Source organism: Nocardia sp. NPDC056541, assembly GCF_042794235.1.
In the GTDB taxonomy this organism is placed as follows: domain Bacteria; phylum Actinomycetota; class Actinomycetes; order Mycobacteriales; family Mycobacteriaceae; genus Nocardia.
Genome location: NZ_JBHTUD010000001.1, coordinates 253,749 through 309,094, shown reverse-complemented (window position 1 = coordinate 309,094; position 55,346 = coordinate 253,749). Strand labels below are relative to the sequence as shown.

Here is a 55,346-nt window from a genome sequence, read left to right as displayed (position 1 = left end):
CCCGGTCGTAGGCCTCGTCGCCGCGCCCGAAATCGGGGTCGGCACCGGTGGCGACGATCGCGTTGAACCGCTCCACGGTGGCCGCCAGGTTCGCCGCGGGCACGCCGATCTTCGCGGCCAGCTCGGCGAGGGTGTCGGCGGTGTGCCACAGCCCGGCCTCGACGTACTTCTCGGTCTCGACCATGGAGACATTGGTGGCCTTGATCGGCGGCACCTCGCCCTCCTTGTCGTCGTAGATCATCCAGAACGGCAGGGTGAGCCCGCGATCGTTCATCTGGCGGATCACGTCGCGGCCGAGCCGGTCGTAGGGGGCCGACTCGTTGACGAACCGCTTGCCGTCCTGATCGACGAAGATGCCGCCGGTGAACCACAGCGCGAACGCGGACCGCCCGTCGGGATGGGTCAGTCCGGGCGACCACCACGCCTGATCCATCAGATCGGTGTCGGCGCCCGCCGCGATGCCCGCCTGATGCGCCTTACCCTGATTTCCCCAGGGCCCCATGGTGTCTCGCGCCTCGCCTGGCACACCGTAGTGCGTGCGCAGCTCGGCGTTCTGCTCGAAACCGCCCGCCGCCAGGATCACGCCGCGCCGCGCGCGGATCGCGACGCGGGCGCCGTCGCGTTCGACGATCGCGCCCGTCACCACACCGTCCTCGACCACCAGGTCCACCAGCGGCGAATCCAGGTGCAGCTGTGCGTGCGGGTAGCTCGAGATCGCGCGCAGCATCCGCCCGATCAGCGCCTGACCGCCGATCAGCAGGTCCTGCGGGGGAGCGCCGAGCCGGTCGGTGTCCAGCGTTCCGCGCAACGATGCGCGCAGCGGGCCCAGCTCCGCGGCAGGCAGCGGCGTCGGCATGATGTGGCGCTGACCGTCGAGCCGGGCCTTGGGCGCCTTCCCGAAGTAGTCCGGCCACGGCAGCACCATGAAGGCGAAATGGTCGTCGGCTTCGAGGTACTCGATGAGATCGCGGCCCCGCCGCACGTAGGTCTGCTGCAGTTCGTCGGGGGTGCGGTCACCGACCACCGCGCGGTAGTAGGTCAGTGCGTCGTCGAGGGTGTCGTCGGTGCCCGCGCGCTCCAGTACGGGGTTGCAGGGGAACCACACCCCACCGCCGCCCGAGTACGCCGTCGTGCCGCCGAACTTGTCGGTCGCCTCGACCACCGCGACGCTGAGTCCCTCGCGCGCGGCGGTGTAGGCGCCGGCCAGGCCACCACCCGACCCCGCGACCAGCACATCCACCTCGTCGTTCCAGTCCACCACTGTTTCCTCCTGGTACCACCTCGAATTGCGCTCGACGGTAAGCCCGGCGCCGGTGGTCGTGGGGCGGCTCTCCCGATCACCGGGAGAGCATCGATGCGCGAATGTGCCGGTCAGCGGGAAGGGGACCTGCTCGAACGCGGCGCGCGTCCTTAGCGTCGCCCGCAGAGAAACCGGTCTCCATCGAAAGGTAGGCACTGTGAACCCCGAGACCCCATCGGCACCAGCGAAAGGCCCGGCCGACGTCGACGTGGTCGTCGTCGGTGCGGGCATCGCCGGCCTCTACGCGCTGCACCGCTTCCGCGGCAGCGGTCTCACCGTGCGGGTGTTCGAAGCCGGCGACGGCGTGGGCGGCGTCTGGTACTGGAACCGCTACCCGGGCGCGCGCTGTGATGTCGAGAGCGTCGACTACTCGTACTCCTTCGACGACGCGCTGCAACAGGAGTGGAACTGGAGCGAGAAGTACGCCACCCAGCCCGAGATCCTGTCCTACCTCGAGCACGTCGCCGACCGCTACGAACTGCGTCGCGACATCGAATTCAACACGCGCGTCACCGATATCGTGCTCGACGAGCAGACCCTGCGCTGGCAGGTCGACACCGACACCGGCCGCGCGGTCTCGGCCCGGTTCGTCGTGCTGGCCACCGGCCCGCTCTCCAACGCCAACACCCCGGCCATCGACGGACTCGACACCTTCGCCGGGCAGCTCCTGCACACGTCGCACTGGCCGCACGAGGGGGTCGATCTCACCGGCCGCCGGGTCGGCGTGATCGGCACCGGCTCCTCCGGTATCCAGACGATCCCGTGCGTGGCCGAGCAGGCCGAGCGCTTGCACGTGTTCCAGCGCACCGCCAATTACAGTGTGCCCGCCGGTAATACGCCGCTGACCGAACAGGACCGGGCCGCGCAGAAGGCGAACTATCCCGAGCGCAGGCGGCTGTCGATGGCCAGCGGCGGCGGTTCGCCGCACCAGGCGCATCCGGCATCCGCGGTCGCGGTGAGCGAGCCGGACCGGCGCGAGGCCTACGAGAAGCGCTGGGCGCTGGGCGGTGTGCTGTTCAGCAAGACCTTCCCCGATCAGCTGACGACCCTCGCCGCCAACGACACCGCCCGCGAATTCTGGGAGGAGAAGGTGCGGGCGGTGATCGAGGACCCGCGCGTCGCCGACCTGCTCGTCCCGCACGACCACCCCATCGGCACCAAGCGGATCTGCACCGACACGAACTACTACCAGACCTTCAACCGCGCCAATGTCGACCTCGTCGACCTGAAGGCGACACCGATCACCCGGATCGACGCCGAGGGCGTGCACACCACCGACACGCATTACCCCCTCGACACCCTCGTGCTCGCGACCGGCTTCGACGCGATGACCGGTTCGGTGTCGCGGATGAACATCGTCGGCCGCGACGGGGAGACGCTCAACCACGCCTGGCGGGAAGGGCCGAAAACCTATCTGGGACTGGGGATGGCAGGGTTTCCGAACCTGTTCAACCTCACCGGTCCCGGCAGTCCGTCGGTGCTGGCCAACATGGTGCTGCACTCGGAACTGCACGTCGACTGGGTGGCCGAGGCGATCGGCTTCCTCGACGGCAGGGGAGCGGTGGCGCTGGAGGCACGCCAGGACGCGGTGGCGGAGTGGGTGCTCGAATGCGTGAACCGGGCCGCGGGAACGTTGATGACACAGGCGAATTCGTGGTACCTGGGTGCGAACATCGAAGGCAGGCCACGGGTGTTCATGCCCTTCGTCGGCGGCTTCGGCGTCTACGGCCAGATCATCGCCGAGGTCGCGGCCGCCGGGTACAAGGGCTTCGACGTCATCGAGGCGTGAGCGGCGACGACGGGGTGGTCCGCACCGGACCACCCCGTCGTCGTGTCAGGCCGTGAAGCCGCCGAACCCGCCCTTGTAGAACAGCAGCGGCTCGGCGCCCTCGGTGGCCCGCAGCTCACCGATGCGCGCGAGTACCACGGTGTGGTCGCCCGCGTCGTGCTCGAGCTCCACCGTCACCTCGATCTGGGCCAGCGCCCCGGCCAGCGCGGGCGCGCCGTTGCCCGCCCTGTCCCACTCGACGCCGGCGAACTTGTCGGCCCCGCTCACCGCGAACTGGCGGCACAGCGCGCTCTGCTCCTGCGCCAGGATGTTGATGCACAACGCGCCCGCCGCACGCAGCAGCGGCCAGCTGGTGGAACTCTTGGCCGGGCAGAACGACACATACGGCGGGTCCAGCGACACCGACACCACCGACTGACAGGTGAAGCCGAGCGGTCGCGTCCCGTCGTGGGCGGCGATCACCGCGACGCCCGTCGCGAAGTGCCCGAGCACTCTGCGCAGGTCCGCGGGGGCCGGGATACCTGCGTCGACGACGACGTTGTCCGCATTCATAGAGGTCCTTCCGAACGGAATTCGATGCCTCCCAGAATCCGGGAAGATCGGGCAGCGCCTCAAGACGGCCTCCCGGTCAGCGGTTGCTGACGGGTGAATTCCGGGAAGATCGGTTGCTAGCATTCAGCCATGGCTACCCCCGACCCCGACTCCGGCGTGCCCAATCTGCCGCCGACCAGCTGGGCGGTGCTCGCCATGCTCTCGTACGAGGAGGAGATCTCCGGCTACGACCTGAAGAAATGGGCGGACTGGAGTCTGCGCTACGTCTACTGGACCCCGTCCTACAGCCAGATCTACGCCGAGCTGAAGAAGCTCGAACAGCACGGCTTCGCGAGTTCGCGACTCGATCCCGACAACACCATGCGCGCCAGACGGCTGTACCAGATCACCGCGGAGGGTCGGGCCGCGGTGACCACGTGGTGGAACAAGGCGCCGGTCGACCCGTCGGTGCTCAAACACCATGTGCTGTTGCGCGTGATGTTCGGCCATCTCGGGTCCCCGGATCGGCTCAAGCAGATCCTGCACGACCACATCGCCGACGTCGACAAACTCGCCCAACGCGCCGCGATCGATGCCGAAGCCGCGAAATCCGAACCGGGCTGGGCCTATTCGCAGCTCGTGCTGCAATGGGCGCAGCGCCACTACGCGACCGAACGCGACCTCGCGCAGCAGCTGATCGATGACATCGACAACGCGGCCACCGTCTTGGCGGGCGCCGAACACGACGACCGCACCGACTACCCCCACCCCACGCCGGGTCGCTGGCGCGAGATCGAGCAGCGGGTGCGCGAAGAAGAGCTCGAGCAGCACGACCCGGCGGACTAGGCCGTGTCTCTCCGATCGCGGGTACTGTCGCACGGAAAAAGGAGAGAAATCATGATCGCAGTCATCGCCGAGGTGACCGTCAAAGCCGGTGCGGGTGCGGAGTTCGAAGCCGTCGTCGCCGATCTCGTCGAACAGATCAAGGCCAACGAGCCGGGCAATCTGACCTACCAGCTGGTGCGTTCGCGGACCGACGCCGATCACTACCGGTTCTTCGAGCTGTACTCCGACGACGCCGCCGTCGAAGCCCACGGCCGGTCGGAGCACTTCCGCGCGGCAGGCAAGTTGATGGCTCCCTTGCTGGCGGCTGCGCCGAAGATCGAGTACTTCACCGCGGTCTGAACCTGAACCCCCTACTCGGAACGCGGGCCGGAAGGGTCTCGGGTGGGGCGCTACCGGTACCGATCACCTCGGGTCCCGAGGGAGGTCGAGCGTCTCGCGCACCATAGCCCAGATCTCGGTGCGCGCGGCGACGGTGGCGGCGAGGGACGGGATGCTGAGGAATCCGTGGAACAGCCCGGTGTAGCGGCGATAACGGACCGCGACACCGTCGGCTGCCAGGCGCTGGGCGTAGGCGTCCCCGGCCGAACACGGCGGGTCCAGTTCGGCGGTGACCACCACCGCGGGCGGTAGACCGGCCAGCGAGTCCGCCCTGGTCGGCACGAGACGCACGTCGTCGGTGCCGTGCGGTGCGTAGTTCGCCCAGTACCACCGCATGGCGCTGGTCGTGTTGTAGTGGCCCGTGCCGAATCGCCGGTAGGACTCGGTCTCGAAATCGTCGTCGATCACCGGATAGATCAGGATCTGGGCCGCGATCTGTGGCCCGTCCGCGTCCCTGGCCGCGATGGCCACGGTGGCGGCGAGATTGCCGCCCGCGCTGTCGCCGGCCACCGCGATCCTCGACGGGTCGCCGCCATGGTCGCCGGCGTTGGCGGCGGTCCACCGCAGCGCCGCGAACATGTCGTCATGGGCCGCGGGGCCCGTGTGCTCGGGCGCGAGCCGATAGTCGACCGAGACCACCACCGCACCGACACCCGCCGCCATCGAGCGGCAGAACTCGTCGTGACTGTCGAGGTCGCAGAACACGAAGCCGCCGCCGTGCGCGAACACGATCACCGGTAGCGGTTCGCCGTCGTGATGCGGCCGGAACACCCGCAGCGGTAGCGGGCCGCCGGGTCCGTCGATCGTGAGGTCGCGCGCGAGCGCCATATCGGGAAGTCGTTGCAGCGGAGCGCGTCTGGCGCGGATCGCGGCACGCGCCTCGCTCGCGGCCATCGTGGCGACATCGGGGAATCCGGCGTCGAGCGTGGCGAGCACGGCCGCGACTTCCGGATCGGGAACCGCACCGGGCCCGGTGGTCGGGAACGTTCGCACAGTCACTGGTCCTCCTGAATTTCGGCGACGGAATCGGACGTCGTCGGCCTCACCGTAGGGTCGGTGCCGCGCGATCCGTACCGCGTTCTCCCACTGGGCGGAAACACCAGGTCGATGCCCTTCGGCGGCTGCCTACGGTCGGTGCATGGAAGCCACGAAGGTCTACGTGATCGACACCGTAGTGACCAAGCCAGGACGGGCCAGGGAATTCGTCGACGCCTATCTGCGCGACTACGCCCCGGGCGCGCGCCGACGCGGCATGACGCTGGAGCGGATCGTGGTGAGTCCGCCCGTGTGGTTCCCGGACGAGTCGAACACGATCATCGCGAGCTGGGTGCTCGACGGCGCACAGGGCTGGTGGGAGATGACCTGGCAGGGACGGTCGGATGAGTCGGTGCGGCAGTGGTGGGCCTCAGCGCGGGAGCTGATCGTCGAACGGACCCGCTCGACCGGCGCGCTCGCCACCGACATCGACAGGCTCGGCAATGTTTGAAGTGACTCGGCTGGTGCATCTTTCGCCCGGCACCGAGGCCGTGGTGCGTGACCGGCTGATGACCAGGGTGCGCGAAATCGCCGCCCCGGCCGCACGCCGCGTGCTGGTCGAGCCCACATTGCCGGGCGTGCGCAACGGTGGTGATGTCCTGGTGCACCTGCGCTTCGACGAGTCCGCGGACTGGACAGGGACCACCACCGAGGTGGATACCCTACTGAGCGAGAGTCCCGTCGCCCACGTCGACGGCGCCGAATATCACGGCGGCACAGCGGGTATCGCCGAGCCGGACGCCACCGGGTCGGTATATCGGGTACTGCTGCTGCGAGTCGAGCAGCACACCCCGCGCGCGACGGTCGAGCGCTTCGAGGCAGACCTGCTGCGGATGCCCCGCTACCTGCCGGGCATCCGATCCTGGCAGTTGAGCCGGGTCGCCCGTGGCACCGGACTCGCGGCGTGGACCCATGTCTGGGAGCAGGAGTTCGCCGACCTCGACGCTCTCGCTGGCCCCTATCTGATGCATCCGGTCCACTGGGCGCACGTCGACCGCTGGTTCGACCCCGAATGCCCGGACATGATCATCCGCGACCGGATCTGCCACAGTTTTTGCGTGAACCGCCCGCTCTGACGGAAGTGATCGTCCGCGAACGGATCTGACCCCGCTGCTGCGCACAACCGGGTCGCGCCGTGCGCCGCCCGCGTTCGGGCCGGCGGCGTACGGCGCGACGGGGCATCACGCCGTACGCGGCCCGCGGTGGTCGGCGTACGAACGGCTCACGCCCAGCGGACGAGGATGCTGCTGCAACGTCGGATGCACCCGGACCCGGCCGTCGTCGACGTGGCGCCAGATGTTGAGCGCGGTCGTGCGCACCGGTGCGCTGAGACGGTGATCGAACAGCATCCGATCCACCGGTCCACACACCGACACCGCCGCCACGGCGGCCTCGCCGAGGTCGCCGATGGGCGCCGCGATACAGCCGAAGCCGGGCAGCGACTCCTCGCGCTCGACGGCGATCCCGTGCGCGCGCACCTTGTCCAGTTCGGTGTCGAGCTGGGCCTTGGTGGTGATCGAGTAGCGGGTGCGTGCGCCGGCCTGGCCCGCGAGGGCATCGGCGATGCGGCGCTCGTCGGAGTAGGCCAGGATCGCCTTGCCGACCGCGGTACAGGCAGCGGGCCGCCTGCCGCCGACGCGGGTGGGCACCACCGCCGACAGCTCGCCGCCGACCTTGTCGAGGTACACGACGTCGGGACCGTCCAGCACGGCCAGATGCACCACGAACCCGGTGACCCGGTGCAGCTCGTGCAGGAACGGCATCGCCGCGCGGTGCAGCCGGTCCTGGTGCACCGCCAGTGAGCCGAGCTCCATCAGCCGGATGCCGAGTTCGTAGTCGCGCCCCTCGCGACGTAGCCAGCGCAACTGCACCAGCCGATCGAGCATGCGATGCGCCGAGGACCGGGGTAGACCGGTGCGCCGGACGATCTGGGCGAGCGTGAGCCTGCCCGGGCCGTCGAAGGCGTCGAGCAGCAGGGACGCGCGATCGAGGATCGCGCTCGGGGTGGTGGCCTCGGCCTGGATGACCATGAGCTCTCCATTCGGATCTACGAGCTGATGCCCAGTCGCATATTTCGATTAGGCATATACCTATTCATACCATCCGTTGTGGTCGTTGTCACATGAATCGGCAGGCCAATATGAAAAAGACGGCCCCTGGCCCGAGCGAGGAGCTCGGGCCAGGGGCCGTCGTGGGACTACCTGCGGAATTACATCGCCGCGAGCGGCTCACTCCCGGACCAGTCGTGGCCCCAGTAGCTGTCCGCGGTGATCTCCTCGGCGCTGTAGTACGTCTCGTCGACCCGCATGCCTTCGGTGCCGAACTCGATATCCCAGCCGCCGGGCGCGCGGACATAGAACGACACCATCTTGTCGTTGGTGTGCCTGCCCAGCGTCGAGGACACCGAGAAGCCGTCCTTGGTCACCCGATCGAGGGCCTGGCCGACGGCATCGAGGGAGTCGACCTCCACCATGATGTGCACCAGGCCCGGCGCGCCACCGTGCGGGGCAGGGCACAGCGCCAGGCTGTGATGGCGTTCGTTGACACCGAGGAACCGCACCCGCATCGGGCCGTACTCCGGCGGCGCCGGGATCCGGAACGCGCCGCGCGGCAGGAACCCGAGCACGTCGGTGTAGAAGCCGAACGCGCCGTTGGGGTCCATGGTCGGCAGCACGACATGGCCCAGACCCTGTGCGCCGGTGACGAATCGCGCGCCGAAGGGGGTGATCACCGGGCTGTGGTCGAGCACCGCGCCGTGGAAGATCTCGAGGGTGGCGCCGGTCGGGTCCTGGAAGGTGATGACCTCCTCGACCCGGCGCGCGTCGGCCTCTTCGACCGACAGCGGTTTCACCGCGATCCCGGCCGCCGTCACGGCTTCCTGCACGCGGACCAGTGCCGCGTGGTCGCGGACTTCCCAGCCGATCGTGACGATGGCGTCGCTGTCGCCCGGCACGATCGTGATCCGCGCCGCGCGCTCGTCCATCCGCAGGTACAGCGCGTCCTCGTCGGGCCCGCTGCCCTGGGCGAAGCCGAGCACCTCGAACGCGAACTTGCGCCACCGGTCCATGTCGGCGGTCTGGATCTTGACGTAGCCGAGGCCTTTGATGTCTGTCATTTCCGTTGTCCTTCGTGGTGTTCGGGTCAGATCATCGAGCGCAGGTTGTCCGCGGGCTCGAGACCGAGGGAGCTGACGGCCGAGGCGTGATACACCGTGCTCGGCACGTGGATGGCGTGGGCGAGGCCGACGTGGGCGTCGCGCCAGTAGCGCTGCAGCGGCTTGTCGATCCGCATGGCGTTGCCGCCGGAGCGGGCGAAGATCTGGTCCACGGCGGTGACCGCGCGCCAGGCCGCGCGGACCTGGGTGCGCCGGACCGCGGCCCGCTCGGCGAAGCCGATCTCCTTGCCCGCGTCGACGGCGTCGAAGATCTTGTCGGCGTTGGCGAGGAGTTCCTGGCGCGCGGCGTTGATGTCGGCGGCGGCCTCGCCGATGGCGAACAGCACGTACGGATCGTCTTTGACCGCGGTGCCCTGCGCGCCGACCCGGTCGCGCTGGTAGTCCAGGTGCGCGGCCAGCGCGCCTTCGGCGATGCCGACCACCGCGGAGCTGATGCCCAGCGGGAACATCGTCGACCACGGCATCTTGTACAGCGTCTCGGTGACCCCGTACTCCTTCTGCGCGGTGCCGTCGATGACGTGGTCACCGTTCATCACCCGGTAGTCGGGCACGAACGCGTCCTTGACGATGATGTCCTTGGATCCGGTCCCCTTGAGGCCCACCACATTCCAGGAGTCCTCGACGATCTGGTAATCCTGGCGCGGCAGGATCATGTGCAGCATCGTCGGCGGCAGCGCCATCTTGCCCTCGGCATCACCGAGCATGGCGCCCAGGAAGATCCAGTCACAGTGGTCGGTGCCGGAGCTGAACTGCCAGCGGCCGTTGAAGATGTAGCCGCCGTCGACCGGACGGGCGATGCCGGTCGGCGCGTAGGGCGAGGCCATCCAGGTGTCGTGGTCGTCGGCCCACACCTCGTCCTGCACCTTCGGGTCGGCGAAGGCCAGCTGCCACGGGTGCACGCCGACGATGCCGGCGATCCAGCCGCTGGCCGGGTCGAGCGCGGCGGTGGCCATCACCGTCTCGGCGAACTCGCGCGGGTGCGCCTCGTAGCCGCTGTACTTCTTCGGCTGCAGCAGGCGGATCGGGCCCGCCGTCTTCAGCAGCTGGGCTGTGGCATCGGGCAGCTGCCCGAGCCGCTCCGCCTCCGGTGCCTGCTCACGCAGCTGGTCCGCGATGGCGGCGATATTGTCGAGAACTCTGGTCATCTCCGGTGATGCTTTCTGTTCGTGGTGGGGTGGGGGATCAGGACATGGTGTCGATGACGGCGCCGCGGGCGATGTTGTCGGCCACCTCGGCCTCCCAGCTCGTCACCGCGCGATCGGTATCGATCTCGAACTCGAACCGCTTGGTCATGTCCTCGGTGACGTCGTCGACGTCGACATAGAACTGCTTGTACCAACGGCGCAGCTGATACACCGGGCCGTCTTCCTCCGACAGCAGCGGATTGTCGATGGGCGCCTTGTTCTTCCAGATCTCGACGTCCTGCTCGAAGCCGTACTCCACGCCCTGCGCGAACTGCGCCGCCATCGCGTTGGCGTCCTCGTCGGACATGCCCTCGGGCTTCTTGACCATCGCGCCGTACTGCAGCACGAACGAGTTCTCGTCGACCGGGTAGTGGCAGTTGACGAGCACCGTCTCGATTGTCATCCCGTTCGATTCGCTCCACAGCCAATCGAGCATGTACGACGGACCGAAATACGAGGCGTCCGAACGCAATGCGGAATCCGGGTCGTCGTAGCTGGTGCCGACAGTGACGTCGTGGCGCGGGGTCGAGCGCATGTACTGAGTGGCGACGTGGCCCTCGAAGACGTTCTTGAAGTAGCGCGGGAACGAGTAGTGCACGTAGAAGAAGTGCGCCATGTCGACGACATTGTCGACGATCTCGCGGCAGTGCGAGCCCTCGATCAGAATCGAATTCCAGGTCAGGTCGGTCCACTCCGGCGTGCCGTACCCCTCGATCTCGGGAATGGTCACGTCATCGGTGGGCTTGCTGCCTTGCGGGTCGTGCCAGACGTAGAGCTGGCCGTTTCGCTCCAGCGTCGGCCAGGTGCGGGTCTTGGCCAGCGGCGGTACCCGGCGCGCGTACGGAATGGCCGTGCACTTGCCGTTGCCGCCCCAGCGCCAGTCGTGGAACGGGCAGGCGATCGAGTCGCCCTTGATGGTGCCGCGCGCGAGGTTGCCGCCCATGTGGCGGCAGTAGCCGTCGAGCACGTGCAGCGCGCCGTCGGATTCGGACTGGAACACCACGAGCATGGTGCCGAAGGCCTTCACCTCGTGCGGGTTGCCGTCGCGGAACGACGAGAGCAGGCCGAGGCAGTGCCAGCCGCGGGCGAACCGAGTCGGCGCCGCGGCGGCCTCGATCTGCCGGTAGTCGGCGGTGGTGTCCTGCGATCGGCCGTTCGGCGAGTTCTCCGGCATCGAAACCTCCATGTTCGGACGGAGTGGGGATGAGCTGCGCCGATGGTCGCGCCGCGCGGGGGTCGGCGGGTCGTGGTGTTCCCGGTCAGCGGACATGTTTTCGTCCCGGTCGGCCGCTGTCCCGATGACCGGGAGAGGAACCGATCACAGCAGGCGGACCGCCCTACCGTGACGGGCATCGGTTTCGACGAGCAGGAGTGAATCATGGGTAACGTCGCGGTGGTACTGGACACCGATGCCATCCGGCTGTTCGCACAGGCGGCGCGCTCGGACAATCCGGCCTACCGGCTCGCCGATCGGCCCGTGGTGCCGCCGACCTTCCTGCCCGCCGACGGATCCATCGCAGGGGAGCGGGTCGAAACCGATCACCGGTTCTTCGGTCCGCCGCCGCGCGCGGGTGACCAGTTGACCGCGATCCGCGCGGGCGCCCCCGGCCAACCCGCGGTCGGCGCCGCTGAGTCGCTCACCCGATACTTCGACCGCACGGGCGGTCTGGTCGCCGAGTCGTGGGCGGCGGCGGAAGCTTTCGCGGGCGAGCAGGTGTCACCGCAGGCGGCGGCGCTGCTGGCGACCTACGCCACCGACTGGCTCGGGGCCGAGGCGATCCGCCGCTTCCGCACCAGGTCGGTGCGACCACTGCCGCCCGGCGATGTCATGTCGTGTTCGGGGCGGGTGACCCAGAGCTACGTGCAGGACGGCGAATCCCGGGTCGATGTGAGCCTGTGCGGCGCCGACGCCGCGGGCACCGTGGTCGTCCGTGCGTGGGCCACCTTCGCCGTGACCGGCGACGGGACCCCGGACCCGCGCTAGGGGAGCGGACCTCTCCTCGCCCGCGGGCGCGGACAACGGGTAGTCGACTACTCGTGAGGATGGCTGCGGTGGCGGCGACGATCGTGTGTACGCAACTGCTGACACACCTTGTCCACCCTTCGGGAAGGGGCCTGCGATGACCGTCCACGTGGATTCTCCGTCGACAACCGGATTCGAGAGCGACGCGCCGCGGACCGGGTACGACCCGGACTTTCTCGGGTCGCGGGTCGAGGTTCCGGAACTGGATGCGGCCGTGCGCGGCGATGCGGTTCGTCTCGACGGCTCCGACGTGATCAGCTACACCCACTTCTCGTTGGCGCTGAGCAGGCCACGGCGGTTCGCGTTCTGGGTGGCCTGGAACATCGACGGCGCCGCGATGCGCAAACTTTCCCGCACCGGCATCGACTTCGTGAAAGACCCACGCGTCCCGGCCGAGGCGCAGGTGGGAAACGAACTCTACCGACAGAATCGGCTCGATCGCGGCCACCTGGCGCGGCGCGCGGATCTGCTGTGGGGCAGTGAGGCCGAAGCCGAGCAGGCCAATGTCGACTCGTTCTTCTACACCAACATCACCCCGCAGATGGACGACTTCAACCAGAGCAGTCGCGCCGGGGTGTGGGGCCAACTCGAAGACGCGGTCTTCGCCGACGTCGAGGTCGACAACCTGAGGGTGAGCGTGCTCGGCGGGCCCGCCTTCCGCGCGGACGACCAGGTGCATCGTGGGGTGGCCCTGCCGCGGGAGTACTGGAAGGCGATCTGCTTCGCCGAGGGAAACCGACTGCGGTGCAAGGCGTTTCTGCTGACCCAGCACCTCGACGAACTCGAAGCGCTCGCCCTCGACGAGTTCCGCGTTTTCCAGGTCGCCGTGGCCGAGATCGAACAGCGAGCGCACTGCCGATTCCCGGCCGCGCTCCACATCGCCGACACTTTCGTGACCCAGGAGTCGGTGGCCCAGCGCAGCCCGCTCGAGTCGACGGCCGACATCAGCTGGTAACCGCTAGCCGACACCGGCGCGGGTTACGACGTCGCCGCCCGACGTGCCGCCACGCGCGCCCATACCTGGGGATCGGTGCGTGGGCCGCCGGCGGTGGTGGCGCCGTACCGCCGGATCTGGGCGTCGATGTCGAGTGGCGCGGTCAGTGAGGTGCCGGGAGCGAGCGCGTCCTCCACCTGCTCATCGGGCACCAGCCAGCACACCTCGAACTCGATGCCGTCGGGGTCGCGGGCGTAGAGCGCCTTGGTCGACCCGTGATCGCCGGCACTGGTGAGTGCGCGAGCCGCCGTCAAGCGGTCCCGGACGGCGACGAGCTCGGACAACGTGTCCACTTCCCAGGCGACGTGATAGAGCCCGACCGAGCCCGCCGGGCCCGCCGTGGGTGTCCTGGCCTGGAAGAGGCCGAGGTCGTGATCGTTGGCCGAGCCGGGGTGACGCAGAAACGCGCCGCCGGGGAATCCTTCGGCGAGCCGCTCGAATCCGAGCACGTCCTCGTAGAACGCGATGCTGCGCGGCAGATCCGCGACGAACAGAACGATGTGGTTGATTCCCCGCATCGGGCGGTGGCCTCCTCGATCGACAGTCTCGATCTCTGAGCGTCCCACGCCGACCTCCGGCGACACCACTGGACGACCGGGGAGTGGGAGACTTTCGTGCCTGGGCGGCTCGCGCTATTGCGCCGACTTCGTCGCGGTGACGTGCTGCGTGCTGTCGGAGCTGAGCAGCAGCCGGGCGATGAGGTCGGTGAGATGTTCCCTGGTGGTGCCGAATTCGCCGCGCATCCAGGCCGCGACCAGCTCCAGTGCGCCGCTGACCACGCTGTAGGCGGTCATGTCGGCGTCGAGCGGATCGGCGGGTTCGGCGAGGATCTCGCGACCCACCGCCGACATCGCGCGCGCGATCGCGTGCTGGGTGGTCAGTCGCGCGGCCTGCAGTGCCTCGGTGCTCTGCGCGTTGAGCAGCAGGGCCGATCGGCGGGGGTCGGCGAGCAGGAAGCCCAGCGCGGCGTCCGCCGCCGCGCGCACCTGGCTGTGGACGTCGGGGTCGGCGTCGTGGGTGGCGGTGACCACCGCGGCGATGCCGAGGGCGGTGTGCTCCTCGACCAGCGCGGTGAGCAGGGCGTCGCGGTCGGCGAACTGCTCGTAGAAGTAGCGATCGTTGAGCCGGGCTCGCACGCAGACGGCCCGTTTGGTGACCGCCGGAGCTCCGCCCTCGGCGAGCAGGTCGAGCGCGGCGTCGAACAGCGCGCCGCGACGGCGGGATCGGCGTTCGTCCGCGGCTACACCGCCGTAGACGCGTGATGTCGCGGCGTCGTCGGTGTCGTTGCGCATGGCCGCCCTTCCTCTTCCTCGGGCGCCAGAATAGTCCACCCGGAACTCTTGACCCTCCCGCAATTCTGGTGCACTCTGACACCAGACTAGTTTATGGTGCCGTCCAGCACCAGAACTGTCGGCGGAACAAAGGAGTTCACCGATGACCTGTCCTGTGCCACATCAGGAAACCCGCTCGGTCGACGTCAGCCCGGCGTCCTCGCGCGAATCCCACAGCGCCGTCGCACGATTCGAACGTGTCGGCGGCTCGGTGCTGTTCGGTTTGTTCGGGGTCGGCCTGTTCGACCAGCCGATGCTGCCCCCCGTCTCGGCCGCGCTCGAGGCCACCGGCCGGGCGCGATATCAGCCGTGGGCGCGGGCAGTGCGCACCGCGGCGGCCGACCAGCTGATCTATCACGGCGAAGACGCCGACCGGGACGCCGAGTCGCAGCGGCTCATGCTCCTGCATCGCGACGTCAAAGGCGTCGGCCCGGACGGTGAACGCTATTCGGCGCTCAACCCGCACGCCTGGAACTGGATCCTCTACTCGACTTTCTTCGTCCAGCGCGGCGCCTACCTCGCATTGACCGGCGACACCCCGTCGCCGGCCGCCGACCAGGCCATCTGGGACCACTACCGCACCAAAACGCGCGGCCTGCACCTGCCGGGTAACTCGCAGCCGATCGCGAACTACGCGGACCTGGCCGTCCACTACGACCAGATGATCACCGAGCTGCGCGCGACCCCGGCGCTGGAAGCGGCCACCACAACGGTTCGCCGTGCACCGCGCCCGGACTTCCTGCCCGCCGTCACCGCCCCGTTCTGGTGGGTGAGCGCGCCCACGTTCGGCTATATCGCGATGGTTCTCGGCTGCGGGATCATGCACCCCGAGGTGCGCGCCAAGATGCCGATCGCCTGGACCGCTCGCCACGACCGGCACTTCCGAATCCTCACGACCGTTCTGCGCGTCGCCTACACCCGGCTCCCGGCCGCGGTCACCGACTCCCCGATGGCCCGCAATCGGCGCAAGTACGAACGCCTGGCCGGGCGATACCGGGAGGTCGGCCTCACCTCGTTCGCGCCGGAGACCGGCCAGGCCCGATCGCGGCGGCGCGTGCGAGCCTAGCCGCGATCGAGTGGCGCTCGGTCCGGCGCGGAGCCCGGCAGGTGCGGATCCATCCAGCGCAGCATCCGGTCGACCGAATCCGCGCAGTCGCCCTGCGCGCCGGACTCGGCCCACTCGATCAGCGCGGCGAAGGTGGCGGACTGGTACGCGGTGGCGATGGCCCGGCAGATGGGAGCGGGGGAGCCGGGCAGTCGACCGGCGAGGTAGTCCGACAGCGTATCGATCCACGGACGGTAGATCCGGGGAGCGGTCGCGGCCAGCTCGGGTTCGGAGGAGATCAGCCGCAGCCAGTCCGGCGCCAGCTCCTGGATCTGCGGATCGCGCGACACCGACTCGACGATCGCGGACCGCACGACCACCGCGGGTGGCTCCTCGGGTGCGGCGCCGGCGAGCGCGTCTCGTAGCCGCTCCGTCGCGGGCGCGACGCCGATCCAGGCGATCTCGGCTCGGGACGAGAAGTGTCGCAGCAGGGTGCGCGTGCTGATTCCGGTGGCCTCGGCGAGATCGCTCCAGCCGGTGGTGGCGAAACCGCGGTCGGTCCACAAGCGCAGTGCGCCGACCGACACGGCCCTGGTGTCCAGCACGGAGGGGCGGCCGGGGCGGCGGGGAGCTGGCTGGGTCACCGCGAAAGCCAAACAGTTTTGGCGAAGTGTGTCAATATTCAGTGAGACCTCACCGAAAACAGGAGAAACAGTATGGATTTCGTCAACTCGTCCGCGATCGTCACCGGCGGTGCGTCGGGTCTCGGCTTGGCGACCGTGCAGGAGCTGCACGCCAAGGGCGCCAAGGTCGTCATCGTCGACCTCCCCTCGTCCAACGGTGCGGCCATCGCCAAGGAACTGGGCGAGGGCGCGGCGTTCGCGGCCGCGGACGTGACCGACGAATCGGCGGTGGCCGCGGCCCTCGACGTCGCCGAGTCGCTGGCGCCGCTGCGGATCGCCGTGAACTGCGCCGGTATCGGCAACGCGATCAAGACGGTCGGCAAGAAGGGCGCGTTCCCGCTCGCCGATTTCACCAAGGTGATCAACGTCAACCTCGTCGGCACGTTCAACGTGATCCGGCTGGCCGCCGAGCGCATGTCGGGCACCGACCCGGTCGGTGAGGAGCGCGGCGTCATCATCAACACCGCCTCCGTCGCCGCCTACGACGGCCAGATCGGCCAGGCCGCCTACGCCGCGTCCAAGGGTGGCATCGTCGGCCTGACCCTGCCGATCGCGCGTGACCTGGCGAGCTTCAAGATCCGCGTCGTCACGATCGCGCCCGGCCTGTTCCGCACGCCGCTGTTCGAGACGCTGCCCGAGGAGGCGCTGCAGTCCCTCGGCGCGCAGGTGCCGCACCCCTCGCGCCTGGGGCAGCCCACCGAGTTCGCCGCGTTGGCCCGCCACATCGTGGAGAACCCGATGCTCAACGGCGAGACCATTCGCCTCGACGGCGCCATCCGGATGGCGCCGCGCTGAGTTGATCTGTGCGACAACACATCCGGCCGGGCGTGCTGCCCGGCCGGAGGTGTTGTCGGCACCGGCGTACCACTTGTGGTCGTCGTCAAAATTCGGCACGGGTGACGGCAAAATTAGAACGTGTTCTAGTAGGCTTCTGCTATGGAACAACTCACCGGACTGGATGCCAGTTTCCTCTATCTGGAGACCGACACCCAGCATCTCCACGTCTGCGCACTGCTGATCCTCGACCCGGCCGACGGGCCCTACTCCTTCGGCAACCTCCGCGACGAGCTCCGCAAGCGGTTGCCCCTCATCCCGCATATGCGCCGCCGAATCCACTCGGTGCCGTTCAACCTCGATCATCCGCTGTGGGTCGACGACGCCGACTTCGACATCGACAACCACATCCGGCGCGTGGAATTGCCGGAGACGGGCGGTCTGGCCGCGCTGATCGGCGCCATCGCCAGTCGCCCGATGGACCGGAATCGGCCGCTGTGGGAGATGTCGGTGGTGGAAGGTCTCGACGACGGCAAGGTGGCCGTCGTCTGCAAGTACCATCACTCGGCCGTCGACGGCATCACCGGCACGAACATGATGATGCACCTGTGCGATCTGGAGCCGGGGACCAGCCGCCCGGAACCCGAGCCGTGGCAACCGGAACCGGTGCCCGGCGATCTGGAACTGGCGGCGCGGGCCGCGGTCCACTTGCCCGCCAGGGCCGGCATGCTCGGCATGGTCCCCAAGACCCTCGGGATGGTCGCGGGCTTCGCCCGGCGGCGCCGCAACAATCAAGCGGGGATGGAACTTCCGTTCTCCGCGCCACGCACCCCGTTCAACCAGGCCGTCACCGCGGCGCGGTCGGTCTCGTTCACCAAGACCGACCTCGGCGCGATCAAGGAGATCAAGGCCGCGTTCGGGGTGAAGGTCAACGATGTGGTGCTGGCCGTCGTCGGCGGCGTGCTGCGCCGCTACCTGGAAGAACGCGGCGAGCTGCCCGATCGCTCCCTGATCGCGTCGGTGCCGGTCTCGGTGCACGAATCCACCCGGCACACCGAGGGGATCAACAAGGTCTCGACGCTGTTCTGCCGCCTCGGCACCGATGTCGCCGATCCGGTCGAGCGGCTGCGGGTGCTGGCCGTCGCGAACCGCGAAGCCAAGGCCGAACACGACATGATCGGCGCCGACTTCCTACAGGACTGGTCGAAGTACGCCCCGCCCAACACGTTTCGGCTCGCCTCGCGCGTGTACTCGTCGCTGAAGCTGGCCGAACGGCACCCGGTGGTGCACAACCTGGTGGTCTCGAATGTGCCGGGCCCGCCGATGCCGCTGTACTTCCTCGGCGTCCGGGTGGACGGGATGTTTCCGTTCGGTCCGGTCTTCCACGGTGCCGGGCTCACCGTCACCGTGCTGTCGAACTGCGGCGATCTCGATTTCGGCTTCATCGCCTGCCGCGACCTGGTTCCCGATGTCGACGCACTGGCCGAAGCCGTGCCCGCCGTGATCGAAGACCTGCTCGCCGCGGCGCGAGCCAAGGGCTGATCACCCGCTCGGGCCGATCACCCTGTTCGCCACCGGCGTCGAACAGGGTCGTCACCTACAGCCGTGCCGCCACTGCCCGGCACGCGTCGGTCAGCGCCGCGACGAACCGGTCCGGCGCGACGGCGCACGCCGCGTGACCCGCCGCGAGCGGATGAATACTCGACCCCGGGACGGCGGCCGCGAGTTCGATCTGGCGGTACACCGGGATCGCCCGGTCTCTGGTCGTGATGACCACCGCGGTCGGCATCCGCAGCTCGGGTAGCCACTCGGTGGCGTCGAAGGTCCCGATCTCGGCCAGCACGGGGGCTAGCGCCCAGCCGCTCGTACTGCGGAATTCGGCCACCGCCCAGCGGCGGAGCTGGCCCGGCACCAAGGCGGGCGGCAGATCCGGCAGGGTCCGCGTGAACCGCCGGGCGCGGCGATACGGATAGTCGCCCAGTGCCTCGGCGACGGAAGCGAAACCGCGATGGAACGCCCGCTCGCGCCACTTCTCCTGGAAGCGATAGGGAGTCGCGCACAGGACCAGTCCCGCCACCCGGTCCGGGTACCGGCGTGCCGTGAGCAGCGAGACGATACCGCCGAGCGAATAGCCGACGCAGACAAAGCGATCCAGACCCAGCGCGTCGGCGACCGCGACCACATCGTCGGCGCAGTCGTCGATCCGGAACTGGGCCGACTGGATCCCGCGCCCGTGCCAGCGCTGATCGAACAGCACCACGCGATAGTGGGCGCTCAGCGACTCCAACGCGGGAAACCAGTTCAGTGCCGCCGTGCACGCAGTGCCGTGCAGCAGGATCAGCACCGGTGCGCCGGGTGGTCCGGGGAGGTCGACGACATAGGTCCGGCCACGTCCGGGAAGGTCGAGCATCCGCCCACCGGGAATCTCGTCCACGGCGGGCACGACGAACGGCCCTGTCCGCACCGATCGCGCAGCACCCACGGTGGCCTCCTCGGGCATTTCTAGAACTCGTTACAGTTCATGATGGCATATCGAGGCGACAGTGTCGGCGCGGCAGCGTCAGGCGAGGAAGCGCTGGAGTTCCTCGGTGACGAATCGAGGGTTCTCCTCGACGAGCCAATGTCCGGCGCGCGGCACGTCGACCGCCCGCACGATGTTGCTCAGGCGCGGGGAAACGGTGGCGCGGATCGCCTCGAGCTGTCCCTCGGCGGTCATGAGCAGAGTCGGGACTGGAGTCGGCGCGGTCGCCACCGTGTCGCGGACGTCCTGGTCGAGGGCGCGGTAGAGCTCGAAGCCGCCCGCGAGAGCCTCGGGCTTGCGGTAGGTGCGGGCGAACTCGTCGACCTCGGCGTCGGTGAACGGGGACCGATCCGAGGTGCCGCCGAACGCCGTGCCGCCGAAGGAGACCTGCGGGTAGAACAGCGCCAGGTACTCGCGAACGTTGTCGCCGACAACAGCTTCGGGTACTCGCCGCTGGGAGTGCAACGCGATGTGCCAGCTCAGTGTGCGGTAGGTCGGTGCGTCGATCGCGGGCCCGGGCAGCGGGAGATCGAGGTAGCCGAGGCGGTCGGTATCGGCGGGGAACTGGGCGGCGTACGCGAAGGCGACGGCGGCGCCGAAGTCGTGTCCGACCACGCGCGCATCCCGCACGCCGAGCCGGTCGGCGATGAGGGTGTGCACATACCGCGCCAGCGTGGCCTTGTCGTAGGTGGTCGGTGAACCGGTGCTGTCACCGAGTCCGGGCAGGTCGACGGCGTAGACGGTGTGGTTCTCGGCGAGGGCGGGCATGATCGGCCACCAGCCGTACCAGGTCTGCGGCCACCCGTGGATCAGCACCACCGGTGTGCCGCTGCCGCCGGTCACATAGTGCATCCGGACACCGTCGACGTCGGCGAACTCGTGCCGGAATGTCTTGTCGAACACGGGGTCGCCCGCCGTCGCGGCGGCGTGGGGTGCGATGTCGGAGGCGGCCGGGGAACAGGCTGCGGCACACATCGTGAGCAGGAATGCGAGCGCGAAAGCCGCTGCCGCGCAGGCGGATCGACCGACGCTGTGTGGTCGGGAGGTGGAGATCATCTGTTCCTTGTCTGGGTGAGATCAGCGGCCGGTGGCGCCGTCGATCAGTTCGCGGAGGATGTCGGCGTGGCCTGCGTGGCGGCCGGTTTCCTCGATCATGTGGGCGAGTGCCCAGCGCACGCTGGGAGCGCGGCGTCCCGGCCGCGGTCGAGGCAGCGGGGCACCGAGATCGGTGCAGCCGTCGAGTATCTCGTTCGCTTGCTCGACCGCGGCCCGGTAGCGGGCGACGACGTCGGCGACAGTGGCAGACGCCGGGGCGTGGAAGGTCGCCTGCCAGTCGGTCACGGTGTCCCCGAGGAACATCGAGCGTTCGACGAAGGTGAGGTGCTCGAGCAGGCCGAGCAGGTTGGTGCCCGATGCCACCGCGGCCGTGCGTACTCGAGGTTCGGGCGCGCCGTCCACCTTCGCGACGATCGAAGTCCGCAGATAATCGAGGAATCCGCGCAGGACCTCGATCTCCTCGCTTCCCGTCCGTGGGGGCGGGGTGTCTCGGCGGCGGGCGCGACGCGGTGTGCTGGGCACGGTGGTCACCTTCCTTCGTCGCGAAACGTCAGGCGCTGCGGTGGATGAGCAGGCGTGCCCAGTTTCGCTGAGGCCACCACGATCTGGCACGCGAAATTGCGGGTTCGGCAAAAAGGTCGGTCAGCGGACTCGCTGCGCGTCCCGGATCGTGGTCGCCAGGCGTTCCAGCAGGGGAGCGGTGGCGGTATGGGAGAAGCGGAAGATCGGCGACCAGGGCGCGACCTGGCCGGCCAGCACCGCGGGCAGGCTGCGCCAGACCGGCCGGTCGGCGAGCGCGGCCGGCTGCAGGCCGGAGGTTCGGTCGTCGAGCAGGATCAGGTCGGCGCGATAGCGGTCGGCCGTCTCCCAGCTCAGTGATTGGAAGTAGCCGCCGGGATCGACCTGGTCGGGAACGACGAATTCGACCCCGAGTTCGGTGAAGTAGCTCAGATCGGCCGAGGCGCGCGGGTCGGAGGCGTAGAAGAGTTCGGGGGTTGCCGAGGCGGCGAGCACGCGCAGGCCGGGGCGCACCGCCACGGCGTCGCGCACCGCCTGGGACGCGGCGGCGAAGCGCTGCTCCGCGGCCGCGACCGCCGGGGTGGCGGTCTCGGCGCCGAGCGCCGCGGCCAGGGCGCGATAGCGCGCGATGATGTCGGGGAGCCGCTGACCGGCGATCTGCACGGCGACCACATTCGGGTTCGCCGACTCGATCTTGGACAGGTTGTCGTCGGGGACATACCAGAGTCGGCCCGGCACATAGGAATCGGTGACGAGCAGATCGGGCTCGAGCGTCGCGTACTTCTCGATGTCGAACTGCCCCCAGGCGTCACCGACGACGGTCACCGAGTCCGGATCGAGGTCGCCCAGCATGTCGCGGGCATGTGCCTCGCCGAAAATGCCCACGATGGACTCGCGTACCCCGTAGTCGACCAGCGCGCCCGCCGAGCCGGTGAACGCGACCACCCGGCGCGGCGTCCCCTCCGTCCGCACGGTGCCGCCACGACCATCGGGAAACTGCCAGCTCCCGGTGCTGTCGCGTCCGTTGTCGGCGTTGGCCCCGCAGGCCGCAAGACTCGCGCTCACCCCGACCGCCCCCGCTACCGCGAAGAATCGGCGCCGGGTGAGGGCACGGTCGGGTCGATCCTGTTTCGCGATCACGATTCTCCTCCGCACGTGGCAATCGGTTCGCGATCACTAGACCACACCCAATAAGGCAAGGCAAACCTTACTATCGACCGGCGGATTCAGCCGTGCCAGCGGCGGTAGACCTCGACGGCGCCGGGGTGCAGCGGGACGGTCCCGGTGCCGATCAGGAATCGGCCGTCGAGGAACTGGGTGCCCGCGGCCTCGGCGGGGACGAGCGCGTCCGCGTGGCGGACCAGCAGGTCGACGATGGCGGCCGCTGTCTCGTCGGGCAGGGTCGCGGCGGCCAGGAGAAGGTTGGCGACGCCGATCGTGTGCACCGCCGGGCTACCCGGATAGGCGTCGGCGGGAATGGCGACCCGGTCGTAGACGGGGCCGTATCGCTCGCGCAGGGGAGCGGCGAGGGCGCCGAGGTCGATCAGGCGCAGGGGATCGGGCACGGCGAGTGCGGCGGTGGGCACCCCACCGGCCCACAGCAACGCGTCGATGTCGCCGTCGGTCAACCGTTGCGCGGCCTCGCGCAGCGGTCGATGCTCGACCACGACGTCGACGCTCGGATCCAGCCCGGCCGTTGTCAGCAGTCGCTGACCGGTGACCGCGGCGCCCGAGCCCGCGGCACCGAGATTGACTCGGCGTCCGCGCAGGTCGGCGACCTCGTTGATCGGATCGCCGGTGCGGACCGCCAGCTGGAGATAGTTCTCGTAGACGCGACCGAGCGCCACCACACGCCCGCCGAAATCGCTCGCCGAGTCCGCCAGCGCCAGTGCGGTGTCGACGTCGCCGTCGGCGACCATCCGCAGATTCTGTTGCGACCCAGCGGTTTCCACCGGTTCGATGCGGACAGTGTCGGTGTCGTCAGCGGCCGCGGCGGCCAGCAGTCGCGCGAAGGCGTAGTAGAAGCCCCCGTCCTCGCCCGAGGCCAGCCGCACCGTTGTCCGGTCGTTCGTGCCGCACCCGGCCACGCCCGCCGATACAAGTGCGGCCAAGGCCAGCATTCGGCGACGTGACATCGGCGATCCACCACTCATCGCGCCACCTCGGGTATCCGGACCGTCACGGCGAGCCCGTGCGGGTGCACCGCCTCGACCGTCAACCTCGCGCCCCATGCCGTGGCCAGTGCCTGCGCGATCGACAGCCCCAGCCCCGTTCCGCCCGCGGCCGCGGCGGAACCGCGGAAGAACCGTGCCGTGAGTTTGTCGAGTTCGTCCGGCGCGACGCCCGGCCCGTCGTCGGCGACCCGGACCCTCACCCAGCCCGGTTCGTCGCTCACCCCGACGACCGTGTGCGCGCCGGATCCCGCGTACCGGCACGAATTGCTCAGTGCCACATCGAGAATCTGGGCCAGCGCCGCCGAGCTGATCGCCGCCGCGCTGTGGCTGCCGGAATCCTCACCGCCGTCCGGCGGCGCAGGGCTGACCGATCCGTCGGGTCGGCGTGCCGTGGTCAACCGCATCCCCGCGTCGTCGAACGCCGACCCCCATGCGTCGATTCGGTCGGCCACGACCTGTGCCGGATCGCACCGCTCGTCGGCGGATGCCGCAGTGCCGAAGGACGCGGGTGCTTGCGCCACGGCCAGCTCCAGCAGATCGTCGAGGAGCGCGGTCAGCCGTTCCACTTCCGCGGTCGCACCGCGGAAAGTCGCCGACGCCTGGCCGGGGACCGCGTACTCCAGCGAGTCGAGACGAATCATCAAGGCGGCGAGCGGGTTTCGCATGGCATGCGCGGTATCGGCGACGAGCTGGTGTTGCGCGTCGGCGGAATCGGCGACGGCGGTGGCCATGGCGTCGACGGATTCGGCGAGATCACGGACCTCCGGTGGGCCACCGTAATTTCTGGTGATCGGGGCGCGGCCGCGTGGTTTCGGCAGTGTCGCGGTGAGCTCGGCGACCGCGTCCGACATCGCGGCCAGCGGGCGCAGCACCCATCGGCTCAGGACCAGTGCCAACAGCACGAAGACCACCATCGCGCCGAGCGCGCCCACCGCGATCACCGCCCACACCCGGGCGATCGTCGCGCGCGCCGCGGCGGTCGACGCCTCGATCACGACGGCCCCGTTGACCTGCACACCGGTGCCGACGGGCCGGGCGATGAGCATGACCGGGGCGCTCCACGGCGTCAACCGATCCACCTGCTGCGGTCGCTGGTTGCGGCGAGCCGCGGCCACCGCGGCCCGGATCCGCACATCGCTCACCTCGACCCCGGCGTTGACGATCGGTGCCCCGCGAGCATCCACGACCAGCACGTTCTCCCCGTACAGCTCGTGATAGCGGCCGACCTCGTCGGCGAGTGCCTGCACCCCGCCCGCCGACCCCGCCGCGTCGGCGAGGGTCGCGAAGCGGTCGGCGTCACCGGATCGGCCGAGCACCAGCTCCTGGGTTCGGCTGGTGGCGGCGGTCAGCGACAGCGGAATCGCGAAGGCCAGCACCGCGAGCGCCGCGAAGACGGTGAGCGCGATCAGCAGTCTGCGGCGCATGCCGGTCCTCGAGCACTCACTCGCCCCACCGATACCCGTAGCCGCGAATGGTGGTGATCAGCCCGGGCCGGTTCAGTTTGGCGCGCAGCCCGGTCATGTGGACATCGAGCGAGCGCGAGACCGCGACGAACGCATCGCCCCAGATGCGGTCCATCAGCTGCTGCCTGCTCACCGCGGCGCCCGGCCGTTCCACCAGAACCTCGACGAGCTCGAATTCCTTCTGGGTGAGCGCGATCGGAGCACCGGCCACCTCGACGACCCGCGCATGCAGATCCACCCGGACATCACCGGTGACGACTTCGGTCCTGGCCCGCGTGGCGACGGCCGCGGCCCGGCGCAGTACGGTCTCGAGCCGCGCCATCAGTTCGGCGATCCGCGGGGGCTTGACCACATAGTCGTCCGCTCCGCCACGCAAGCCACGCACGATGGAGCGTTCGTCGCTGCGGGCGGTCAGGATCAATACCGGGATCGTGCTGACCTCACGCAGCTGACGCAGGACCTGCAACCCGTCGGCATCGGGCAGCCCGAGGTCGAGGAGCACGGCGTCGAAGTCACGGTGGGCGATGAGCAGGTCGGCGCCACGGCGCATGCGCTCGGCCCGGTAGCCGCGCGCGGTGAGCGCCTCTACCAGGGCGTCGCCCACCCCGTCGTCGTCCTCGACCACCGCAAGCCGCACGCGCCGATCCTCCCATAGCGGCAGGACCGGCGCGTGTTCCGGACGGTCAGCCACGCACGGCGGCCATCGCCCGTTCCGGCTCGACCGCATCGGCATCGACGACGTCGTCGGCGTCGATGGTCGACTCGGCCGAGGTCTCCCGCATGAAGTAGTAGGTGATCAGCGAGATCGCGATACATCCGGCGACGTAGAAGAAGTAGAGCGACTCGAGGCCTGCCTTCTTCAACGCCAGCGCGATCATCTCCGCGGTACCACCGAAGATCGCGACGGTCAGCGCGTACGGCAGCCCGACGCCGAGCGCGCGGATCTTGGTGGGGAACAGCTCGGCCTTCACGATCGAATTGATCGAGGTGTAGCCGGTGACGATCACCAGCGCGGTCATCATCAGGCCGAAGGCCGCGAGTGGGTTGGAGGTGTGCGCGAGCGCCGTCATGATCGGCACTGTCAGCACCGTGCCGGCGACACCGAAGAAGATGAGCAGTTTGCGGCGGCCGATCCGGTCGGACAGACCGCCCGCGATCGGCTGGAGCACCACGAAGACCAGGAGCGCGACGAAGTTGATCCAGGCCACGGTGTCCTTGGAGATGCCCGAGGTATTGATCATGAACTTCTGCATGTAGGTCGTGTAGGTGTAGAACGCCACCGTGCCGCCCAGCGTCAGGCCGACTACCAGCAGGCATTCGCGGGGGTACTGCAGCAGGACCCGCAGCGAACCGCGCGAGCTGCTCGCGGCCGCCTTGCCGGTCTCGGCCGTCTTCTCCATCGCCTTGAACGAGTCCGACTCGTCCATGCCGCGTCGCAGCAGCATCACCACGATCGCGCCACCGGAACCGATCAGGAACGGGATGCGCCAGCCCCAGCTGTACATCTGCTCGGACGAGAGCATCTGCTGCAGGATGATCTGCACGCCCAGGGCGACGAGCTGGCCCGCGACCAGCGTCACGTACTGGAAGCTCGAGTAGAACCCGCGCCGGCCCGGGGACGCGACCTCGGACAGATACGTTGCGCTGGTGGCGTATTCACCGCCGACCGACAGACCTTGCAGCAGTCGCGCCATGAGCAGCAACACCGGCGCCGCGATACCGATGGTCTGGAATCCGGGCGTCACCGCGATCATCAGCGAACCCGCGGCCATCACCGTCACCGACAGAGTGAGGGCGGCGCGCCGGCCGAATCGGTCGGCGTAGCGCCCGAGCGCCCAGCCGCCGATCGGGCGCATGATGAACCCGACCGCGAATACCGCCGCCGTCGACAGCAGTTGCGCCGTGGGGTCGCCGTCCGGGAAGAACGCCTTTGCGAAGTACACGCTGAACGCGGCGTAGACGTACCAGTCGTACCACTCGACGAGGTTGCCGATCGAGCCGCGCAGCACGTTCGCCACGACTCGCCGTTCACCACCGGCCTGTGTCGTTGTCACCTTGGACCCTCCTCTATCGGCGCGGCATTGCGCCGTCGGAGACCACTGTGTCGGCGCTCACATGCCGAAAGGAAGCGGCACGGGCGGTTCCTAACCTTCCCTTAGGACGATCCCCGATGACGGCCATATCGGGCAGCACCGCACCCGCCCCGTCGTCGGCGAGGAAATCCGCCATCCGGCGCTGCATTTCCGTTGTGCCAGAACTGAATTCGTTGCTTCGCGGCGTCACCGGTGAGCTCGGTGACGATCTCGGCGATCCGGGTGGCGCGGGCGTTGGTCGGCACCGGCAGTACTGCGCCGCGACGTCCGGCGGACTCCGGCGGAATCGCTCAGGAGGCGGTCGGGGTCGCCGTCCGGTCCTGCTCGGCGAAGCAGTCGGCGAGGAACGCGAATCCGGCCCGGGCGAATTGCGGTGCCGCGGTGAAGTGGCCACCGAATCGGATCCGATGTTCGCTGACCTCGACGCCGAGTTCGCGCCACCGCTGGGTGAGCAGCTCGGTCTGTCGGTAGGGGACCACCCGGTCGCGGGGGCCGTGCCCGACGAGCACCGGCGCTGTCGGCGGTAGGTATCCGAGGCTGACCTCACGCATTCGCTCGAGCCACACCGGATCCTCGAACGGGTCGGTGCGGAGATAGACGGTCCGCGACTTCGGGATGACGAACCCGACCGCGGCGAGCGCCAGCGGATGCAGTCGACGAATCACCGGCAGCGTGAACTTGCCCGCGGCGTTGAGATTTCGGCGCAGATCCAGGTCGTCGAAACTGGCTTCCAGCCCCATCGCCGAGTACACCAGCAAGAACAAGCCCGCGGTGCGATCGAGGCTCGCACCCATTTCGGCGAGATCGGCGGGTGGCGCGCCGACAGCGACACCGGCCAACGGCAGATCCGGAGCGTAGAGCGACTGGATCTGCGCGGCCCAGGCGGCGGTGTTGCCGCCCTCGGAGTAGCCGTAGATCCCGTACTGGCTGATCTGCGCCGATCGGGTGGTGAGCAGGTACCGCGCGGCACGCATGACGTCGAGCAAGGCGCGGCTGTTGGCCGGACCGATCACATAGGGATGAGTTCCCTCGGTTCCCAGCCCGGGGTAGTCCGTGACCGCCACCACCCAGCCGCGGGCCAACGCGGCGGCGATGAACACTCCTTCGTATTCCAGCCCGCGTTCGAGTAGCCGCGACACCGCTGCCGAACGTGCCATTCCCTGCGTGCCCGGAGCGAACCCGACCAGTGGCAGCGGTCCCGAGATATCGCGGGGAATCAGAATTGCTCCCGAGACCGTGATCGGCTTTCCGGCAAGGTCGGTGGAACGGTACAACACGCGATACGCGTCGGCCCGCACCGTGATTCCCGGGGCGATCCGTGCGGTCATCGGTCTGATTCGCAGAATTTCCCCGGCGGCGGCTCTGCTGACGGTCGATTCCGGGAGGGGCTGATAGAACCTTGTGCGCCGGCACGACATCATCGGATCAACCCCGTGCCGTGGGGTGCGGCGATCCGGTCGAACGTCAGTACGCCGTCGAGGAGTTCGCCTTTGCCGAGCAGGGCGCGATCGCGGTAGTAGTTGTTGACCACCTTCCAGGGAGAGCGCCGCCCCTGTCGCGGCATGACACCGTCGCCGCGCTGGATGTAGCCGGAGGTCAGGTCACCACCCATCACGGACTCTTCGGCGATGTCGTCGGCACCCGCTCGCACCGAGAACCGGGAGTATCCGCCGTCGCGCATGGCGTTGAGGACCCGGCAGAAATAGGTGGCGGCGAGGTCGGCCTTGAGCGTCCACGACGCGTTGGTGTAGCCGAGAATGATCATGGCATTGGGGACCCCGGAGATCAGGACACCCTTGTAGAGCACCGAACCGTGGGGGTCCACCGGTACGCCGTCCACTACGAGTTCGGCGCCGCCGACGATCTGCACGTTCAGGCCGGTGGCGGTGACGATGATGTCGGCCTCGAGTTCCTGGCCCGACTCGGTCAGCACGCCCTTCTCGGTGAACTTCGCGATGCGGTCGGTGACGATATCGGCCTTGCCGCTTTTCAGCGCCCTGAACAGGTCACCGTTGGGCACCACGCACAGACGCTGATCCCACGGGTTGTAACCGGGCGTGAAGTGCCGCATGTCGATCTTGTCGCCCACTTGCAGTCTGACCTGGTTCAAGAACACCTTCTTGGCCAGCTCGGGATTGGTGCGCGAGAGCTGGAAACTGGCGCGCTGCAAGGCGATATTGCGGGCACGGCCGATCCGATAGGCGATCTTCTCCGGCACACGGGCTTTGCGCATCGTGATCGCGACGGGATCATTCGAGGGCAGCGTCTGAATGTAGGTGGGCGAGCGCTGCAACATGGTGATGTGCTCGACGGCGTCGGCCATCGCGGGGATCAGGGTGATCGCGGTGGCACCCGAACCGATCACCACCACCTTCTTGCCCTGGTAGTCGAGGTCCTCGGGCCAGTGCTGCGGGTGCACGATCTGGCCGGTGAAGTCCGCGGCCCCGGGGAACGCCGGCTGATAGCCCTTGTCGTAGTCGTAGTAGCCGGTGGCGCCGACCAGGAAATTCGCCGACCAGATCTCGATCTCGCCGGTGCGCTCGTTGCGGACTTCGCCCGTCCACAGTCCGGTGGTGCTGTCGAAGGAGGCGCGAATTCCTCTGCGGCCGAAGTGGATATGCTCCAGCACGCCGTACTCGCGGGCGGTGTCTTCGATGTAGTTCCGGATGCTCGGCCCGTCGGCCAGGATCTTGGTGCCGATCCATGGGCGGAACCCGAAACCGAAGGTCAACATGTCCGAGTCGGACCGGATGCCCGGATACTTGAACAGATCCCAGGTACCGCCGACGTTGTCGCGACGTTCGATGATCGCGAAGCTGCGGCCGGTCCGCTCGCGAACGAGCTGACAGGCAGTGCCGATGCCGGAGAGGCCGGCGCCGATGATCAGTACGTCGACGTGTCGTGTCGTCATGACAGAGTTCCATCCTGGTGAGCGATCAGGTAGTCGCGGTCGTCGGGTTCGGTGAGCAGGGTGGTCATCGTCTTGCGGTCGAAAGGCCACAGGTCGATGGTGTTTTCCTCGGTGAAGTACCAGGAGTTGCACCCGGTGTTCCACACGGTCGGGCCCATGGCGTCCGCGACGGAGTCGTTGAACCGGACGGTGGCCTCCTCGGTCACCTCCACGGTGTCGAACTCGTTGTCGCGGAAGCGTTTCAGCCACCGCGTGATGTAGCGGGCAGTCAGTTCCGCGGAGTACTGCAGCGAGATCGATCCGGTGGGCGAATTCGGGCCGAGCACGGTGAACAAGTTCGGGAAACCGGGGATCGCGGTCATCCGGTAGGCGCGTGGCCCTTTCGCCCAGGCCTCGTCGATGCTCAGTCCGTCGCGGCCACGCAGGTTCATCGGGCGCATGTAGTTGTGTGGGTGGAAGCCGGTCGCGAAGACGATCACGTCGAGGTCGTGGTGGGTGCCGTCGGCGGTGCGGATTCCGGTTTCGGTGATCTCGCTGATCGCGTCGGTCACCAACGCCGCGTTGCCGGCGCCGATCGCGCGGTGATAGGTGCCGGAGAGGACCTGCCGCTTGCAGAACGGCTCGTAGTCGGGAGTCAACGCCGCTCGTAGCTGTGGATCGCGCACCTGGGTGGTCAGCGACCACCGGGCGAACTGCTGCGCGGCGCGGCGTCGCCATGTCGGTTTCAACGCGATATCGGCGAGGATGCCCGAGCTCCACAACAGCGCGGAGTAGAGGCGCTGGTGCGCGGCGGGCGCGGCGGCGAGCAGCTCGGCCAGCAGTCGCGGCTGGGGCAGACCCATCGGAGCCCAGAGCACCCACTGGGGGGTGCGGGCGAACTGGGTCAACTTCGCGGCTCGCGGTTGCAGCGCGGAGACCACCTGAACGCCGGTGGACCCGCTGCCGATCACCGCGATGCGCTTGCCTGCGGTCTCGATCGCGTCGTCCCACCGGGCGGTATGGACCACCGCACCGGTGAACCGGTCGATTCCCGGGATATCGGGGGTGAAGGGGTGGTGCAGCACGCCGGTGGCGGCGATGACGAAGTCCGCCGTGATCTCTCGGCCGCCCGCGAGGGTGACGGTCCACCCGTCGGCGCCGTGAACGGCCTCGGTGACCTCACTGTTCAGTGCGAGATGATCGGTCAGACCGAACTGCTCGACCACATCGCGGTGGTAGCGCTGGATCTCGCCACCGGTGGCCCAGATCTGTGACCAGTCGGGTTTGGGTGCGAAGCCGAACTGATAGATCTGCGACGGAACATCGCAGGTCAGTCCGGGGTAGCGGTTCCAATGCCAGACCCCGCCGACATCGGAGCCCTTCTCCACGATCACGAAGTTCTCGAAGCCGGCCTGCTTGAAGATCACGCCGGCGGTGATCCCGGCGACGCCGGCGCCGATGATGACGATCTTCGGGTCACGCATGACGAACTCCCTTGTTCTGTCTCCATGCCTGGACTGACACATCATTCTACTTACGGAATGAAGTGTCACTCAACTTTGACGGAGGCTATCATCACAGGCGTGGTCGGACCAGAGGCACTCGGAGACAGACGCGCTCAGCGAGCGGAACGCATGCGCGAGGAAACACGCCGCGACATCATCGACGCCGCCTTCGACTGTTTCGCGACGAGCGGCTACCACGACACCTCGATCGCCGACATCGCCACGCGGCTGGGGATCGGCCACGGCACCTTCTACCGGTATTTCCAGAACAAGCGCGACATCATCGACCACGTCGTGGACGATCTGTTCGGTCGCGTGCTGGAAGCCTTGGCGACCGACAACGCCCCCGCCGCCGCGGAAACCCTCGACGACTACCGCGCCCAGGTCGGCCGCATCGCCGACGGACTGACCGGCATCCTGTACTCCGACCCGCGCATTCCCCGGTTCCTGTTCACCGGGACGGTCGGTGTCGACGCCGAGCTGAACAAACGAATGTTCAGCGTGCTCGACTCCGCCAACGCGCTCACGGCCGGCTATCTCGAACACGGGATCGAACGCGGGTACCTGCGCGCCGATCTCGATGTCGACCACACGGCGCAGGCTGTGATGGGCATGCTGCTGGCCGGGGTCATCGCGTGCGCCAGAGATGCCGGGGAACGGGGCAGCGCGGACGACAGTGGGCCGCCCGAACAGCAACGAGAGCTCAGTATCGCGATACAGCGGCTGATGTTCGACGGAATCGCCCGCTGACTCACCGCTCGCGCAGAATCCACCGATTCTTGCCCAGCGCTTTGGCCTGGTAGAGGCAGTCGTCGGCCTCGGCGAGCAGTTCGGAAACGCGTCTACCGGTCAGCGGCGTCACCACCGCGCCGATGCTGACCGATACCGATATCGGCCCGTCGGGCAGGGCGAACGGATCGATCACCGCGGCGTGGAGCAGATCGATGGTCTTGCGCGCTCGGTCGACCGCGGACGGGGGGAGTACCACGATGAACTCGTCCCCGCCGAGGCGAGCGAGCAGTTCCTCATCGGTGCTCAAGCATCGCCGCAGGCGTTCGGCGAGCTCGACGAGGATCTGATCGCCCACGGCATGTCCGTAGGTGTCGTTGACCGCTTTGAACCCGTCGACGTCGAGTGCGCACACCGCCGCGCACTGTCCGGGGTGGGCGTCGCCGACGAGCGAGTGCAGCTCGGTGTGCAGGCCGCGCCGGTTGGTCAGGCCGGTGAGCGGGTCGTGGTGGGCCTGCCAGTGCAGCCGTTGCGCGGCGGTGTGCTGTTCGGTGAGGTCCTGGCCGAAGCCGAGCAGATAAGCCCGTTCGCCGTCGGCCGAGACACACTGGGTGATCGTCCAGCCGACCCACCTGGTAGTTCCGTCCGGGCGAGGCTGTTCGCTTTCGAACCGCACGGCCCCCGAGTCGTTGCCGGCGAGTTCGGCGAAGATGCGCCGGCGCTCGACGTCGGCGGTGTCGCCGGCCAGGTCGAAGCCGTCGAGTCCCCGTAGCTGGTCGAGCGAGTACCCCACCAGGCGTTCGAAGGCCGGATTGGCGTCGATGATGCGGCCTCGGGCGTCGCCGATGGACATGGCCACCGACGCGTGGCGGAACGCGATCTCGAAGCCGTCGGCGGCGTGCGCGGTCACCGACTCGGAGGTGAGACTGCGCCCGACGCCGAGGCCGAACCGCGAGGCCAGGCTCGTCAGAACCTCGGGTGGCGCTCCGGCGTGCCGGCAGACCTCACGCAGGGTCGGCAGCGAGGCATCGATGACAGCGGGGGAGCGGAAACCGAGATCGGCGACGGCGATCCCGAGGTTTTCGCCGACGGCGGGATCCCACGCGGGGTTGGCCAGCGCGACCAGCACTCGGGCCAGGAGATCTTCGAGGACGTCGACGAGCTCGTCTTCGCCGCGTACCGGGATGTTCACCGCAGCCAGGTGCGCGGCCCATCGCCGGGCGAATCGTCGAGCGGGCACCGTCGATGACACCTCCGTAGACTCCGATATCTCCTTCGAGCAGTAAAGCAAGGATCGCCTCACCGCATGCGAACATCGGATCAGCCGGGCGTCATCGTGTGCAGCGGACATCCGTTCGGGTGGCGGGCTCGCGGGGTCGTCACCGGCCGGTGGTGGTCGGTGGAGCAGGGCTGGTGGGCGCGGTCGTCGCGCCGGTGTTCGGCGCGGCCGGGCTGCCCGGCACCGCCTCGTTCCCGTAGAAGGTCGGCAGCATGCCCTTGACCAGCACCAGTGCCGACCCTTCGCCCGACGGCACCGTCGCGAGGTTCGTGGCGACCACGATCGTGAGGTCGGACTCCGGGTCATGGCCCATGAAGGTCATGTATCCCGGAATCTGACCGTCGTGTCCGAACAGATGCAAGCCGAATCGGACGATGCCGAGACCGTATCCGGCGACATCGGGGGCGGCCGGATCGATCGGCTGGATGCTGTCCATCCGCACTCGCTGCATCTGCTCGTCCAGCAGGTCGCCCTCGACGAGTGCCCGCACGTACGTGGCCACATCACCGACCGTCGAGATCGCGGCACCCGCGGTCCACGTCCACGACGGGCTCTCGTCGGTCGCGTTGTTGGGTTGCAGCGTGCCCGCGAGCGCGGCGGCCTGCTGCTCGGGCGGCAGGGCGAAGGTGTCGATGGTGGAGACATTGGTGCCGAACGCGTACCCCTGCGGGTGCGGATCGGGGATCGAGTGGTCCGCCGCCGCGGGCAGCGAGGTGTGCTTCAGGCCGAGTGGTTCGAAGATCCGCTGCTGGAAATTCTCGGCGGCCGACATCGTCGTGACCTTCTCGATGACCAGGCCGAGCAGGATGATGTTGGTATTGCTGTAATCGAATTTCTCCCCCGGTGCGAAGTTGACCGGATGGGAGAAGGCGATGGCGAGCAACTCCTCGGGCGTCCACACCTTGTTCGGGTCACTGTCGAGCATGGCATTGAACTGTGGGTCGAACGTGTAACTGTAGAGCCCGCTTCGCATTTCGGAGAGCTGGGCGATGGTGATCTCGTCGCCGTTCGGCACATCCGGCCAATATTTGGCAATCGGGTCCTCGAGTGCGAGTTTTCCCTCCTGCACCAACTGCAGAATAACGGTCGACGTCATGGTTTTGGTGTTGCTGGCGATGCGGAAATAGTCGTCCACCGACATGGGGTCGTCGGCCCCGATGACCCGGGTGCCGAATGTCTCGGTCCAATCGCCCTGCTTCGGCGATTTGACGACCACGACAGCACCGGGAATGACGTTGTCCTTCATGAGCTGGGTGATCACCGGCCTGAGGGTGGTGGCGTAGGCGGGCTCGGCCTGCGCGCCGGCCGACGTGCTGGTGGCATCGCCGCCGGAATCCGACGATGTCGCGCAGCCCGTGGCAATGAACAAACTCGCGGTCGCGACAAACACTGCGAAACTCGTCCGGTGTCCCATGATTCTCCGATCAGCGTGTGCTCGAAGGGGTGATGTCGCGCTGTGTAACGCAACTCTGCTCCCTGTGCGCCGAGGAATCAATCAGCAACCGGGTAACAGTGGAATGGCGAGCCGAGAGCTCGCCATTTCCGGCGATCGAGGGTGGGTTCAGCTCCGGAAGTCCTCGAAATCGAAGCCCGGTGCGACGACGCAGCTCACCAGTACCTCCGCACCACCGCACGGCCGGGCCGCCTGCCAATTACCCGCTGGGACGAGTTGCTGCACGCGTTGCCCCGACTCGATGGCTGGGCCGAGGATCACGGTCTCGGTTGTGGTGGGAGTGTCGCTGTCGCCGCCCAGCAGGAGTTCCAGTGGTCCGCCGCGATGCCACATCCACAGTTCGTCGGAGCGCACCGCATGCCAGATCGACTGTTCGTGCTCGGGGAGCAGGAACAGGATGCCGGTCGCCGCAGCGCGTGGGCCCGGATAGTCAGTCGGCGCGAAAGTGTGCGCACTGCGCCAAGTTTCGCGAAACCAGCCGCCTTCGGGATGCGGCAGCAGGTCGAGGGTCTCCGCGGTCGAGGGCCGGTGCAGCAGTTCGGTATGGCGGCCTGCCGGGCCGCGCCGGGCCCACCGCACCTTCCCGGCGGGTAGGTGTCCCGCGGTCGGCGATGCCGCGCGCGGGGTGACGACGAGGATCTGCGCGGTCGGCGCCAGCGCATCGGCAACCAGAAGCGCCGACTCGTCGTCTGCCGCCCAGGCGGTCCGGTCGTCGTCGACGGGCAGCTGATCACCTCCCGACCGCCAGGCATCGAGGGTGGTCACCAACATCGGTTCGGTGTCGGTCGCGTCAGACACGGGTGGTTCCATGACATCGAGTGTTCCCCAAGATCGTGGAATGCCGTTGTGCTCGTGGTGCCGGCGTCGCTCGAGTCGGCGGTCGCGGATCGGAACCGAGGCACCCGCAACCCGGAACCAGTGGTGCCGACCGGGGTGCGCGACGGTCGCCGACGGATCTTGCCGTCGCGACTGCGGTCCCCTACTCTGCGAGCTGTACGAGTATTCGAAAGGCTGAGTTCGAGTATTTGTTTCGAGGCGGGTTCGCTCTGGCGAGCGAGCGCGTCGATGGCAGGAATCAGGGAGTCGCCCGTGTTCGCAAGAATGGGTCGCATCGCCGCGACCGCCGCGCTGTGTCTGACCGTGTCGCTCATGGTCACCACCGGAACCGCCGCCGCGGAGTTCGGTTCGCTACCGCCCGCGAATCCGCACCTGGGCCCGCCGGGAACCGCGACGATGCACGGGGACGCCGAGTCGTCCGACGCCACGCCTTTCGCGGGTCCCGGAACCGGAAGCATCGACAGCGACTTCCGCGAACTCGCTGCTGCGTGTCCGACCATTCTGCAAGGCACGGACGGGATTCCGCAGGCGCTGTGCACCAAGATCATCGACCGGGCCCCGAAGGTGTTCCTGCTCGACCCCGGCAGCGGGCAGCCGCTGGCCTCCCTCGATTTGGTCAAGGGCAGCCTCCTCGGTGGTGTGTACGCCTATCTCGACAGCGATGACCGCATGGTCACGGTCGACGGCAGCGGTCAGCTGCTACGGATCGGCCACCGCAAGGACGGCGACGACTGGAAGCTGTTCGTCGAGACGAGAACCGATATAGCGCAAGCCGTCACGGGCCACTGCGGTGGTAGCGACTGCGACGCTGTGAGTTCGGTGATGCCCGACTTCGACGGCCGGGTGTGGTTCGCCACCGACAACGCGGTGGCGGGTTACTCCGATCCGGCGACCGGCGCGGCCCGGTCGATCGTGCTCGGTCCGGGGGAGAAGGTCGCCAACAGCATTTCCACTGCACCCGAGGGCGTCTCGATCGCCACCACCCACGCGCTGTACCTGGTCGATGTCGACGAGACCGGCGGTCCCCGCATCGTGTGGCGCCAGGCCTATGACCGCGGTCCGGCCCGCAAGCCCGGTCAGCTCTCCTGGGGGACCGGTGCCACTCCCACCTTCTTCGGCCCCGGTAGCGGCACCGAGTACGTGGCGATCACCGACAATGCCGTGCCGAAGGAAAATCTGCTCGTGTTCGACACCGCCGGCGGCAATCCGGTGTGCTCGGTGCCGACGGTCAAGGGCACCGAGAACTCGCCGATCGGTTCCGGCAACAGCCTTTTCGTCGCCAGCACCTACGGGTACCCGTATCCCGCGGTGCCGGAGGGGGCGGGCGACAGCGACCCGGCGCATGCTTCGTTCACCGGGGGCATGGTCCGCGTAGACGTCAGCGGTTCCGGCTGTCAGGTGAAGTGGACCAATGATGTTCTGTCCGCGGCGGTTCCACGTCTGTCGGTGGCCGACGGCAAGATCTACACCGTCGCCCGCCACAGCATCATTTCGACCGGCAGCGCCGGGTTGACCGATACCTTCCGCTACACCGTGATCGACGCCGCTACCGGGCGCGTCGACACGGAGAAGGTCATCGGGGCCACCGCCGTGCACAACACCCTGCAGATGGTCGGCACCATCGCCCCTGACCGCACCCTCTATCAGGGCACGATGAGCGGGTTGTTCCGGATCGCACCTCGCTGAGCGGCGGGAACTAGCGCTCGGACGAACCGCTCGCCGATCCACTTCCCAGCAGGCACAACGGATTCGCCACCATCGCCGCCTGTGCCGAACCGGACGACGAACCGGTGATCCCGGAGTCGACCGGTGGCGTGTTCGGCGCGGGTAGTGCCGGGTTGCCCGAACCGCCCGTCATCATCGACTCGCCGTCGAGGTTCGCGGGCGCCGGGACATCGAGCAGATCCAGCACGGTCGGTGTGATGTCGGCGAGGGTGTAGCCGTTGTTCTCTGTGCCCGCCGCGAACCCCGCTCCCCGCGCGATCACGAAACTGGCTGTCTCGTAGGCGCTCTGACCGCCGTGCCCCCCATCCGGCTTGTGTCCGTGGTCGGTGGTGACCAGGATCGTCCACCGCTCGTTCGAATGCGCCGCCGCCCGCGCGTCCACCGCGGCGGTGATCTGCCCGACCAGGCTGTCCACGCGGCCGATGGCATCGCGATAGGCCTGCGGCCAGATTCCGCGCAGCGTGTGTCCGACGATGTCCACCTGATCGAGGTGCGTGAACAGCAGGTCGGTTCCCTGCTCGGTGATGGCCGAGACAACCTGCGCGGTGGCCGCGGAATCGGCGATGGTCTCACAAACGCCCGCGCCGGTGGGATCGATCTGCGTGACGGCCACCCGGTCGGCCTGCGGGCTGCCGGTGCGCGCGATCATGCCGATCTTGTCCCAGGTCCCGATGGAGGCCGTCGACAGCGCCGGACGCTCCCGCTCCACCTGCGTGAACACCGTCGGATATTGTGCGAAAGGTCCTGCGTTGCAGGTGGATCCATTGTCCTGAATCCCGTGCTTGGTATCCCATACGCCGGTCAGCGCCGTGGCCCACGAAACGCACGACATGGTGGTGTGCGGGGCGATGGAGGTGCGTGCCAGGGTGCCCTGCGCGGCCAGGCGGTCGAGGTTGGGGGCATCGGCCGCCGTCACCTCACTCCACAGGGTGCCGTCGATGCCGATGACCACGACCTTGTTCACGACCGGAGCCGCGGGGGCCGGCGCTGCCGTGGCGAAGGGGACAGCGGCCAGGGCCGCGGCTGCGAGGATGCGGTGAGTGCGAGACATGCGCGGCACCGTAATTGCCGAGCGCCGACGACAACCAGCGAATTGGACAATTGACCGGTACAGTCCCGCCCACTGGGACCGACATCAGAACGCTTGCGGGCCGATCCGTTCCACCGCGACGAACACCGTCAATGCCAGCAGCACCACGGTCATCACGACATTCGACCATTCGCCGCGGCGCCCGTGCGTGACGATCGCGCCGACCATGATCACCGCCAGACCGATGGCGGCCGCGGGCACCAGCCAGGTGGCGATACCGAACACGCCGGGCAGGATCAGGCCGAGTGCGCCGGCGACTTCTGCCACGCCGATGAACTTGATCAGGCCTTCCGGAAAGGGCTCGGCCCAGCCCATTTTCGGGTCCGCGACGAGCTGTTCTTTGGATTTGGCGAGTTTCATCGCACCGGCCAGGAGAAAGACTGCGGCCAGCAGGCCGGAAACGATCCAAACGACGACATTCATGCCGCGACTCCGGTGTGCGAGGGCAGCGGGGCGCCGACCCAGGCCTCGACCTGATCGAGTATCAGTTCGCCCACTCATCGTACTGCGGCGCGGGACGGCAATCGGTGAACTTCCGGCCATTGCCGTGTGACGCGCGGTTGATTGCCATGGATTATCGCTGCGGGTCGACGCGGAAAACGACCGTAGGGTCGTCGAACATGAGCATTCGTCTCGGATATCAGATGCCCTACTTCGGCTACGCGGGCTCTGCGCGCGAACTGTTCCCGAAGGTCATCGCGCAGGCGCAGGAGGCGGAGGCAGCCGGGTTCGATGCCGTGCTCTTCATGGACCACTTCTATCAGGTCTATGGGCAGCCCGACGATTGGATGCTGGAGGCCTACACGGTCCTGGCCGGGCTGGCCACCGTCACCGAGCGAATCCAGCTGGCCACCCTGATGACCTGCAACACCTACCGCAATCCGGCGCTGCTGGCCAAGATCGTCACGACGCTGGACGTGATCAGCGGCGGCCGCGCGGCCCTCGGCATCGGCGCGGGCTGGTTCGAGCTCGAGCACCGCGGCTACGGCTTCGACTACGGCAGCTTCACCGAGCGGTTCCAGCGGCTGGACGAGGCGCTGCAGATCATCTCGCCGATGCTGCGCGGGCAGCGGCCCACCTTCCAGGGCACGTGGTACCGCGCCGAGAACGCGATCAACGAGCCGCAGGTGCGCGACGACCTGCCGATCCTGCTCGGTGGCGGCGGTGAGAAGAAGACCTTCGGCCTGGCCGCGCGCTACGCCGACCACCTGAACATCCTGTGCCACACCAGCGACCTGCCCCAGAAATTGGCCACCCTGCGGCAGCGCTGCGAGGAGGCCGGGCGTGACCCACAGACTCTGGAGACCAGCTACCGCGCTGTCGTCGTCATCGACGAGAACGGCGACCGGGCTCGCAAGCTGGCGCAGGAGTTCATGCAGCGCGATGTCGTGGTGGCGATCTCGGCGGACAGCGTGTTCGCCGGAGCCCCCGACGATGTGGCGGAGCAGATCCAGCGCCGCATCCTGGATCACGGGGTCGACGGCATCATCGTGAACATGGTCGCCAACGGTCACGAGCCGGGCATCCTCGAATTGGCAGGCAAGGCCCTGAGTCCGCTGGTGCACCACTGATCAGCGACTGTGGCCGGCTGACGTCGGCGACGGTGAATCACCGCACCGACCTTCACACTTTCGCCGGAATCAAGGGCTACAGATGGTGGTGGATGGGGTCGATCCAATGGACGGCGTCGGGCTTCTCGATCGGCTCGATGTCGAGATTGACCACGACGGCTTCGCTGTCGCTGCGCACCAGCACGCATTCCAGGGGTTCGTGGGTGCTGGCGTTGATTTCCTGGTGCGGGACATACGGTGGCACGAAGATGAAGTCGCCAGGCCCGGCCTCTGCGACGAATTCCAGCCGCTCTCCCCATCGCATCCGGGCGCGGCCGCGGATCACGTAGATGACACTTTCGAGTGCGCCGTGATGGTGTGCGCCGGTCTTGGCGTCCGGATGGATCGTGACGGTCCCGGCCCAGATCTTCTGCGCGCCGACACGGGCGAAATCGATCGCGGCCGCCCGCTCCATTCCGGGTGTCTGCGCAGTGTTCGAATCCAGCTGATCGGCCTTGATCACCCGGACACCGTTGTGCCGCCAATCTTCGGCAGTCATGGTGCGCTCCTCCACGTCGATCGGTTCGAGCTGTATCGCCGAATGCGAGCGGGCCGGGGGACCGTCGCGCGCGGTTGAGGCTACGCAATCATGATTCGGTTGCCCGGTAGACGTTTTCACTCGGCGGGATCGAAAGAGGACCGCCACGCGCGGTCGCGGGGCTCGCTACAGGGTGGTGGGCTCGCCGAACACCGCTCCGCTGTCGTCGACTTCGGGTGTTTTGGTCAGCACGTAGGTGTATTGGCGGATGGTGGCCGGGCCGATGCAGTTGTCGACTTTGATGTGGAAGTCGCGGGTCACGATCTGCACGGTCTTGCCCGGGATGAGCGGTTTGCCGTCCCCGATGTCGACGTTGGTGATGTCGCCGGGTTGCAGGTCCAATTCCAGGAAGAGACCCGGGTCTATCGCGATGGAGGGCAGGATGCCGCTGAACTCCTGCACCTGTCCCGATTCGAACTCTTGTACTTGCCCGGACTCCTGGGTCTGGGACTGCACCGATTCGCCGGAACTCGACTGCTCGACAGTCTGCGACTGCGCTTGCTCGGTCGCCTGCCGCTGTACCTGTTCCGTCGCGGAGTTCTGCTGCGGCCCCTCGAGCCCGAATTCGGTGGTGGGATCGATGCCGGGGAGCACGGCACCGATCCTGGCCGGACAGCCCACGGAGTATCCGGTCTTGAGCACGCCCTCGGCCTGCCCGTCGAGGCGTCCGTAGGCGACTGTGGAGACCAAGGCTTCACGGCTGGTGGGGGTGCTGTTCAACGGCGCGATTCGATTGATGACTTCGTCGTGCGTGCCGACGGTGAAACTGCCCATACTCGACTCGAAAGTCTTCTCGTGCGGTGGCAGATTGACGGTATCGGCATGCGCGGTCGGCTGCGACAGAATGGCCAGCGCTGAGACGGCGTAACTCACTCTCCGGATGATTCGCAACATGACCCCGGACACTAGTGAATCGGCCGCCGTTTCCCTGTCGTCACGCGGGCGCGTGTCCCGACCGATGCGGCTTCTTGTTCGCCCGTTCATCCGCCGGTACACCGGTTCGCCACTGTGTGCACGCTCGAATACGGGGACGAAACGGCCCGAATCCGGCGACACAAGAAGATTTCGATATGGGTCGGATCTTTTCACGGTGCACCGGCAGGTGCAGGATAGGAATTTGCCAGGCGAGGCCATATGCGAGGGAGGCGTTGTGAGCGTATTGTCCAGCGATCTGAAAACCTTGAGCTACGAAGCGTATGTCTACCTGTACTCCCTCGTCACGATGGACGTCACTCGCGAGCAGCAGACCAACTCCCCGGCGGACTCGACTCCGGGGTTCGGGCCCCCGAACCAGTTCCACCACATCCACGAGTTCCCTGATGTCCATTTTCGGGCGGTGGTTCGCCCGAATTTCGACACGCTCTACTCCTCGGCCTGGCTCGATCTGACCCGCGGTCCCGTGCAGATCCATGTTCCCGACAGTGGCGACCGCTATTACATGCTCCCGATGTTGGACGCGTGGACGGATGTTTTCGCCAATCCAGGCAAGCGCACCACCGGCACCGGCGAACTGGACTTCGTCGTCGTCGGCCCCGGCTACACCGGTGATCTTCCGGCTGACCTGCCCGTGATCCACGCGCCGACTCATCATGTGTGGGTGATCGGGCGCACCCAGACCAACGGGCCCGCCGACTACGTGGCGGTCAACAAATTCCAGGCCGGACTCGAGATCACCGAGTTGGCCGCTCCGGGACCGTTCGTGGCCGATCCGAGTTCGGCGAGCGAGACCGAACCGCTGCGCCAGGTCAACGCGATGTCGGCGACGGAGTTCTTCGTCCGTGCCGCTGCGGCGTTGCAGGTCGACCCGCCACACGGCACCGACTTCTCCCAGCTCGCCCGCATCGCCCGGCTGGGTATCGTTCCCGGCCGGGACTTCGACGCCACCCGATTCTCCACCGATGAGCTCGCCGACCTCGAAGCCGGTGTGCAGGCCGCGCGAGCGGCGGTGATGGCCGCACCGAAAAAGCTGGCGCCACCGGTCAACGGGTGGATCAGCGTGCTCGCCGACATCGGGGTGTACGGCAACGACTATTTCCGGCGTTCGGCCATCACGTTGGCGGGCTTGGGCGCCAACCCGCCCGAAGACGCGATCTACCCGTTGCTGGTCGCCGACGCCGACGGCCGGCCGCTCGACGGCGATACCGACTACGTGATTCACTTCGACGCGGGCGAGCTGCCGCCGGCGGCCGCGTTCTGGTCGGTCACCATGTACGACGACGAGGGGTTCCAGGCGCCGAACGAGCTCAACCGCTTCGCCATCGGCGACCGAGACGCACTGGTGCAGAATTCCGACGGCTCGCTCGACATCTACATCTCCCACACCAACCCGGGACCAGAGCGCGAATCGAACTGGCTGCCCGCGCCGAGCGGGCCCCTCGGTATCACCATGCGGCTGTATGCCCCTCGTACGGAAGCGCTCAACGGCACATGGGCGCCTCCGCCGGTCCGCAGGGCCTGATCAGCTGGTTCCGTAGAGCTCGATATGCCACATCTTGGCGATCACCCGCTCGATGCCCTGGGTGAGGTGGCGTCGGTAGGTCGAGAACGGCAGCCCGAGTAGTTCGGCGGCCCGTTCCTGGGTGGGCGCCGGACGCAGGTAGGTGCGGTCGAGGACGCGGTAGAGCTTCTCACCGCGCGAGTCCTCGCGCACCGACTCGACGATCGTGGTGAGTAGATCGCGCAGCGCGGCACCGGTGGCGGGGCCCGGTCGGTCGGCGACCACTCTCGAGCGCAGCAGCGGATTGCGTTCGAGGCCGTCGCCCCGTCCTATCCCGCGCAACGCGGAGCGGACGGCGCCGGCGAATTCGGGCTGGGACAGCACGAGTTCGGGCGTGGGCGGCACGGGTCGCGCGGGGACCCCGCCGACGACACGATCACTGGTCAGGTCGAGCCATTCGGGAATGCCCACCCGGCGCCAGTCGTGGGCGTACACCGCGTACCGCCGGCCACCGACCTCGTATTCGGCATCGTGGGCACGATGGAAATCGATGTGGGTCATGAAGGGTTCCCAGGCGTCGGCGGCCTCGAACGCGCCGATGAAGTCCCACGTCAGATGCGGACGCGACAACCAGAACTGCGTCGAGCAAGCCGTCACCACATTGATGGTCGGCGACGGACGCTGGTTGAGTTCCGCGTCGATGAGGAACCGTCCCGCGTGCACCGGTTCGCCGGGCCGTGGCCTGCCGTACCTGGTCGCGTAGTCCCACATGGCGTGGGTGCCGGGGTCGGCGGCCAGCTCGGCCTCCGTCGCGTCGTGCAGCGCCAGCCGACAGAAGTAGCCGATCGGTGCGCTGCCCGAGCCTTGCACCACGACGAACTGCTCGGGCTGACGAGCCAGCCAGAAGTCCACCAACTCGGCTTGCTCGGGGCCCTGGTGCCGCTTCGTCATCGCCAGGATCGATTCCCGATACTCCGCGCGGTATCGGTCGGGGAAGGCCCGGCCGAAGGTCGACCAGTCCCAGTACGCCGAGATCGACGGGTTGTGGCGGTGGAGGAAGACGAGGTCGGCCACCGGCCAGCGATTCTGCTGCGCGGTGGCGTCGAGGACCTCGATGAGGTGCGCGCGCACGCGGCGATGCACGTCGAGGTAGGACTCCGGATCACGCCAGCGCAAATCGGCGTCGAGAACGTCGCGGGCGATCTCGTGCGGCGCGAGCCCGAGCGGCCCCGGCTCGATGATCGCCAGCTCGCGCAGCCACTCGAACACGTCGGCGCAGTCGGATTCGCCGAGCGCGGCCCGCAGCAGCGCCTCGGTGGTGAACCGGACGTGCGCGCACACCTCCAGTGCGGCCCGGTGACGTTTGCTCGGCACCGAATCGACGAACCGCGCGAGCAGGGCGCGCACCGCGTCGGGGGCCTCGACCAGTGCGGCGGGCAACTCGCCCGCGGTCTGGGCGAGCACGTCGACCAGTAGCGACAGCGCCAGCGGGTGGCCGTGGGTGAGCGCCAGCATGCGCTCGTGCTTGGCTTCGGGCACCTCGGCGATCCGCAGATAGGCGCGGGCGTCGTCGGGTGCGAGGTTGCGCAACGAGATCGTGCGCAACAGATCCCGCCAACCGGGGTCGTCCGACCACGCGCGGGCAGGCGGATGACGGCCGGCGATCACCACGAGAACAGTCGTGGCCAACACCGGCAGAAACGTCTCGCGCAGCCAATCCTCCAGCGGCGCGAGACGTTCGAACGTGTCGATGAACACCACCGAGGACATCGCGGGGCCCAGCGCGGTGCGCAACGACTCGGGCGACGGCTCGACCGTGCGTCCGTCGACCCGCGTCGTCGTCGCGCCCGCGAGTTCGGCGAGTTCGAGCATTTCGGCCAGCAGCGCGGACTTGCCGATGCCGCCCGGCCCGTGCAGGAACAGCACCGTGAACGGTGGTTCGTCCGCGTCGAGCGCGGTGCGGAACAGTTCCACTTCGCCCGCCCGCCCGACGAACCGCCGCCTGCGCGCCGATCGGAGCCGGTCGGCGACGGTCCTCGCGTCGTCAGTCATCTCTCAGTTCCGTTCATCCACGGTGCCCGCTGGCAATCGTCACCGGGCGAGCACCCGCGGTGGTGGCGCCACCGAGTCGCCGCGCCTGCGCATCCCGACCGATACCCGCGCGAGGGTACTCGGCCGCATCAGCCACGCGGGAGGGTCCAGCAATGCCGAGACGCGCAGGAATCGCGCGGCGACCACGGGGTCGTGCCTGCCCACTTCGAGCAGCCGACGAACGTAGGCATTGACCAGCCGGATCTGGAGGGTGCGGGTGCCTTCCACCAGCGGTTGCGTCAGGTCGGCGCCGACGGCGAGTCGCCAGGCGACGTTCACCGGTACCGCAGAGGCACGGAAGTACCGGCGTTCCAGGTCGTCCCCGCCGGTGTGCAGGCACTCGCGCAAGGCCATGGCCTGCAACGCGGCCACCGACATGCCCTGTGCGTAGATGGGATTGAAGCCGCACAGGGCGTCACCGAGCGCTATCAGTCCCCGGGGGAAGCGGCTGACCAGGTCGTAGCGGCGACGGCGGTTGGCGTCGTACCGGTAGGTCGTCACCGGGGACAGCGCCTCCGCGGCGCGCAACGCGTCGAGCACGTGCGGAGGCGCGAACGGCGCCACGAACTCGACCAGTTCGTCGAAACTCGTGCCGGGGTGATGGTCTCGATACCCGGTCGCGGTGAACAACCACGTGTCGTCCTCGGTCGCGAACAACGCCATCCCGATCGGCCGGTCGGGGGCGGGGCCGATCAGTACCAGCGTCTCCGGTTCGCTCCCCGGGCGCAGCCGCAGCGCCACGCTCGAGTACCCGATGTGCACGGAAACCCTTTCCTCGGCGGGCATGTCGAAGCCGAGCTCGGCCACCCAGGCCGGCGTGCGCGTGCCACGGCCCATGGCATCGACGACGAGATCGGCGGCGAGTACTTCCTCGGCACTGCCTGCCGTGCGGGAGATGATCCTGACACCGGTGACCGCGGCCTCATCCGCGACCAGGCCGACCACATCGTTGCCGTCGGCGAACCGCAGGTTCGGCAACACCCGAACACGGTCCCGCACACGACCTTCCAGATGCGGCCTGGTCGGCAGATAGGTCGTGACATCCGGTTGGACGGCGGCCGAGAGCCGGTTGCCCCCGATCGAGAAATAGAAGTCGGTGTAGTCCTCGATCACCTTCGTGCCGGCGCGGACGAGCTCGTCGAGCAGGCCGGGAAACAGCCGCTCGAGCGCCTGGGATCCGCTGGGCAGCAACGCGTGCACGTGCTTGCCCTGCGGTACCCCACGACGCGGGGCGTACTGACCGTCGAGACGGTCGCGTTCCACCACGGTGACCCGGTCATAGGAATCGGACAGCACTCGGGCGGCGAGCAGACCTGCCATGCTCGCGCCGAGTACCACTGCGTGTTCACCTCTGCGAACCATCGCGCACCTCCTGGAGTCTCAGCGATGGTGCGAGCGTGCGACACGCGACTGCTCGATTACCAGTCCACTTCCCTGCTCACCTCGACGGGCGAGTGCCACGAAGTATCCACGGCGGTCCGATGGCGGACCCGGCTCGCCGAATCGGCCACCGAGGACACCACGATCGGAGCGTCCCACGCGACCATCGCGGTCAACCGCGCACGCGACCGGTGGCCGGTTTGGTTCGCCACAGCTCGATTCCGATGTCGACGAGGTCGACTCGGTCGAGGTGCTCGATGTCGGTGAGCGGATGCCAGGCGGCGAGGTCGGTCGATCCGTTGGTTTCGTTGCGGAGTTCGCCGGCCCGAATGTGGCCTTCGTACACGATTCGTAAGCCGTGGAAATCGGCGAATTCACCACGCGGGCGCGGGTATCGGCGGTTGATCGAGTCGATGCCGAGGAGTTCGACGAGTTCGACGGTGTACCCGGTCTCCTCGGTGACCTCACGGACGGCCGTCGCGATCGGATCCTCGCCGTGTTCCATTCCGCCGCCCGGAAGCGTCCACTGCCTGTCACCGTCGGGTGACACCCATCTGGCGAGCAGGATCTCGATCGCTCCACGGGACTCCCGAACGCATATCGCGTAGGCAGCGACTCGAAGCTCTTTCCTCACCGGGCGAGCCTACCGGCGACCAGCGGTCAGCTTCGTGGGGCCGGGTTACCCGTGACTGTTAAATTGTCGTCGGGCAGACGAAAGGGCCGCTGATGGCGACACGCGCTGAACAGAAGGACGCGACGCGGGCGCGCATTCTGGACGCCGCGACTTCGCTGCTGGTCGAACGCGGCTATTCGGCCTTGACCACCGTGGGCGTGCAGCAGCGGGCGGGCCTGAGTCGCGGTGCGCTCCTGCACCATTTCCCGACAGTGCGCGATCTGTCCGAGGCGCTGGTGGCGAATCTGGTCGTGCTCAACGAAGCGGCGACGCAGGCGGCGGCGGTGAAATTGGGCGACACGGTGGACCCGGTCGAGCGCGCGCTGACCGCGTTGTACTCGGCGATGACGCAACCGCCCGCGCGTGCCGAGTTCGAGCTGTGGGCTGCGGCGGGCACCGATCCCGATCTTGCCGCCGCACTGCGGGTGGCCGAGCGCAAGGCGGGCCGCGATCTGCACCGGGTGATCGATGGGCTGTTCGGGGCGGGGATCGTGGCGCATCCGCGTTATCCGGCCGTCCGTGACCTGACCGTCGCCATCCTGCGGGGGCTCGCCGGCACGCGTGCACTACAGCTCTCAGATCAGGCGAACCGCGTCGTGCTCGAGCAGTGGGCTGACACAATTCGCATCCTGGTGGGTCACGTCAGCGACGCCGACGGATAGGGCTCGACATCCACCCGGGCACCGCGCCGATTCCGCTGTCTCCGCCGGTGACAACCGCGGTTCGTCCATGCAGTTGCATGATTCATTCCTGCTCGGTGTGGCTGCGGTCGAACCGGGCTCGTTTGTAGTCGCCGAAGGGTTCGTCGCGTTCGCGCACTGCTTCCCGGAAACCGACTGTGGCGGCGCGCAATTGGAATTCATAGCCTTCCCGGGTGTGACGGGAGATGCCGTCGAAGACGGTGCTGACCATGCCGGAGTTGGCCACGCCTTGTGACAGCAGTGCCGAGTTGAGAGCGAGCTTGGCCATCATCAGCTGATTGACCGGCATGCGGGCGATCCGGCCGACCAGTTCCTCGGTGCGTTCGTCGAGTTCCTCCGCCGGGCACGATTCCACCGCCAGACCCCATTCTTCGGCTTGTTTGCCGCTGATGCTGTCACCGGTGAAGAGCAGCCGCTTGGCGCGGGCGTCGCCGATACGGTGGGCCCACATACCGGCTGCGGGAATACCCCAGGTGCGGGTGGGCGGGTAGCCGATCTTGGTGTCGTCGGCGCAGATGATCTGGTCGCTGAACAGGGCGATATCGGTGCCGCCCGCGATGGCGAAGCCGTGCAGTTTCGCGACGGTGGGCTTGTCGGCGTGCAACAGGCTGGCGAAGCCCTTGTTGCAGCGGCTCATCATCGCGTAGTCGATCATCGGGTCCCAGGTACCCCACGGATTGTGGTTGAGCGCATTCACCACCGGATCGAGCACAGTGCCGTCGACATCGTCCGGGCCTTCGGCGGTTCGGAAGCTCTTCTCCGCGAACATGTCCAGGTCGTAGCCGCCGCAGAAGCCCTTACCGCGGCCACTGACCAGGATCACGTGCACGCGCGGGTCCAGATCGGCGCGCTCGACGGCGTGGGTGAGGTCACGTGGGGTGTCGGGGGTGATCGAATTGCCCTTTTCCGGGCGGTTGAAAGTGATGCGGGCGATGCGTCCGTCGCGCTCGTAGGTGAGAGTCGAGTACTCGTGGTCGTAGTCGGGCGCGGGTCGGTCTCGCCACGGGGAGTCCGGACCTTCGGTCCAATTGTCGTACCAGCCGGCGGGACGATGGCCTGCGTGAGGTCGGTTCTCGGACATCGATGGTCCCTTCGGATGCGATTCGGCGGACGGCAGCTCACGGGGAGGTGGTCGGCGCGTGGTCGGACCAGCCTGACCCATTCGATGGTTCACAGTCAAGTGTGACTGTGAAATTTCGCCGGGTCGTCGGCGACCGGCCGCAGTTCATGTCCGCATGACGATGAGAGTGCTGCCGCAGCAAGAGTTTCCTCACTCCGGAGGAGACCGTCGCACGCCGGACAAAGGTGTCTGCCAAGCTCCGGGGTCGGCAACAGGAAACCGGCGACCGGTCACCAGGGTGGGTACGAGTCGGATGAAGAAGTTCTTCTCCCCGGGCTGCCACGGAGAGAGGGGCAGATCCACGGTGTCCATCAGGTCACCGATCTCACGGACCCCTTCGGCTCGCCCCTTGATCACGACGCTCCAGGCTTCATGAGACTCAGGGAGATAACCGTCGACTTCCAAGGCGACGCGCGCATCGGACAACGCGGCGGACACCTTCGTACCTCGCGCGGATCGGAACACAATGGTTCCGTGATCGACCGCGTAGTTGAGGGGGAAGATATCCGGATGGTCATCCACCCACACGGCGAGGCGGCCTATTTCCTCGGTACGGAGTAGCGCCCAGCTTTCGTTGACAGCAAGCTCCTTGACACTCGGGTCGTCGCTTCCCATCTTTTTCCCTTCCTGTCGTGGATATCCGCCTGTCCTCCCAAGCACCTTTCCGTCTGTGTTCGGGCACCTTCGTCGTATTCCTCCAAATCTAAACGCTGTGTCCCCCCGGAACCGTCATTTGTCCTGATCCTTTCTGACAGCAGTAACCTCGCTGCTTGCGAACCGCGCCCAGAACAGCACTGCCGACACGGTGTGTGCGGGTCGCCGCCCGTCCGCAACCGGGGCCGAGGTTGGGAAGCGCTGCCCTGGGTCTGTCAGGCAGATCGCGAAGCCGATTACCGGACGACCGTGTCGGACTGGTCCGCCGACTGGTAGTCGCGCACGATCAGCGCGGACTGAAGCAACCAAATGAGCTTTGGATCATGGGCACTGAGACCCACGAGGTCGTAGATACGCCGGAGCCTGTAGTCGACGGTGTTCATATGGATATGGGTTTCACGTGAGGTGAGTCGGCGATTGAGACCGTTGCCGAGATGTGCGCGCAGCGTGCTGATCAGGTCCGGAAACTCGGCAACCGGATCGAGAAACGATGCGAGACGATCCCGCCCAGGCCCTGGCCGAGTCAGTTGGTACTCGACAGCGAGGTCTCCGATCTCGTACATGCCCGGCGGGCGATGGAGTCGTGTCGCCACATCCAAGAGTTCGTGCGCCTCCTCGGCGGCCGAGGGAATCCGATCTCGGTCGGCGGCGATCCCCACCACGGTGAGTGCGGTCAGTCCGACCGTGCCGCGGATCTTCGCGGTGGGAAATGATTCCGGCACCAGAATCGTCGCGCCGAACCGGGACTCCAAACCCGGCACAGGCTGCCCGAAGCTTGTCGACAGCATCGCCCGGAAGTCGCGCGGTGATACCGCGTCACGCGCGGACCGATCCGCGGCCACCGCGAGCACGGTGTACCGCTTATCGGGTGGCGCCCCGTGCTCACGGGTAGCTCTCGTCGTATGCCGGCCCCTGAGCAGAGTGCGCGCCACATACCCACCGCGATCGCCGCTGGGCGGTGCGACCTCCAGATAGATCGTCGATATCGTGGCGGTCACCGAGCTCAACGCATCCATCAGTCGGCGCACTTCGTCGAAGGGCGCGCAGCGGGCTTCGAGATCGTCCATGTGTAGCCGGAACCCTGCGTGAACATGGTGCTGCACAGTGTCGATCGGGACGCCGATGCTCGCCCACCGCGCAACAACCGGACGAAGACGCGGCGTCCCGAGGCCGCGGTGTGTCCGGGCTGTGTCGGACACCAGTACCAGACAGTCGGCAACGATGGCGCTGATCTCCTCGCGCAGAACGTTTCCTCGTCGGCTGCGACGCGGGATGGTTTCGAGGATCTTGTGCGCGATCCGGTCGGTCGCCGGCGAGAGTTGCGCGGGCGACCCGAGTTCGGTGTGGCTGGTCATCGGGGGCTCACAGTGTTTCGCCCGCACCGATCAACCACGGGTTGAACGTGCAGTTCAGGGCCGGGTGGCCGATGGGATCGACGGCGCTGAGGGAGGGGTTGGTGACTTCGTCGTGGCGCGATGCCACCGCGGTGTAGTCGACGCCGGGAACGGTGTCGCCCTCCAGGTCAGGGTGTGGCTTCAGTCCATCGGTGATCGCGTCGGCGAGCGACTGCGAGTCCGAGGTCACGCCGGGCTCCGCGCCGGCAGATGTCGCTCCGAGTGCGTGCCCGACGGCAACCCCCACGATGAGCGCCGGGGCCACGGCGGACCGGCGCATGTGCTGCTTCATTGCAAGCATTTCCTACAAGTCCTATCTGATCGACCGCGCACCACGGATTCCGGTGACTGGGACCACAATCGAGCGATCATGTGATGTAGGTCGCTGCGCAGCGGCGGCAAGCAAAGTCTGTACCTATCGGTATGTGCCGTCACTGCACTGAGGTCCAGAGTCGACAGAGGTGACCTTGTCCTCGGCGCCAAACCCTGATCAGCCGTCGTCCTGTCGACTGCTCCGGGCCCGGAACCCGAATTCCCTTTTCATCCGAGTTATTAGGGAAATTCGCGTTATTGTTATTGTCGGAGCGGACTGTGTTATCGCAGCCCTGCATTTAACTGATCGTTCAGGGTTCGGCTACCCGGGGCCTTTGTCATACAGCAATGACATCGTCCGTTCCGGGCCTGACGCTGCACCAGCGGCTGGCCGAGGTCGCGACCGCGCACCCGCAGGTTCGCACCACGTTCTGGTCATTGTCGCAGTCGACGCTCACCTATGCCGAACTCCTGGAACGGTCCGTTGCAGCCGCTACGGCGCTGGTCGCGCGCGGCGTCGCGCGCGGCGAGCCGGTCGGCCTGCTGTGCCCGAACGCGCCGGAGTTCCTCATCGGCCTGTTCGCGACCACGACCGCGGGCGGTGCGGCCACCCCGTTGCCGCTGCCCGCCGGGGCCCGCCAATTAGCTTCCTACCCAGCGCGTTTGGCGGGAATTGCCGACGCCGCCGGCATGCGGACCATCTTGGTGTCGCCGCAGTTCGCCGCCATCGTCGAACCATTGCGGGCGGCCATGGACGTCGAATTCCTCGATACCGCAACCCTGTTCGCCGAACCGGCGGCAACGGGGCTGCCCCGGGTCGATCCGGACGATGTCGCGGTCGTGCAGTTCACCTCGGGAAGCACCGCCGCACCGAAAGGCGTGCGTCTCACCCACCGGCAGGTGCTGGCCGGGCTTGCCGCCATCCGCACCGGGATCGACCTCGGTCCGGCCGATCAGGGCGGGTTCTGGCTGCCGCTGTTCCACGATATGGGCTTGATCGGCACGCTGTCGGCGATCCTGCGCGGAATCCCGTCGCATCTGTGGTCGCCGACGGCGTTCGTCAAGGACCCCGAGCGTTGGTTGCGCGAGTTCGCCGCCAGCGGGTCGACCATCTCCGCGATGCCGAACTTCGGCTACGAGGCCCTGCTGGCCGCCGTGCCGCCGGACCGCGCGGCCGATTACGACCTGCGACACTGGCGGATCGCCTTCAACGGGGCGGAACCCATTGCCCACAACGTGGTGCGAGAGTTCTGCGCGCGTTTCCGGCCGGCCGGATTCGACCCAGCGGCCATGTTCGCGGTCTACGGGATGGCCGAGGCCACCCTCGCGGTCACCTTCCCGCCGCTCGGCCGCGAGCCCGTCTTCGACTGGGTCGACCGCGTGACGCTGTCGGATTCCGCTAGGGCACAGCGGGTTTCCCCCGAAGCCGAGGGGGCCCGTGCGATCGCGGGCGTCGGCACGGCGGTCGCCGGCCTGCGGCTGCGCGTGGTCGATCCCGACTCGCGCATGACCGTGCCCGACGGTGAGGTCGGCGAGATCCTCATTCGCGGCGAGTCCGTGACCGACGGCTATCTCACCGCCGATCCCGAGGCCGCCGCCGAGCTGTTCAGCGAGGGCTGGTTGCGGACCGGCGATCTGGGCTACCAGCGCGACGGCGAGCTGTATGTGACCGGCCGCAGCAAGGACATGATCACCGTGCGCGGAGTCAACTACTACGCGCACGACGTCGAGGCCGTCGTGCGCGATCTCGACGGCGTCTACAAGGGCCGCTGCACCGCCGCAGCCGACCCCGACGGGGGCGACACCATCGCGGTGATCGCCGAAACCGAACTCGCAGACAGCGCCGGCGACGAGCTCACCGCCGCCATAGCCGGACGGATCACCGCCCGGCTCGGGCTGGCCGCTGTGCGGGTGTATCTGGTCGCGCCGCGCAGCATCCCCCGAACCAGCAGCGGCAAACTGCGGCGGCTGGCCGCCAGGGAACTGATCGCCACCGAAACAGATTCGGAGCAACCATGCACAGCTACGACGTCTTCCGCCACTACGAGCGCCAGCACTGGCGGCTGGCCGACCTCGACCTCGACACCATCGACCCCGCACTGGTCCGGCCCGAGTACGTGACTCTCGCCAAGAGCGCGACGATGGGCGAATCCAATGTCATCGCCGCCGTGCACGGATTCCTCAACGAATTCGACGACTACGACTTCTCCACCTTCGCCGTGGTGTGGGGATACCAGGAGGTGCAGCACCACTACGCCTTCCGGGCGTGGCTGGCCGCGGTCGGCGAGAGCGTCGACGACACGGCGGTCGGGGCGATGCGTCAGCCGTACGCGCCGGGCACGACGCCGTCGGCGACTCTGGCCACCAACATCATCTCCGAGCTCACCGTCAACCACGTCTACCGCGCGGTGTCGCAGTGGGTGGGGGAGCCGGTACTCAAGGGGTTGCTGTTGAACGCGAGCCGCGACGAGGCAGGCCACGCTCGGGAATTCATCCACTACACCACTCAGCGTCTCACCCAGCGCCCCGAGGAGTTGCCGTCGGTGCTGGAAACGCTGTACGTCTACAGTTCCGAGGCCAAGATCAAGCATCCGGTGAGTACTTTCAAATCCGGCCTCACCGAACTCGGCGAGCACGAGACCATCGACACCGGCTTCGAGCTGTTCTTGGAACAGATCGCCGCTGAAGGCGAGCTCGAGGTACTGCACGACAAGGTTCGGCGCACGTTCGCCGGCATCACCGGACTCGACCTGTCCACCAACGCCCGGGTGCGGCGCGCCCTGGCCGACGCGATCGCCTGAGCCGGATGCGCGTCCCCGAGCCTGCCCGCGCGGCCACCCCCGACCTCGCGGTCCGGCTGCCCTGGGAGGCGGTGCCGGACTACCACTGCTTCGGCTGCTCGCCGCACAACCCGGCGGGTCTCGGGCTGCGCTTCACCGCCCACCCCGGCGGTCTGCGAGCCGGATTCCGGCCGACTCGGTCCTTCGAGTCGTATCCCGGTGTCCTGCACGGTGGCCTGGTCGGCGTGATCTGCGACGAGGTGATGGCCAACGTGATCATGTTCGAGCGTGGGATGCCGGCCTTCACCGTCTCGATGCGCACCCGCTACCTGACGCCGCTGCGGGTCGACCACGACTACCACTGCACCGCGACCATCTCCCGCACGGACTCCGCCGTCATCACGGCGAGCGCGGAGATCCACGACGTGGACGACGAGCTCTGCGCGTCCGCCTCGGCCACCTACCGGCCGTTCGCCCTGGGCGAGGTCCGCCACCTGCTCACCCTTGACGACGCCGACGTCGCTCGGCTCGAGCACGCCATGTCAACCCAGAACGGAGTTCATCCATGAGCACCCCTGCCGTCGCCGACATCCTGCGCACTGTCACCGAGATAGCCACCGCCGAGATCGGCGTGCCCGCCGCCGAATTGGGGTCCGATGTCGACCTGCGCGGTGTGGCCGGCGTCGACTCGGTCCGCGTGCTGCGCATGGTGGCCCGCATCGAGCGCGTCTACGACATCGAGCTCGACGACCAGGACGTGTTCGGCATGTCCACTCTCGCCGACGTGGCGGCCGTGGTGCACACGGCGTTGGCGGAGGTGCCCGCGTGACCGAGGTCGCCGACACCAACCAGCATTACGATCTCGATCCCGAGGTCTTCGGCGAATTCCTCGACCCGCTACGCAAATACAGCTCCGGCCGGTACTTGACCGATACCGACACCCTCGAACAGGCACAGCGGCACAAGTTGCGTTTCGTCGCGGGGCGGCTTCGGCTCTCGGGCGGTGAGCGGGTGCTCGATGCCGGCTGCGGTTGGGGGTCGCTGGTCCTGTTCATGGCCGAGGAATTCGCCTGTCAGACGGTCGGCGTCAGCCCCGCGCCGCGCCAGCACGAATACATCGCCGGTGCGGCCCCGGCCCGGGGGGGGGCCGACCGGGTGGGCGCCGACGGGGCGCCCGTCGCGCAGCTGGGACAGCCCCCGCGCACAATGGACGCGCGGGCGATTCGCGGGGCGG

Annotated in this window: 55 protein-coding genes (1 of these 55 only partly in view); 20 read left to right on the top strand and 35 right to left on the bottom strand. The window is 67.8% G+C overall.

What is annotated here, in order from left to right; genetic code table 11:
- Nucleotides 1-1,261 carry the 5' portion of an FAD-binding protein gene (locus ACFQ9R_RS01405; RefSeq protein WP_378987696.1) on the bottom strand. The gene continues 275 nt to the left of window position 1, outside the view, so 1,261 of the gene's 1,536 nt are visible here — the first part of the coding sequence; the start codon lies at nucleotides 1,259-1,261; the stop codon falls past the left edge of the window.
- A gap of 196 nt (nucleotides 1,262-1,457) precedes the next feature.
- Here ACFQ9R_RS01405 and ACFQ9R_RS01400 point away from each other — a divergent pair, with 196 nt between their 5' ends.
- Complete coding sequence (locus ACFQ9R_RS01400) at nucleotides 1,458-3,089, top strand: flavin-containing monooxygenase (RefSeq protein WP_378987693.1); 1,632 nt, start codon at nucleotides 1,458-1,460, stop codon at nucleotides 3,087-3,089.
- 45 nt (nucleotides 3,090-3,134) lie between these two features.
- Here ACFQ9R_RS01400 and ACFQ9R_RS01395 read toward each other — a convergent pair whose 3' ends face one another.
- Nucleotides 3,135-3,641, bottom strand: coding sequence for a flavin reductase family protein (locus tag ACFQ9R_RS01395; protein WP_378987690.1), 507 nt, complete (start codon nucleotides 3,639-3,641; stop codon nucleotides 3,135-3,137).
- A gap of 129 nt (nucleotides 3,642-3,770) precedes the next feature.
- Between ACFQ9R_RS01395 and ACFQ9R_RS01390 the strand changes: the two genes are divergently transcribed.
- Together ACFQ9R_RS01390 and ACFQ9R_RS01385 are read left to right on the top strand one after the other, a co-directional pair.
- Nucleotides 3,771-4,466: a PadR family transcriptional regulator gene (locus tag ACFQ9R_RS01390; protein ID WP_378987687.1), complete on the top strand. Its 696-nt coding sequence runs from the start codon at nucleotides 3,771-3,773 to the stop codon at nucleotides 4,464-4,466.
- A 51-nt stretch (nucleotides 4,467-4,517) separates the two neighbouring features.
- A complete protein-coding gene (locus ACFQ9R_RS01385) occupies nucleotides 4,518-4,805 on the top strand; it encodes a putative quinol monooxygenase (protein WP_378987684.1) in 288 nt (95 codons plus the stop codon).
- 63 nt (nucleotides 4,806-4,868) lie between these two features.
- Here the strand turns inward: ACFQ9R_RS01385 and ACFQ9R_RS01380 are convergent, their stop codons facing one another.
- The gene (locus ACFQ9R_RS01380) at nucleotides 4,869-5,843 is read right to left on the bottom strand and encodes an alpha/beta hydrolase (RefSeq protein WP_378987681.1); all 975 of its coding nucleotides are present in this window, start codon (nucleotides 5,841-5,843) and stop codon (nucleotides 4,869-4,871) included.
- Nucleotides 5,844-5,982: 139 nt separating this feature from the next.
- On the opposite strand from ACFQ9R_RS01380, the gene ACFQ9R_RS01375 reads away from it, so the two are divergent.
- Together ACFQ9R_RS01375 and ACFQ9R_RS01370 are read left to right on the top strand one after the other, a co-directional pair.
- Nucleotides 5,983-6,330 (top strand): hypothetical protein, encoded by a 348-nt coding sequence (locus ACFQ9R_RS01375; protein WP_378987678.1) that lies wholly within the window; start codon nucleotides 5,983-5,985, stop codon nucleotides 6,328-6,330.
- Nucleotides 6,323-6,955, top strand: a complete 633-nt coding sequence (locus ACFQ9R_RS01370) for a Dabb family protein (protein WP_378987675.1) — start codon at nucleotides 6,323-6,325, stop codon at nucleotides 6,953-6,955. The genes ACFQ9R_RS01375 and ACFQ9R_RS01370 overlap by 8 nt, the downstream gene beginning before the upstream one ends.
- A gap of 105 nt (nucleotides 6,956-7,060) precedes the next feature.
- Here the strand turns inward: ACFQ9R_RS01370 and ACFQ9R_RS01365 are convergent, their stop codons facing one another.
- The 4 genes from ACFQ9R_RS01365 to ACFQ9R_RS01350 form a co-directional block, all read right to left on the bottom strand.
- Complete coding sequence (locus ACFQ9R_RS01365; RefSeq protein ID WP_378627732.1) at nucleotides 7,061-7,909, bottom strand: IclR family transcriptional regulator; 849 nt, start codon at nucleotides 7,907-7,909, stop codon at nucleotides 7,061-7,063.
- Between the two features lie 179 nt (nucleotides 7,910-8,088).
- Complete coding sequence (gene bphC / locus ACFQ9R_RS01360) at nucleotides 8,089-8,994, bottom strand: biphenyl-2,3-diol 1,2-dioxygenase (RefSeq protein ID WP_378987672.1); 906 nt, start codon at nucleotides 8,992-8,994, stop codon at nucleotides 8,089-8,091.
- A 26-nt stretch (nucleotides 8,995-9,020) separates the two neighbouring features.
- Nucleotides 9,021-10,199: an acyl-CoA dehydrogenase family protein gene (locus ACFQ9R_RS01355; protein WP_378987669.1), complete on the bottom strand. Its 1,179-nt coding sequence runs from the start codon at nucleotides 10,197-10,199 to the stop codon at nucleotides 9,021-9,023.
- A 37-nt stretch (nucleotides 10,200-10,236) separates the two neighbouring features.
- Entirely contained in the window at nucleotides 10,237-11,412 is a 1,176-nt protein-coding gene (locus tag ACFQ9R_RS01350; protein ID WP_378627736.1) for a Rieske 2Fe-2S domain-containing protein, read from the bottom strand.
- Nucleotides 11,413-11,616: 204 nt separating this feature from the next.
- Here ACFQ9R_RS01350 and ACFQ9R_RS01345 point away from each other — a divergent pair, with 204 nt between their 5' ends.
- Together ACFQ9R_RS01345 and ACFQ9R_RS01340 are read left to right on the top strand one after the other, a co-directional pair.
- A complete protein-coding gene (locus ACFQ9R_RS01345; RefSeq protein ID WP_378987663.1) occupies nucleotides 11,617-12,222 on the top strand; it encodes a hypothetical protein in 606 nt (201 codons plus the stop codon).
- A gap of 136 nt (nucleotides 12,223-12,358) precedes the next feature.
- Nucleotides 12,359-13,216, top strand: coding sequence for a DNA/RNA non-specific endonuclease (locus ACFQ9R_RS01340; protein WP_378987660.1), 858 nt, complete (start codon nucleotides 12,359-12,361; stop codon nucleotides 13,214-13,216).
- Nucleotides 13,217-13,239: 23 nt separating this feature from the next.
- Here ACFQ9R_RS01340 and ACFQ9R_RS01335 read toward each other — a convergent pair whose 3' ends face one another.
- Entirely contained in the window at nucleotides 13,240-13,773 is a 534-nt protein-coding gene (locus ACFQ9R_RS01335; protein WP_378987657.1) for a VOC family protein, read from the bottom strand.
- 114 nt (nucleotides 13,774-13,887) lie between these two features.
- Complete coding sequence (locus ACFQ9R_RS01330) at nucleotides 13,888-14,547, bottom strand: TetR/AcrR family transcriptional regulator (RefSeq protein ID WP_378987654.1); 660 nt, start codon at nucleotides 14,545-14,547, stop codon at nucleotides 13,888-13,890.
- Between the two features lie 142 nt (nucleotides 14,548-14,689).
- On the opposite strand from ACFQ9R_RS01330, the gene ACFQ9R_RS01325 reads away from it, so the two are divergent.
- On the top strand, nucleotides 14,690-15,652 hold the full coding sequence (locus tag ACFQ9R_RS01325; protein WP_378987651.1) for an oxygenase MpaB family protein: 963 nt from the start codon (nucleotides 14,690-14,692) through the stop codon (nucleotides 15,650-15,652).
- On the opposite strand, the gene ACFQ9R_RS01320 is transcribed toward ACFQ9R_RS01325, so the two are convergent.
- Entirely contained in the window at nucleotides 15,649-16,275 is a 627-nt protein-coding gene (locus ACFQ9R_RS01320; RefSeq protein ID WP_378987648.1) for a TetR/AcrR family transcriptional regulator, read from the bottom strand. The two genes, ACFQ9R_RS01325 and ACFQ9R_RS01320, sit on opposite strands and share 4 nt — an antisense overlap.
- Nucleotides 16,276-16,347: 72 nt before the next feature.
- On the opposite strand from ACFQ9R_RS01320, the gene ACFQ9R_RS01315 reads away from it, so the two are divergent.
- Together ACFQ9R_RS01315 and ACFQ9R_RS01310 are read left to right on the top strand one after the other, a co-directional pair.
- Nucleotides 16,348-17,109, top strand: coding sequence for a 3-hydroxyacyl-CoA dehydrogenase (locus tag ACFQ9R_RS01315; RefSeq protein ID WP_378987645.1), 762 nt, complete (start codon nucleotides 16,348-16,350; stop codon nucleotides 17,107-17,109).
- Nucleotides 17,110-17,250: 141 nt separating this feature from the next.
- Nucleotides 17,251-18,630 (top strand): wax ester/triacylglycerol synthase family O-acyltransferase, encoded by a 1,380-nt coding sequence (locus ACFQ9R_RS01310; protein WP_378987642.1) that lies wholly within the window; start codon nucleotides 17,251-17,253, stop codon nucleotides 18,628-18,630.
- A 55-nt stretch (nucleotides 18,631-18,685) separates the two neighbouring features.
- Here ACFQ9R_RS01310 and ACFQ9R_RS01305 read toward each other — a convergent pair whose 3' ends face one another.
- The 11 genes from ACFQ9R_RS01305 to ACFQ9R_RS01255 form a co-directional block, all read right to left on the bottom strand.
- Entirely contained in the window at nucleotides 18,686-19,570 is an 885-nt protein-coding gene (locus ACFQ9R_RS01305; RefSeq protein WP_378987639.1) for an alpha/beta fold hydrolase, read from the bottom strand.
- A 78-nt stretch (nucleotides 19,571-19,648) separates the two neighbouring features.
- On the bottom strand, nucleotides 19,649-20,665 hold the full coding sequence (locus ACFQ9R_RS01300; protein WP_378987636.1) for an alpha/beta fold hydrolase: 1,017 nt from the start codon (nucleotides 20,663-20,665) through the stop codon (nucleotides 19,649-19,651).
- A 21-nt stretch (nucleotides 20,666-20,686) separates the two neighbouring features.
- Nucleotides 20,687-21,187 carry a DinB family protein gene (locus ACFQ9R_RS01295; protein ID WP_378987633.1) on the bottom strand — a complete coding sequence of 167 codons (501 nt, stop codon included), beginning with the start codon at nucleotides 21,185-21,187 and terminating at the stop codon, nucleotides 20,687-20,689.
- 120 nt (nucleotides 21,188-21,307) lie between these two features.
- Nucleotides 21,308-22,324 carry an ABC transporter substrate-binding protein gene (locus ACFQ9R_RS01290; RefSeq protein WP_378987630.1) on the bottom strand — a complete coding sequence of 339 codons (1,017 nt, stop codon included), beginning with the start codon at nucleotides 22,322-22,324 and terminating at the stop codon, nucleotides 21,308-21,310.
- Between the two features lie 86 nt (nucleotides 22,325-22,410).
- A complete protein-coding gene (locus ACFQ9R_RS01285) occupies nucleotides 22,411-23,337 on the bottom strand; it encodes a TAXI family TRAP transporter solute-binding subunit (protein WP_378987627.1) in 927 nt (308 codons plus the stop codon).
- A complete protein-coding gene (locus tag ACFQ9R_RS01280; protein ID WP_378987624.1) occupies nucleotides 23,334-24,782 on the bottom strand; it encodes a sensor histidine kinase in 1,449 nt (482 codons plus the stop codon). The genes ACFQ9R_RS01285 and ACFQ9R_RS01280 overlap by 4 nt, the downstream gene beginning before the upstream one ends.
- A gap of 16 nt (nucleotides 24,783-24,798) precedes the next feature.
- Nucleotides 24,799-25,458 (bottom strand): response regulator transcription factor, encoded by a 660-nt coding sequence (locus tag ACFQ9R_RS01275; RefSeq protein WP_378987621.1) that lies wholly within the window; start codon nucleotides 25,456-25,458, stop codon nucleotides 24,799-24,801.
- A 46-nt stretch (nucleotides 25,459-25,504) separates the two neighbouring features.
- Nucleotides 25,505-26,875 (bottom strand): MFS transporter, encoded by a 1,371-nt coding sequence (locus ACFQ9R_RS01270; RefSeq protein ID WP_378987618.1) that lies wholly within the window; start codon nucleotides 26,873-26,875, stop codon nucleotides 25,505-25,507.
- A 329-nt stretch (nucleotides 26,876-27,204) separates the two neighbouring features.
- A complete protein-coding gene (locus tag ACFQ9R_RS01265) occupies nucleotides 27,205-28,242 on the bottom strand; it encodes a lipase family protein (RefSeq protein ID WP_378987615.1) in 1,038 nt (345 codons plus the stop codon).
- Nucleotides 28,243-28,331: 89 nt separating this feature from the next.
- A complete protein-coding gene (locus ACFQ9R_RS01260) occupies nucleotides 28,332-29,825 on the bottom strand; it encodes a flavin-containing monooxygenase (protein ID WP_378987612.1) in 1,494 nt (497 codons plus the stop codon).
- Nucleotides 29,822-31,288: a flavin-containing monooxygenase gene (locus ACFQ9R_RS01255; protein ID WP_378987609.1), complete on the bottom strand. Its 1,467-nt coding sequence runs from the start codon at nucleotides 31,286-31,288 to the stop codon at nucleotides 29,822-29,824. The genes ACFQ9R_RS01260 and ACFQ9R_RS01255 overlap by 4 nt, the downstream gene beginning before the upstream one ends.
- A 150-nt stretch (nucleotides 31,289-31,438) precedes the next feature.
- Here ACFQ9R_RS01255 and ACFQ9R_RS01250 point away from each other — a divergent pair, with 150 nt between their 5' ends.
- Nucleotides 31,439-32,059, top strand: a complete 621-nt coding sequence (locus tag ACFQ9R_RS01250; RefSeq protein ID WP_378987606.1) for a TetR/AcrR family transcriptional regulator — start codon at nucleotides 31,439-31,441, stop codon at nucleotides 32,057-32,059.
- A gap of 1 nt (nucleotide 32,060) precedes the next feature.
- On the opposite strand, the gene ACFQ9R_RS01245 is transcribed toward ACFQ9R_RS01250, so the two are convergent.
- The 3 genes from ACFQ9R_RS01245 to ACFQ9R_RS01235 all read right to left on the bottom strand — a co-directional run bounded on the left by ACFQ9R_RS01245 (nucleotide 32,061) and on the right by ACFQ9R_RS01235 (nucleotide 35,568).
- Nucleotides 32,061-33,278, bottom strand: a complete 1,218-nt coding sequence (locus ACFQ9R_RS01245) for a diguanylate cyclase domain-containing protein (RefSeq protein ID WP_378987603.1) — start codon at nucleotides 33,276-33,278, stop codon at nucleotides 32,061-32,063.
- Between the two features lie 139 nt (nucleotides 33,279-33,417).
- The gene (locus ACFQ9R_RS01240; RefSeq protein ID WP_378987600.1) at nucleotides 33,418-34,707 is read right to left on the bottom strand and encodes a serine hydrolase domain-containing protein; all 1,290 of its coding nucleotides are present in this window, start codon (nucleotides 34,705-34,707) and stop codon (nucleotides 33,418-33,420) included.
- A 171-nt stretch (nucleotides 34,708-34,878) separates the two neighbouring features.
- On the bottom strand, nucleotides 34,879-35,568 hold the full coding sequence (locus tag ACFQ9R_RS01235) for a cupin domain-containing protein (RefSeq protein WP_378987597.1): 690 nt from the start codon (nucleotides 35,566-35,568) through the stop codon (nucleotides 34,879-34,881).
- A gap of 303 nt (nucleotides 35,569-35,871) precedes the next feature.
- Here ACFQ9R_RS01235 and ACFQ9R_RS01230 point away from each other — a divergent pair, with 303 nt between their 5' ends.
- Entirely contained in the window at nucleotides 35,872-37,293 is a 1,422-nt protein-coding gene (locus ACFQ9R_RS01230; RefSeq protein WP_378988460.1) for a hypothetical protein, read from the top strand.
- Nucleotides 37,294-37,303: 10 nt separating this feature from the next.
- Here ACFQ9R_RS01230 and ACFQ9R_RS01225 read toward each other — a convergent pair whose 3' ends face one another.
- Complete coding sequence (locus ACFQ9R_RS01225; protein ID WP_378987594.1) at nucleotides 37,304-38,383, bottom strand: alkaline phosphatase family protein; 1,080 nt, start codon at nucleotides 38,381-38,383, stop codon at nucleotides 37,304-37,306.
- A gap of 84 nt (nucleotides 38,384-38,467) precedes the next feature.
- On the bottom strand, nucleotides 38,468-38,845 hold the full coding sequence (locus ACFQ9R_RS01220; protein ID WP_378987591.1) for a DoxX family protein: 378 nt from the start codon (nucleotides 38,843-38,845) through the stop codon (nucleotides 38,468-38,470).
- A gap of 197 nt (nucleotides 38,846-39,042) precedes the next feature.
- Between ACFQ9R_RS01220 and ACFQ9R_RS01215 the strand changes: the two genes are divergently transcribed.
- A complete protein-coding gene (locus ACFQ9R_RS01215) occupies nucleotides 39,043-39,993 on the top strand; it encodes a TIGR03560 family F420-dependent LLM class oxidoreductase (RefSeq protein ID WP_378987588.1) in 951 nt (316 codons plus the stop codon).
- A 76-nt stretch (nucleotides 39,994-40,069) separates the two neighbouring features.
- Here the strand turns inward: ACFQ9R_RS01215 and ACFQ9R_RS01210 are convergent, their stop codons facing one another.
- Both ACFQ9R_RS01210 and ACFQ9R_RS01205 read right to left on the bottom strand, forming a co-directional pair.
- The gene (locus ACFQ9R_RS01210) at nucleotides 40,070-40,531 is read right to left on the bottom strand and encodes a cupin domain-containing protein (protein WP_378987585.1); all 462 of its coding nucleotides are present in this window, start codon (nucleotides 40,529-40,531) and stop codon (nucleotides 40,070-40,072) included.
- Nucleotides 40,532-40,696: 165 nt separating this feature from the next.
- Nucleotides 40,697-41,443: an MspA family porin gene (locus tag ACFQ9R_RS01205; RefSeq protein WP_378987582.1), complete on the bottom strand. Its 747-nt coding sequence runs from the start codon at nucleotides 41,441-41,443 to the stop codon at nucleotides 40,697-40,699.
- A gap of 277 nt (nucleotides 41,444-41,720) precedes the next feature.
- Between ACFQ9R_RS01205 and ACFQ9R_RS01200 the strand changes: the two genes are divergently transcribed.
- The gene (locus tag ACFQ9R_RS01200) at nucleotides 41,721-43,028 is read left to right on the top strand and encodes a DUF1254 domain-containing protein (RefSeq protein ID WP_378987579.1); all 1,308 of its coding nucleotides are present in this window, start codon (nucleotides 41,721-41,723) and stop codon (nucleotides 43,026-43,028) included.
- Here ACFQ9R_RS01200 and ACFQ9R_RS01195 read toward each other — a convergent pair whose 3' ends face one another.
- The 3 genes from ACFQ9R_RS01195 to ACFQ9R_RS01185 form a co-directional block, all read right to left on the bottom strand.
- A complete protein-coding gene (locus ACFQ9R_RS01195; protein ID WP_378987576.1) occupies nucleotides 43,029-45,059 on the bottom strand; it encodes an ATP-binding protein in 2,031 nt (676 codons plus the stop codon).
- A gap of 39 nt (nucleotides 45,060-45,098) precedes the next feature.
- On the bottom strand, nucleotides 45,099-46,460 hold the full coding sequence (locus tag ACFQ9R_RS01190; protein WP_378987573.1) for an FAD-dependent oxidoreductase: 1,362 nt from the start codon (nucleotides 46,458-46,460) through the stop codon (nucleotides 45,099-45,101).
- A gap of 190 nt (nucleotides 46,461-46,650) precedes the next feature.
- Nucleotides 46,651-47,112, bottom strand: coding sequence for an NUDIX hydrolase (locus ACFQ9R_RS01185; RefSeq protein WP_378987570.1), 462 nt, complete (start codon nucleotides 47,110-47,112; stop codon nucleotides 46,651-46,653).
- 92 nt (nucleotides 47,113-47,204) lie between these two features.
- Between ACFQ9R_RS01185 and ACFQ9R_RS01180 the strand changes: the two genes are divergently transcribed.
- Nucleotides 47,205-47,813: a TetR/AcrR family transcriptional regulator gene (locus ACFQ9R_RS01180; protein WP_378987567.1), complete on the top strand. Its 609-nt coding sequence runs from the start codon at nucleotides 47,205-47,207 to the stop codon at nucleotides 47,811-47,813.
- Nucleotides 47,814-47,895: 82 nt separating this feature from the next.
- Here the strand turns inward: ACFQ9R_RS01180 and ACFQ9R_RS01175 are convergent, their stop codons facing one another.
- The 4 genes from ACFQ9R_RS01175 to ACFQ9R_RS01160 form a co-directional block, all read right to left on the bottom strand.
- Nucleotides 47,896-48,933, bottom strand: a complete 1,038-nt coding sequence (locus ACFQ9R_RS01175; RefSeq protein WP_378987564.1) for a crotonase/enoyl-CoA hydratase family protein — start codon at nucleotides 48,931-48,933, stop codon at nucleotides 47,896-47,898.
- Nucleotides 48,934-49,122: 189 nt separating this feature from the next.
- On the bottom strand, nucleotides 49,123-49,587 hold the full coding sequence (locus tag ACFQ9R_RS01170; protein WP_378987561.1) for a pyridoxamine 5'-phosphate oxidase family protein: 465 nt from the start codon (nucleotides 49,585-49,587) through the stop codon (nucleotides 49,123-49,125).
- A gap of 275 nt (nucleotides 49,588-49,862) precedes the next feature.
- Nucleotides 49,863-50,981 carry a PucR family transcriptional regulator gene (locus tag ACFQ9R_RS01165; RefSeq protein ID WP_378987558.1) on the bottom strand — a complete coding sequence of 373 codons (1,119 nt, stop codon included), beginning with the start codon at nucleotides 50,979-50,981 and terminating at the stop codon, nucleotides 49,863-49,865.
- 7 nt (nucleotides 50,982-50,988) lie between these two features.
- Nucleotides 50,989-51,312: a hypothetical protein gene (locus ACFQ9R_RS01160; protein WP_378987555.1), complete on the bottom strand. Its 324-nt coding sequence runs from the start codon at nucleotides 51,310-51,312 to the stop codon at nucleotides 50,989-50,991.
- A 368-nt stretch (nucleotides 51,313-51,680) separates the two neighbouring features.
- On the opposite strand from ACFQ9R_RS01160, the gene ACFQ9R_RS01155 reads away from it, so the two are divergent.
- The 5 genes from ACFQ9R_RS01155 to ACFQ9R_RS01135 all read left to right on the top strand — a co-directional run.
- A complete protein-coding gene (locus ACFQ9R_RS01155) occupies nucleotides 51,681-53,453 on the top strand; it encodes an AMP-binding protein (protein ID WP_378987552.1) in 1,773 nt (590 codons plus the stop codon).
- Nucleotides 53,348-54,133, top strand: a complete 786-nt coding sequence (locus tag ACFQ9R_RS01150) for a ferritin-like domain-containing protein (RefSeq protein WP_378987549.1) — start codon at nucleotides 53,348-53,350, stop codon at nucleotides 54,131-54,133. The genes ACFQ9R_RS01155 and ACFQ9R_RS01150 overlap by 106 nt, the downstream gene beginning before the upstream one ends.
- A gap of 5 nt (nucleotides 54,134-54,138) precedes the next feature.
- Entirely contained in the window at nucleotides 54,139-54,681 is a 543-nt protein-coding gene (locus ACFQ9R_RS01145; RefSeq protein ID WP_378987546.1) for a PaaI family thioesterase, read from the top strand.
- Nucleotides 54,678-54,941, top strand: coding sequence for an acyl carrier protein (locus ACFQ9R_RS01140; RefSeq protein ID WP_378987544.1), 264 nt, complete (start codon nucleotides 54,678-54,680; stop codon nucleotides 54,939-54,941). Before ACFQ9R_RS01145 ends, ACFQ9R_RS01140 begins: the two co-directional genes overlap by 4 nt.
- A partial coding sequence (locus ACFQ9R_RS01135) for an SAM-dependent methyltransferase (RefSeq protein ID WP_378987541.1) occupies nucleotides 54,938-55,346 on the top strand: 409 nt, incomplete at its 3' end. The genes ACFQ9R_RS01140 and ACFQ9R_RS01135, both read left to right, overlap by 4 nt.

What these genes read in the sequence shown, in the direction of transcription:
- ACFQ9R_RS01180 (WP_378987567.1), top strand. Translation starts at nt 47,205, where the DNA reads ATGGCGACACGCGCTGAACAGAAGGACGCGACGCGGGCGCGCATTCTG.
- ACFQ9R_RS01375 (WP_378987678.1), top strand. Translation starts at nt 5,983, where the DNA reads ATGGAAGCCACGAAGGTCTACGTGATCGACACCGTAGTGACCAAGCCA.
- ACFQ9R_RS01255 (WP_378987609.1), bottom strand. Translation starts at nt 31,288, where the DNA reads ATGCGTGACCCGAAGATCGTCATCATCGGCGCCGGCGTCGCCGGGATC.
- ACFQ9R_RS01395 (WP_378987690.1), bottom strand. Translation starts at nt 3,641, where the DNA reads ATGAATGCGGACAACGTCGTCGTCGACGCAGGTATCCCGGCCCCCGCG.
- ACFQ9R_RS01190 (WP_378987573.1), bottom strand. Translation starts at nt 46,460, where the DNA reads ATGGTTCGCAGAGGTGAACACGCAGTGGTACTCGGCGCGAGCATGGCA.
- ACFQ9R_RS01350 (WP_378627736.1), bottom strand. Translation starts at nt 11,412, where the DNA reads ATGCCGGAGAACTCGCCGAACGGCCGATCGCAGGACACCACCGCCGAC.
- ACFQ9R_RS01300 (WP_378987636.1), bottom strand. Translation starts at nt 20,665, where the DNA reads ATGATCTCCACCTCCCGACCACACAGCGTCGGTCGATCCGCCTGCGCG.
- ACFQ9R_RS01345 (WP_378987663.1), top strand. Translation starts at nt 11,617, where the DNA reads ATGGGTAACGTCGCGGTGGTACTGGACACCGATGCCATCCGGCTGTTC.
- ACFQ9R_RS01195 (WP_378987576.1), bottom strand. Translation starts at nt 45,059, where the DNA reads ATGACTGACGACGCGAGGACCGTCGCCGACCGGCTCCGATCGGCGCGC.
- ACFQ9R_RS01175 (WP_378987564.1), bottom strand. Translation starts at nt 48,933, where the DNA reads ATGTCCGAGAACCGACCTCACGCAGGCCATCGTCCCGCCGGCTGGTAC.
- ACFQ9R_RS01370 (WP_378987675.1), top strand. Translation starts at nt 6,323, where the DNA reads ATGTTTGAAGTGACTCGGCTGGTGCATCTTTCGCCCGGCACCGAGGCC.
- ACFQ9R_RS01355 (WP_378987669.1), bottom strand. Translation starts at nt 10,199, where the DNA reads ATGACCAGAGTTCTCGACAATATCGCCGCCATCGCGGACCAGCTGCGT.
- ACFQ9R_RS01330 (WP_378987654.1), bottom strand. Translation starts at nt 14,547, where the DNA reads ATGCGCAACGACACCGACGACGCCGCGACATCACGCGTCTACGGCGGT.
- ACFQ9R_RS01335 (WP_378987657.1), bottom strand. Translation starts at nt 13,773, where the DNA reads ATGCGGGGAATCAACCACATCGTTCTGTTCGTCGCGGATCTGCCGCGC.
- ACFQ9R_RS01165 (WP_378987558.1), bottom strand. Translation starts at nt 50,981, where the DNA reads ATGACCAGCCACACCGAACTCGGGTCGCCCGCGCAACTCTCGCCGGCG.
- ACFQ9R_RS01285 (WP_378987627.1), bottom strand. Translation starts at nt 23,337, where the DNA reads ATGAGTGGTGGATCGCCGATGTCACGTCGCCGAATGCTGGCCTTGGCC.
- ACFQ9R_RS01365 (WP_378627732.1), bottom strand. Translation starts at nt 7,909, where the DNA reads ATGGTCATCCAGGCCGAGGCCACCACCCCGAGCGCGATCCTCGATCGC.
- ACFQ9R_RS01230 (WP_378988460.1), top strand. Translation starts at nt 35,872, where the DNA reads ATGGGTCGCATCGCCGCGACCGCCGCGCTGTGTCTGACCGTGTCGCTC.
- ACFQ9R_RS01260 (WP_378987612.1), bottom strand. Translation starts at nt 29,825, where the DNA reads ATGACGACACGACACGTCGACGTACTGATCATCGGCGCCGGCCTCTCC.
- ACFQ9R_RS01155 (WP_378987552.1), top strand. Translation starts at nt 51,681, where the DNA reads ATGACATCGTCCGTTCCGGGCCTGACGCTGCACCAGCGGCTGGCCGAG.
- ACFQ9R_RS01310 (WP_378987642.1), top strand. Translation starts at nt 17,251, where the DNA reads ATGGAACAACTCACCGGACTGGATGCCAGTTTCCTCTATCTGGAGACC.
- ACFQ9R_RS01280 (WP_378987624.1), bottom strand. Translation starts at nt 24,782, where the DNA reads ATGCGCCGCAGACTGCTGATCGCGCTCACCGTCTTCGCGGCGCTCGCG.
- ACFQ9R_RS01160 (WP_378987555.1), bottom strand. Translation starts at nt 51,312, where the DNA reads ATGAAGCAGCACATGCGCCGGTCCGCCGTGGCCCCGGCGCTCATCGTG.
- ACFQ9R_RS01390 (WP_378987687.1), top strand. Translation starts at nt 3,771, where the DNA reads ATGGCTACCCCCGACCCCGACTCCGGCGTGCCCAATCTGCCGCCGACC.
- ACFQ9R_RS01170 (WP_378987561.1), bottom strand. Translation starts at nt 49,587, where the DNA reads ATGGGAAGCGACGACCCGAGTGTCAAGGAGCTTGCTGTCAACGAAAGC.
- ACFQ9R_RS01385 (WP_378987684.1), top strand. Translation starts at nt 4,518, where the DNA reads ATGATCGCAGTCATCGCCGAGGTGACCGTCAAAGCCGGTGCGGGTGCG.
- ACFQ9R_RS01325 (WP_378987651.1), top strand. Translation starts at nt 14,690, where the DNA reads ATGACCTGTCCTGTGCCACATCAGGAAACCCGCTCGGTCGACGTCAGC.
- ACFQ9R_RS01150 (WP_378987549.1), top strand. Translation starts at nt 53,348, where the DNA reads ATGCACAGCTACGACGTCTTCCGCCACTACGAGCGCCAGCACTGGCGG.
- ACFQ9R_RS01340 (WP_378987660.1), top strand. Translation starts at nt 12,359, where the DNA reads ATGACCGTCCACGTGGATTCTCCGTCGACAACCGGATTCGAGAGCGAC.
- ACFQ9R_RS01215 (WP_378987588.1), top strand. Translation starts at nt 39,043, where the DNA reads ATGAGCATTCGTCTCGGATATCAGATGCCCTACTTCGGCTACGCGGGC.
- ACFQ9R_RS01210 (WP_378987585.1), bottom strand. Translation starts at nt 40,531, where the DNA reads ATGACTGCCGAAGATTGGCGGCACAACGGTGTCCGGGTGATCAAGGCC.
- ACFQ9R_RS01145 (WP_378987546.1), top strand. Translation starts at nt 54,139, where the DNA reads ATGCGCGTCCCCGAGCCTGCCCGCGCGGCCACCCCCGACCTCGCGGTC.
- ACFQ9R_RS01265 (WP_378987615.1), bottom strand. Translation starts at nt 28,242, where the DNA reads ATGACCGCACGGATCGCCCCGGGAATCACGGTGCGGGCCGACGCGTAT.
- ACFQ9R_RS01220 (WP_378987591.1), bottom strand. Translation starts at nt 38,845, where the DNA reads ATGAATGTCGTCGTTTGGATCGTTTCCGGCCTGCTGGCCGCAGTCTTT.
- ACFQ9R_RS01225 (WP_378987594.1), bottom strand. Translation starts at nt 38,383, where the DNA reads ATGTCTCGCACTCACCGCATCCTCGCAGCCGCGGCCCTGGCCGCTGTC.
- ACFQ9R_RS01250 (WP_378987606.1), top strand. Translation starts at nt 31,439, where the DNA reads ATGCGCGAGGAAACACGCCGCGACATCATCGACGCCGCCTTCGACTGT.
- bphC (WP_378987672.1), bottom strand. Translation starts at nt 8,994, where the DNA reads ATGACAGACATCAAAGGCCTCGGCTACGTCAAGATCCAGACCGCCGAC.
- ACFQ9R_RS01140 (WP_378987544.1), top strand. Translation starts at nt 54,678, where the DNA reads ATGAGCACCCCTGCCGTCGCCGACATCCTGCGCACTGTCACCGAGATA.
- ACFQ9R_RS01315 (WP_378987645.1), top strand. Translation starts at nt 16,348, where the DNA reads ATGGATTTCGTCAACTCGTCCGCGATCGTCACCGGCGGTGCGTCGGGT.